Annotated in this window: 51 protein-coding genes (2 of these 51 cut by a window edge); 28 read left to right on the forward strand and 23 right to left on the reverse strand. The window is 70.3% G+C overall.

Going from position 1 to position 57,422, the window contains the following annotated elements; all coding sequences use genetic code 11:
• Positions 1-389: the 3' portion of a PLP-dependent aminotransferase family protein gene (locus ABZS77_RS22340; RefSeq protein ID WP_354825897.1), read on the forward strand. It extends 1,123 nt beyond the left edge of the window; only the last 389 of its 1,512 coding nucleotides appear in the window; its start codon lies beyond the left edge, outside the window; it ends in the stop codon at positions 387-389.
• Here ABZS77_RS22340 and ABZS77_RS22345 read toward each other — a convergent pair.
• The 7 genes from ABZS77_RS22345 to ABZS77_RS22375 form a co-directional block, all read right to left on the reverse strand.
• Positions 334-1,575 carry an MFS transporter gene (locus ABZS77_RS22345; protein ID WP_354825899.1) on the reverse strand — a complete coding sequence of 414 codons (1,242 nt, stop codon included), beginning with the start codon at positions 1,573-1,575 and terminating at the stop codon, positions 334-336. The genes ABZS77_RS22340 and ABZS77_RS22345 overlap by 56 nt on opposite strands.
• Positions 1,566-2,894, reverse strand: a complete 1,329-nt coding sequence (locus ABZS77_RS22350) for an ATP-grasp domain-containing protein (protein WP_354825901.1) — start codon at positions 2,892-2,894, stop codon at positions 1,566-1,568. Before ABZS77_RS22350 ends, ABZS77_RS22345 begins: the two co-directional genes overlap by 10 nt.
• Positions 2,895-3,063: 169 nt before the next feature.
• Positions 3,064-3,609 (reverse strand): VanZ family protein, encoded by a 546-nt coding sequence (locus ABZS77_RS22355; protein ID WP_354826055.1) that lies wholly within the window; start codon positions 3,607-3,609, stop codon positions 3,064-3,066.
• 164 nt (positions 3,610-3,773) lie between these two features.
• The gene (locus tag ABZS77_RS22360; RefSeq protein WP_354825904.1) at positions 3,774-4,952 is read right to left on the reverse strand and encodes a MalY/PatB family protein; all 1,179 of its coding nucleotides are present in this window, start codon (positions 4,950-4,952) and stop codon (positions 3,774-3,776) included.
• Between the two features lie 310 nt (positions 4,953-5,262).
• A complete protein-coding gene (locus ABZS77_RS22365; RefSeq protein WP_354825907.1) occupies positions 5,263-5,805 on the reverse strand; it encodes a deoxycytidine triphosphate deaminase in 543 nt (180 codons plus the stop codon).
• Entirely contained in the window at positions 5,802-6,338 is a 537-nt protein-coding gene (locus ABZS77_RS22370) for a hypothetical protein (protein ID WP_354825909.1), read from the reverse strand. The genes ABZS77_RS22365 and ABZS77_RS22370 overlap by 4 nt, the downstream gene beginning before the upstream one ends.
• A gap of 37 nt (positions 6,339-6,375) precedes the next feature.
• The gene (locus ABZS77_RS22375) at positions 6,376-7,389 is read right to left on the reverse strand and encodes a hypothetical protein (protein WP_354825911.1); all 1,014 of its coding nucleotides are present in this window, start codon (positions 7,387-7,389) and stop codon (positions 6,376-6,378) included.
• A 531-nt stretch (positions 7,390-7,920) separates the two neighbouring features.
• Here ABZS77_RS22375 and ABZS77_RS22380 point away from each other — a divergent pair.
• Genes ABZS77_RS22380 through ABZS77_RS22390 form a run of 3 tightly spaced genes read left to right on the forward strand, consistent with a single transcriptional unit; the run spans position 7,921 to position 11,325 of the window.
• Positions 7,921-8,862 (forward strand): diiron oxygenase, encoded by a 942-nt coding sequence (locus tag ABZS77_RS22380; RefSeq protein ID WP_354825914.1) that lies wholly within the window; start codon positions 7,921-7,923, stop codon positions 8,860-8,862.
• 52 nt (positions 8,863-8,914) lie between these two features.
• Complete coding sequence (locus ABZS77_RS22385; RefSeq protein ID WP_354825917.1) at positions 8,915-10,129, forward strand: ATP-grasp domain-containing protein; 1,215 nt, start codon at positions 8,915-8,917, stop codon at positions 10,127-10,129.
• Complete coding sequence (locus ABZS77_RS22390; RefSeq protein ID WP_354825919.1) at positions 10,126-11,325, forward strand: hypothetical protein; 1,200 nt, start codon at positions 10,126-10,128, stop codon at positions 11,323-11,325. Before ABZS77_RS22385 ends, ABZS77_RS22390 begins: the two co-directional genes overlap by 4 nt.
• Here the strand turns inward: ABZS77_RS22390 and ABZS77_RS22395 are convergent.
• Both ABZS77_RS22395 and ABZS77_RS22400 read right to left on the reverse strand, forming a co-directional pair.
• The gene (locus tag ABZS77_RS22395) at positions 11,303-13,786 is read right to left on the reverse strand and encodes a PEP/pyruvate-binding domain-containing protein (RefSeq protein ID WP_354825921.1); all 2,484 of its coding nucleotides are present in this window, start codon (positions 13,784-13,786) and stop codon (positions 11,303-11,305) included. The genes ABZS77_RS22390 and ABZS77_RS22395 overlap by 23 nt on opposite strands.
• A gap of 106 nt (positions 13,787-13,892) precedes the next feature.
• A complete protein-coding gene (locus ABZS77_RS22400; protein WP_354825924.1) occupies positions 13,893-14,636 on the reverse strand; it encodes a metallophosphoesterase in 744 nt (247 codons plus the stop codon).
• A gap of 94 nt (positions 14,637-14,730) precedes the next feature.
• Between ABZS77_RS22400 and ABZS77_RS22405 the strand changes: the two genes are divergently transcribed.
• From ABZS77_RS22405 to ABZS77_RS22430, 6 genes are all read left to right on the forward strand, one after another.
• Positions 14,731-15,258, forward strand: coding sequence for an HIT family protein (locus ABZS77_RS22405; RefSeq protein WP_354825927.1), 528 nt, complete (start codon positions 14,731-14,733; stop codon positions 15,256-15,258).
• 100 nt (positions 15,259-15,358) lie between these two features.
• Positions 15,359-16,687, forward strand: a complete 1,329-nt coding sequence (locus tag ABZS77_RS22410) for an ATP-grasp domain-containing protein (RefSeq protein ID WP_354825930.1) — start codon at positions 15,359-15,361, stop codon at positions 16,685-16,687.
• The gene (locus ABZS77_RS22415) at positions 16,684-17,997 is read left to right on the forward strand and encodes an MFS transporter (RefSeq protein WP_354825933.1); all 1,314 of its coding nucleotides are present in this window, start codon (positions 16,684-16,686) and stop codon (positions 17,995-17,997) included. Before ABZS77_RS22410 ends, ABZS77_RS22415 begins: the two co-directional genes overlap by 4 nt.
• Positions 17,998-18,110: 113 nt before the next feature.
• A complete protein-coding gene (locus tag ABZS77_RS22420; RefSeq protein ID WP_354825936.1) occupies positions 18,111-19,958 on the forward strand; it encodes a glycoside hydrolase family 15 protein in 1,848 nt (615 codons plus the stop codon).
• A gap of 143 nt (positions 19,959-20,101) precedes the next feature.
• The gene (locus ABZS77_RS22425) at positions 20,102-20,653 is read left to right on the forward strand and encodes a hypothetical protein (protein ID WP_354825939.1); all 552 of its coding nucleotides are present in this window, start codon (positions 20,102-20,104) and stop codon (positions 20,651-20,653) included.
• Positions 20,654-20,873: 220 nt separating this feature from the next.
• The gene (locus ABZS77_RS22430) at positions 20,874-21,617 is read left to right on the forward strand and encodes an alpha/beta hydrolase (protein ID WP_354825942.1); all 744 of its coding nucleotides are present in this window, start codon (positions 20,874-20,876) and stop codon (positions 21,615-21,617) included.
• Between the two features lie 78 nt (positions 21,618-21,695).
• Here ABZS77_RS22430 and ABZS77_RS22435 read toward each other — a convergent pair whose 3' ends face one another.
• The 5 genes from ABZS77_RS22435 to ABZS77_RS22455 form a co-directional block, all read right to left on the reverse strand.
• Positions 21,696-23,444, reverse strand: coding sequence for a DUF4062 domain-containing protein (locus ABZS77_RS22435; RefSeq protein ID WP_354825945.1), 1,749 nt, complete (start codon positions 23,442-23,444; stop codon positions 21,696-21,698).
• 192 nt (positions 23,445-23,636) lie between these two features.
• The gene (locus ABZS77_RS22440) at positions 23,637-24,050 is read right to left on the reverse strand and encodes a hypothetical protein (RefSeq protein ID WP_354825948.1); all 414 of its coding nucleotides are present in this window, start codon (positions 24,048-24,050) and stop codon (positions 23,637-23,639) included.
• Positions 24,051-24,212: 162 nt separating this feature from the next.
• Entirely contained in the window at positions 24,213-24,890 is a 678-nt protein-coding gene (locus tag ABZS77_RS22445; RefSeq protein WP_354825951.1) for a DUF1028 domain-containing protein, read from the reverse strand.
• 183 nt (positions 24,891-25,073) lie between these two features.
• A complete protein-coding gene (locus tag ABZS77_RS22450) occupies positions 25,074-25,319 on the reverse strand; it encodes a hypothetical protein (RefSeq protein WP_354825954.1) in 246 nt (81 codons plus the stop codon).
• 201 nt (positions 25,320-25,520) lie between these two features.
• A complete protein-coding gene (locus ABZS77_RS22455; protein WP_354825957.1) occupies positions 25,521-26,291 on the reverse strand; it encodes a hypothetical protein in 771 nt (256 codons plus the stop codon).
• A gap of 513 nt (positions 26,292-26,804) precedes the next feature.
• Between ABZS77_RS22455 and ABZS77_RS22460 the strand changes: the two genes are divergently transcribed.
• On the forward strand, positions 26,805-28,982 hold the full coding sequence (locus tag ABZS77_RS22460) for a UvrD-helicase domain-containing protein (protein ID WP_354825960.1): 2,178 nt from the start codon (positions 26,805-26,807) through the stop codon (positions 28,980-28,982).
• A 6-nt stretch (positions 28,983-28,988) separates the two neighbouring features.
• Here the strand turns inward: ABZS77_RS22460 and ABZS77_RS22465 are convergent, their stop codons facing one another.
• Entirely contained in the window at positions 28,989-30,347 is a 1,359-nt protein-coding gene (locus ABZS77_RS22465) for a hypothetical protein (RefSeq protein ID WP_354825962.1), read from the reverse strand.
• A gap of 352 nt (positions 30,348-30,699) precedes the next feature.
• Between ABZS77_RS22465 and ABZS77_RS22470 the strand changes: the two genes are divergently transcribed.
• From ABZS77_RS22470 to ABZS77_RS22520, 11 genes are all read left to right on the forward strand, one after another.
• A complete protein-coding gene (locus ABZS77_RS22470) occupies positions 30,700-31,746 on the forward strand; it encodes a LacI family DNA-binding transcriptional regulator (protein ID WP_354825965.1) in 1,047 nt (348 codons plus the stop codon).
• A 39-nt stretch (positions 31,747-31,785) separates the two neighbouring features.
• On the forward strand, positions 31,786-33,381 hold the full coding sequence (locus ABZS77_RS22475; protein ID WP_354825968.1) for an FAD-dependent oxidoreductase: 1,596 nt from the start codon (positions 31,786-31,788) through the stop codon (positions 33,379-33,381).
• Positions 33,382-33,406: 25 nt separating this feature from the next.
• The gene (locus ABZS77_RS22480; RefSeq protein ID WP_354825970.1) at positions 33,407-34,690 is read left to right on the forward strand and encodes a sugar ABC transporter substrate-binding protein; all 1,284 of its coding nucleotides are present in this window, start codon (positions 33,407-33,409) and stop codon (positions 34,688-34,690) included.
• An 11-nt stretch (positions 34,691-34,701) separates the two neighbouring features.
• Positions 34,702-35,649 carry a sugar ABC transporter permease gene (locus ABZS77_RS22485; RefSeq protein WP_354825972.1) on the forward strand — a complete coding sequence of 316 codons (948 nt, stop codon included), beginning with the start codon at positions 34,702-34,704 and terminating at the stop codon, positions 35,647-35,649.
• A complete protein-coding gene (locus ABZS77_RS22490) occupies positions 35,639-36,481 on the forward strand; it encodes a carbohydrate ABC transporter permease (protein WP_354825975.1) in 843 nt (280 codons plus the stop codon). Before ABZS77_RS22485 ends, ABZS77_RS22490 begins: the two co-directional genes overlap by 11 nt.
• Complete coding sequence (locus tag ABZS77_RS22495) at positions 36,478-37,386, forward strand: ROK family protein (RefSeq protein WP_354825977.1); 909 nt, start codon at positions 36,478-36,480, stop codon at positions 37,384-37,386. Before ABZS77_RS22490 ends, ABZS77_RS22495 begins: the two co-directional genes overlap by 4 nt.
• Positions 37,383-38,090: a putative N-acetylmannosamine-6-phosphate 2-epimerase gene (locus ABZS77_RS22500; protein ID WP_354825980.1), complete on the forward strand. Its 708-nt coding sequence runs from the start codon at positions 37,383-37,385 to the stop codon at positions 38,088-38,090. Before ABZS77_RS22495 ends, ABZS77_RS22500 begins: the two co-directional genes overlap by 4 nt.
• Before the next feature lie 2 nt (positions 38,091-38,092).
• On the forward strand, positions 38,093-39,733 hold the full coding sequence (locus tag ABZS77_RS22505; protein WP_354825982.1) for a DUF4127 family protein: 1,641 nt from the start codon (positions 38,093-38,095) through the stop codon (positions 39,731-39,733).
• Between the two features lie 84 nt (positions 39,734-39,817).
• Complete coding sequence (locus ABZS77_RS22510) at positions 39,818-40,210, forward strand: hypothetical protein (protein ID WP_354825984.1); 393 nt, start codon at positions 39,818-39,820, stop codon at positions 40,208-40,210.
• A 55-nt stretch (positions 40,211-40,265) separates the two neighbouring features.
• Positions 40,266-42,644, forward strand: coding sequence for a DUF4132 domain-containing protein (locus ABZS77_RS22515; protein WP_354825987.1), 2,379 nt, complete (start codon positions 40,266-40,268; stop codon positions 42,642-42,644).
• A 221-nt stretch (positions 42,645-42,865) separates the two neighbouring features.
• On the forward strand, positions 42,866-45,988 hold the full coding sequence (locus tag ABZS77_RS22520; RefSeq protein ID WP_354825989.1) for a BTAD domain-containing putative transcriptional regulator: 3,123 nt from the start codon (positions 42,866-42,868) through the stop codon (positions 45,986-45,988).
• Between the two features lie 72 nt (positions 45,989-46,060).
• Here the strand turns inward: ABZS77_RS22520 and ABZS77_RS22525 are convergent, their stop codons facing one another.
• Positions 46,061-46,957, reverse strand: coding sequence for a hypothetical protein (locus tag ABZS77_RS22525; RefSeq protein WP_354825992.1), 897 nt, complete (start codon positions 46,955-46,957; stop codon positions 46,061-46,063).
• Between the two features lie 255 nt (positions 46,958-47,212).
• On the opposite strand from ABZS77_RS22525, the gene ABZS77_RS22530 reads away from it, so the two are divergent.
• On the forward strand, positions 47,213-47,722 hold the full coding sequence (locus ABZS77_RS22530) for a hypothetical protein (protein WP_354825995.1): 510 nt from the start codon (positions 47,213-47,215) through the stop codon (positions 47,720-47,722).
• Between the two features lie 128 nt (positions 47,723-47,850).
• Here the strand turns inward: ABZS77_RS22530 and ABZS77_RS22535 are convergent, their stop codons facing one another.
• Both ABZS77_RS22535 and ABZS77_RS22540 read right to left on the reverse strand, forming a co-directional pair.
• Complete coding sequence (locus tag ABZS77_RS22535) at positions 47,851-48,915, reverse strand: serine protease (RefSeq protein ID WP_354825998.1); 1,065 nt, start codon at positions 48,913-48,915, stop codon at positions 47,851-47,853.
• A 246-nt stretch (positions 48,916-49,161) separates the two neighbouring features.
• The gene (locus ABZS77_RS22540) at positions 49,162-49,641 is read right to left on the reverse strand and encodes a hypothetical protein (protein ID WP_354826000.1); all 480 of its coding nucleotides are present in this window, start codon (positions 49,639-49,641) and stop codon (positions 49,162-49,164) included.
• A gap of 134 nt (positions 49,642-49,775) precedes the next feature.
• On the opposite strand from ABZS77_RS22540, the gene ABZS77_RS22545 reads away from it, so the two are divergent.
• The gene (locus ABZS77_RS22545; protein ID WP_354826002.1) at positions 49,776-50,087 is read left to right on the forward strand and encodes an EthD family reductase; all 312 of its coding nucleotides are present in this window, start codon (positions 49,776-49,778) and stop codon (positions 50,085-50,087) included.
• 71 nt (positions 50,088-50,158) lie between these two features.
• Here ABZS77_RS22545 and ABZS77_RS22550 read toward each other — a convergent pair whose 3' ends face one another.
• The 4 genes from ABZS77_RS22550 to ABZS77_RS22565 all read right to left on the reverse strand — a co-directional run bounded on the left by ABZS77_RS22550 (position 50,159) and on the right by ABZS77_RS22565 (position 52,634).
• Positions 50,159-50,719, reverse strand: a complete 561-nt coding sequence (locus ABZS77_RS22550; RefSeq protein ID WP_354826005.1) for a DinB family protein — start codon at positions 50,717-50,719, stop codon at positions 50,159-50,161.
• Between the two features lie 58 nt (positions 50,720-50,777).
• Positions 50,778-50,936 carry a hypothetical protein gene (locus tag ABZS77_RS22555; protein WP_354826008.1) on the reverse strand — a complete coding sequence of 53 codons (159 nt, stop codon included), beginning with the start codon at positions 50,934-50,936 and terminating at the stop codon, positions 50,778-50,780.
• Positions 50,937-51,152: 216 nt separating this feature from the next.
• Positions 51,153-51,791: a hypothetical protein gene (locus tag ABZS77_RS22560; RefSeq protein ID WP_354826010.1), complete on the reverse strand. Its 639-nt coding sequence runs from the start codon at positions 51,789-51,791 to the stop codon at positions 51,153-51,155.
• Between the two features lie 135 nt (positions 51,792-51,926).
• On the reverse strand, positions 51,927-52,634 hold the full coding sequence (locus ABZS77_RS22565; protein ID WP_354826013.1) for a DUF899 family protein: 708 nt from the start codon (positions 52,632-52,634) through the stop codon (positions 51,927-51,929).
• Positions 52,635-52,770: 136 nt separating this feature from the next.
• On the opposite strand from ABZS77_RS22565, the gene ABZS77_RS22570 reads away from it, so the two are divergent.
• Both ABZS77_RS22570 and zwf read left to right on the forward strand, forming a co-directional pair.
• The gene (locus tag ABZS77_RS22570; RefSeq protein WP_354826016.1) at positions 52,771-53,691 is read left to right on the forward strand and encodes an RNA polymerase subunit sigma-70; all 921 of its coding nucleotides are present in this window, start codon (positions 52,771-52,773) and stop codon (positions 53,689-53,691) included.
• A 308-nt stretch (positions 53,692-53,999) separates the two neighbouring features.
• On the forward strand, positions 54,000-55,493 hold the full coding sequence (gene zwf / locus ABZS77_RS22575; RefSeq protein ID WP_354826019.1) for a glucose-6-phosphate dehydrogenase: 1,494 nt from the start codon (positions 54,000-54,002) through the stop codon (positions 55,491-55,493).
• Positions 55,494-55,673: 180 nt separating this feature from the next.
• Here zwf and ABZS77_RS22580 read toward each other — a convergent pair whose 3' ends face one another.
• Positions 55,674-56,171: a MarR family transcriptional regulator gene (locus ABZS77_RS22580; protein WP_354826022.1), complete on the reverse strand. Its 498-nt coding sequence runs from the start codon at positions 56,169-56,171 to the stop codon at positions 55,674-55,676.
• A gap of 34 nt (positions 56,172-56,205) precedes the next feature.
• On the opposite strand from ABZS77_RS22580, the gene ABZS77_RS22585 reads away from it, so the two are divergent.
• The gene (locus ABZS77_RS22585) at positions 56,206-57,105 is read left to right on the forward strand and encodes an alpha/beta hydrolase (RefSeq protein ID WP_354826025.1); all 900 of its coding nucleotides are present in this window, start codon (positions 56,206-56,208) and stop codon (positions 57,103-57,105) included.
• A 137-nt stretch (positions 57,106-57,242) separates the two neighbouring features.
• Positions 57,243-57,422 carry the 5' portion of a YciI family protein gene (locus tag ABZS77_RS22590; protein WP_354826027.1) on the forward strand. The gene runs 177 nt beyond the window's last position, so 180 of the gene's 357 nt are visible here — the first part of the coding sequence; its start codon is at positions 57,243-57,245; its stop codon lies beyond the right edge, outside the window.

The following is a 57,422-nucleotide window of genomic DNA, read 5'->3' on the forward strand; positions in this document are numbered from 1 at the left end:
CGCTGACCCAGGAGGCGCTCGCCGAGTTCGTCTCCTGCGGCGCGTACGCCCGGCACATCGGCCGGATGGACCGCCTCTACCGGCAGCGGCGGGTCCGGCTGCTGGAGGCGCTCCACGAACACTTCGGCCCGGGGGTACGGATCTCCGGCACCGCGGCCGGGCTGCACGTGCTGGTGACCCTCGGTGGCGCGCCCGACGCCGACGAAGCGGAGATCGTGCGCGCCGCCGCCGCGCGCGACGTCCGGGTCTACCCGGCCTCGGGTTACTACGTGGACCGGCCGCCGACCGAACCGACCTTCCTGATCGGGTACGCGGCGCTGCCCACCGCCCGGATCACCGAGGGAGTGGCGCGGCTGGCAGCGGCGGTGCGGGAGGTGACGGCTCGGTGAGGCGGGGCCGGGCGGCCGGTCGTATCCGCAGCGCGGCGAACGCGACGACGCCGAGCACCGGGGTCAGCAGGAGCAGCAGCAGGACGGGGCGGTGCCCCTGGGTCTGCCAGACGACGCCCAGCCCCATCGGCACGACCAGTCGGGCGGCGCTGAGCACGAATCCGTTGAGGGCCATGAAGCCGCCGACCCGGTGTTCCTGGACGTGGTCGGCGATGTAGGTGGGCACCACCACCGAGGTAATGATCTCCCCGAGGGTCCAGACCACCGTGGAGAGCAGCACGGCGGGCAGCGAGAACGCGAACACCAGGATGGCCATCCCGGCCGACCAGAGCAGGCCCGCCGCGATCAGCAGGGCCCGGGTGGAGTACGCCTTGATCCGCTTCTCGATCAGCAGGCTGGTGCCGACCACGACGACACTGTTGATCGTGTAGACGGCACCGACCACCGCCACCGACGAGTGCAGCACCGTGGTCACCGCGAGGGGAAGCGTGTATTCCAACCCGATCAGCGGCGCGACGTAACAGATCGACAGCACCACCAGCACCGCCACATCGATGTCCCGCAGCAGGCCGGCGCGGCGGGTGGTGGCTACCGGCGAGGTCGTCGCCGTACGCCTGGTGTCCGCCGGTACGCGCAGCCAGATGGTGGTCGCCGCGAGCAGGCCCAGAAGGATGTTCCCGGCGAACATCAACTGGTAGGAGTAGGCCGCCGCGAACCCGCCGAGCAGCGGGCCGACGCCCATGCCGAGGTTGTTGGCGAGATAGCTGACCGTGTACGCGAAGGGCCGCTGGTCGGGCTCGGTCAGGTCGGCGATCAGCGTGTTCGCCGCCGGGGCGAACATCCCCATCCCGACCAACGCGACGAAGAGCAGCGCCGCGTACGTCCACGTCGGCCCGTCGACCAGGGCCAGGCCCAGATACCCGGCGGCGTTGAGCAGCAGGCTCGACACCAGCGCGGCGCGTCGACCGGCGCGGGCGCAGACCGGACCGCTGAGCAGGCTGCCCGCGAGCAGACCGGTGCTGCCGACCGAGATCAGCACGCCCGCCTCGCCGGTGCCGAGGTGCCGGCTGCGCACCAGGTACACCGCGAGCAGCGGGAAGACGAACATGCCGGCCCGGTTGATGAACGAGGCGTACACCAGCATCCGCAGCGGGCGCGGCAGCGCACGGAAGCGGCTCAGCCACATGACGTCTCACCCACCGGCTCGGTGAGCACCTCGAAGGCGTCCCGGATGACCGTGAACCGGGCCCGTACGTCGTCGAAGTCCCGGCCCTCGCACACGTACCAGCCGAGCACGTCGTTGGAGGCGGTCGGCGCGGCGAGCACGTCGCCGACGGCCTTCCACACGTCCGCGTCGCGCACCGGGTCCAGCGCCCGCAGCTCGTCCGCCGTGGTGATCGCGGTGATCCGGCCGTACCGGTCGGAGCACAGGTACTCGGTGCCGATCTCCGGGCCGAGGGTGGCCGCCGGCAGGTGCGTCGGGTCCAGTTCGAGGCGGCACCACTCCCCCGCCAGGTTGATCCCCCGCCCGGCCTGGATGGCGGGGACGATCGAGCCGCCGCCGGCCCGCGCGGCCGCCTCGCCGAACACCACCTCGCCGTCGTCGCGCAGGAAGAACTCCACGTGCGCCACGCCGGTACGCATCCCGAAGCCGCGCAGCACCGTGGCGCTGGCGGCCAGGATGCGCTGCTCGGCCGGGGTCAGGTCGTGCTTGCGGGACACGGTGCCGCCGGGCTCGGCACGGAACTCCAGGACCGAGTACGTGTAGCGGGACAGCTGCTCGAAGACCACCTCGCCGTCGCGTAGCAGCGAGTCGACGTGGTACTCGGCGCCCCGGACGTACTCCTCCACCCGGTAGTCGTGCCGGTCGTCGGCGATCAGCGGCCAGACCCGGGCCAGGTCGTCGGCGGAGTCGACCCGGTGAGTGTCGCCGCAGGCCCAGCCGGCGTACGGCTTGATCACCACCGGCCAGCCCACCTCGGCGGCGAACTCGGCGACCGCGCCCGCCGTGTCGGGGCGGCAGGAGCGGGCCACCGGCACGCCCAGTTCGGTGGCCCGGCGGTGCATCACGTTCTTGTCCCGAAAGGCCAGCGCCTCCTCCGGGTCGAGCCCGGGGATGTCGTGGTCGCGGCGGCAGTGCGCGGCGGTGAGCACGTCGCCCTCGAAGAGCGGGAAGATCCGCTCCACCGGGTGTGCGGCGACGATCGACGCGACCGTGGCACGGACCGCGTCCCGGTCGTCGAGGTCGGCGTGGTAGCAGGGCAGACCGGCGGCTTCGGCGGCCGGTTGCCCGGTCGGCAGCAGCGCGACGGTGGCCACGCCCAGCTCGGTGGCGGCGGCGACCACGCTGCGGAACTGGGCCGCGTACCGGCCGGCCGCCGGTCGGTGGACCACCAGGATCGCGCGGTTCCCGAACCGCTCCCAGTGTCGATGCCGACCGGGCCGGCGGTCCGCGCCCGCGTCGTCGACGCGCGCGGTGTCCACCCCGTCGCTGAGCTGGGTCATCGTGATCCTCGTGAAGGTCGGGTCCGGTTGTCGGCCCGACCGTACGCAGCGCGACCACCACCGGTTGTGGCCAATCCGGGGCGATCCGGTGAGGCCAATCCGCTCGTCGGCGGCCCGTCGGCGGAAAACGGCCGGCCCGGGTGACCGGCAGCTGCCCAGACGGCACGCGTCACCAGGTTCGTCGGCGCCACCGGTGCCGGGACGCCATCGCGGCCAGTCCCGCGCCGGCGGCGTTGAGCAACACGTCGTCCACCGAGGACACCCGGTCCAGACGCAGGAGGTACTGCGCGGCCTCGACGAGGATCGAGCAGGCCGCCGCGAGCGCCAGGATCCGCGGCACCGACGCCAGGACCGTGAACCGCTGCGGCGCGAAGTACCCCAGCGCCGCGAACACCAGCAGGTTTCCGACGACCTGGACGACAAGCGTCAGCGGCCTGCCGTCCGAGACGATGGTGATCAGGTCCCGCAGCGGCACCAGGCTCACCCGTCCGGTGACGTCGCCGGCCCGCTCGCCCGGCAGCAGGATCATCCACACCCACGGCACCGTGCCGTAGACGACGCCGACCTCGGCCAGCGACATCCGCCACGCCGGCGGGGTGTCGGCGGGACTTCGCCGGCGCGCCAGAGCCCACACCGCCAACGCCGCCACCGGCAGTGCGGCCACCGTGACCAGCACGACGCCGGTGAACGTACCGAACCAGTCCTGCCACCCCATGCGCACGCCGCCCCCGCCTCCGCCCGGCCGCGCGCCGCGGCCGGGCCCACCCTGGCACGCGCCGTCGCCCGACCCGACCCGGGGTCCTGCCGGTGGCAGGGGCGGTGGCGGCACGAAAGGCGCGGCCCCGGACACCGTCCGCGAGACTCGCCGGAGCGGCCCGCTCAGGCGACGGCGGCGGCCATCCGGCGTACCGCCTCGGTCAGCAGCTCCGGCGTGGTGGCCAGATTCAGCCGGACGTGCCCCTCACCGCCGGTGCCGAAGGTCGAACCCGAGCTGAGGGCCACCCGGCCGCGCTCAAGGAACACGGCGGCGGGATCGTCGCCGAGCCCCAGGGCGCGGCAGTCGAGCCAGGCGAGATAGGTGGCCTGGGCGGGACGGTACCGGACGGCCGGCAGGTGCTCGGCGAGCAGCGCGGCCAGGAGGCGGCGGTTGTCGTCCAGGCCGGTCAGCAGCGCGTCGAGCCACTCCCCGCCGTCGCGGAAGGCCGCCGTGTGGGCGATGACGCCGAGGTGACTGGTGCTGACGCTGGCATCGAACGGCACCCGGGCGAGGTCCCCGGCCGCGGCCGGACCGGCGATGAGGAGCCCGCCGCGCAGGCCGGCCAGGTTCCATCCCTTGGAGGCGGACATCAGTGACAGGCCGTTCTCCGCGCCGGGCACCGAGAGGTACGGGGTGAAGCGCGCTCCCCCGGCCACCACCGGAGCGTGGATCTCGTCGGCGACCACCCGCACCCCGTGCCGCCTCGCCAGGTCGGCGACGGCTGCCAACTCGTCGGGGGTGTGGATGACGCCTGTCGGGTTGTGCGGGCTGCACAGCAGGTACGCCGCCCGCCGACCGCCCGACCGCGCCTCCCGGAAGGCGTCCCGCAACGCGTCCAGGTCGATCCGCAGGTCCTCGCCGAGCGGCGTCTCCACGATCCGGCGGCCGGCGTGCGCCACGACCGTGTAGAACGGCGGGTAGACCGGGCAGTTGACGACCACGGCGTCCCCCGGATCGGTGACCAGCCGCAGCGCCTCCACCACACCGTGCATCACGTCGGGCATCAGCGCGGTGCGCTCCACGGCCAGCCCGTCCCACCCCCACCGCCGCCGGGCGAACTCCGCCAGCGCCCGCGGATACCCCGTACCGGCGGTGTAGCCGGTGTCGCCGCGCGCGACGGCGTCGGTGATGGCCCGGGCGACCGGCTCGGCCAACGGCACGTCCATCTCCGCCACCCACAGCGGCAGCACGTCGTCGGGGTACTCCCGCCACTTGAGGCTCGTCCGTTGCCGGAGCTGCTCGATCGTGAGCTGGCGGAGGGGATTCACCTGGTCGCGGGCATCGCTGAGCACACCACTCATGGCTGAAGCCTATTGCGCGTGACGCCGACCCGCGCAGTACCGGGCGCCGCGCCCGGCGCTCATGTCACCGGCCCGGCCGGGGCCGGGAGCCATGCACGCCTATACGATTCACTCGAAGCGGCTATTCCTCTATCTTGCTTTCGCCCGTAAGCCCAGAGCGGCCCGAGGCGCGTGCGGGAGGAATGCCGGGACCACCACAATCGAGAGCCCTCTTCCGCTCGTCGTCGACAAGCGGGCGTCGGATTCCGGCCGCCGCTGACGCCGGAGTGCGGCCCACCCGCCTACGCCCGGGGTCGTCCTCGAACGATCCCTACGGGATTGCCCGGATCACGGGCGGCACGGTGTCCAGGCTCAGTCGCGACGGAACAGCCGAGGCCGAACCGCTGTACTTTCCGGCGTAGCCCACGGAGCTGCCCTGCATCGCCCAGAAGGCCAGCTTGCCGATGACCATGCCGGGAAACAGGCGGACCGGCGCGGCCACCGCCATCTCCAACGTCCACGGGAAGATGGCGCCGCTGTGACCGAGTGGCGCCGAGAACTGAATCCAGATGCCGAGGGTCGACACCGAACGGCAGGCGTACAGGGTGGCCGCGTAGTGCGGACTCCCCATCGCCTCCATGGTCCCGCCGAGGTAGAACCGCCCCGGCGTGAGCACCATCCCGTCGTCGTCCATGACCGTCGTTCGGGACGCGATCGGTGACCGGGCGTCGATCACGTCCGTCTCGTAGGAGATGATTTCCCGGGCGAGTCGGAAGCCGTAGCTGTTGGGCTCCAGACGCTCCGGTTCGAAGTCGTCGATGTGGATGCGGCCCGCCAGGACCTCGCGGTGGATCTCGCGGCCGGTGAGGATCACAGCCAGCTCCGCACGAGCTGACGCACGGCGTCGCGGTGCGCCGCGAGGTCACCGCTGTTGTCCAGGACGGCGTCCGGCTCGATCAGGTCGAGGTCGCTCGTCGACCGGTCCGCCCTGCTGGTGTCGCCGCGCCCGGCCAGCCGCTTCTCCCGCACCTCCGGCGCGGCCGTGACCCGCAGCACCCGGAACCCGTGGGAACGCAGGACCACGGCATCCACGAACGGGTCACGCAGGTCGTCGTTGACCACGATGTCGGCGTCCGTCGCGGCCAACCGGATCAGGAAGTCGTCGGCCAGGGACTCCGGCCTGATGCGGCGCATGGAGTCGGCCAGGGACTCCATCAGGATCTGGTCCTGCGTCCCGGCGGGGACGGTGACCCGCGCCGCCCGGTAGACCTGGGCCTGCAGGTCGTACAACGGCTTGGCGAGTTTGACTGTGGCGTACGTCAGACCGAGCTCCTGCGCGAACTCCTCGATCAGCCCCGCGGACGTCGACTTGCCGCAACCCGCCAATCCGATGATCGAAATACGCACGGATCCGCACCTCCCCCAGATGTCTCTTGTCGGCCGATCAGCGCCCCGTGGGCGACGCGGCTCCACTCCGGCTCTCGATGTCCCGCAGGAACGAGAGCTTCGAATAGAACGTCCGCTCGTGGTCCACCCCGTTGCGGGTCAGGTAGCTGTCGACGAGGTTCGTCAGGCGTTCGAGTTCGGGTTCGACCGTGGCGATGTCGAGCCCGTCGTGTATCCGGGACCGGTGGTAGGCGACCTCGGCCTGCCGAAGGACGTGCTCGTCCCCGGCCGTACGCACCTCGTCGATCTCGATGCCGAAGAAGTGACCTGTCGCGCTGGACTCCAGGTTGACGTCGAAACGCGTACGGCTGAAGGTGCGCAGGGCCCGGACGGTGAGGTGCGGATATTCCAGGTCGAGGAAGGCGGCGAAATCACCGCCGGGCACGGTGAGGTTGTGCCGGAACGTCTCGACGCGCCGGAGTGTGTCCTCGGCGAAGACCTTGTGCTTGAGCATGAAGGCGCCGGACGGCTGCTCCTGGAAGGCGATGTAGCCGCGCTCCGCCTCGGGGCTCAGCACCTCGAACGTGTGCTGGAAGACCTCCCAGCGCTGCACCTCGTTGCCGACGTCAGGGATGAAGCCGGGGAAGGAGGCACTGCCGACCTGAGAGGCCATCTCCGAGGTCAGCTGCCAGATCGACACGTCGCCGTGAAGGGTGATCTTGTTTTCGATCTCGATCCCGGGCACGAGATTGCGGAAGACCTGGTTCTCGACGGCCACATGCTCGCGCAGGTTCCCCACCGACTTGAGCGCGACCGGCACCACGTCGTCGGGCGTCGCGCCGGCCGGAAACTCGCACTCCGCGACCCGTGCGAACACCGCGCCGACCTCACGCAGACGGGTGCAGGCGAGCACCTCGACCGTCGTCCGCTCCGGTGACCCGTGGAGTCGAAGCACCATGATCGGCGACAGGAAGTCGATGCTCCCGGCACCGGCGGCCCTGGGCCACGCCCCCCGCAGGTCGGTCCGCAACGATTCCGAGAGCGCGCAGCCACACCAGGTGGGTCGCGCCACGTCGACGGGCACCTCGACCGGAGCCGAACCCGGTGGAAGAAGACGGATCAGGGCGGACGCCGTGTCGCGCGGCCGTAGATATTCGACAGCCCGCCGGCCGCCATCCGCATCCGCCGGCAGATCGATCACGACAATAGGGAGATGCGCGCTCGGCACCAGTGAATATTGGAGCGCCGGATCACCCAGAACGAGGAGTCGACGCACCAGGGCGGGTCCCTCCGAAGCTGTTTCCTGATTCAACGCATCCCCCGTGGAGCAGCAGGACCAATCGGCGTGCTCAGCTGACACAAACTGCGGGCCAGCCTACACACCGGCCTCAGTGGAGTGTGCCCGAGCGCGGCCCGGTGCACCACTCGGAGCCTTCAGCCGATCGAATCGATCTTGCATTTACCCTGCTCGAACGCCCTTCACCACAGGACATTGCTCCGTCGGATGCGTCCACAGTGTTCAGACCTCCGACCTCTGGTGCCAGGTTGACACGCCCCGCACCGGGTGTCATGATCGATCGTCGTCAACGGGGGTCGTTCCATCATGATCGAATGGCGTCAAGCCAATCCGAAAGTGCTCGAATCCTGGTACGAGAAGTCGGGAGTACGTGGAAGCCCGCGTCGAGTGGTTTCCGACGACGACGACATTCTCAAGGACTTCTTCCCTCGTCATCTGGTGACGCACCTGGCACACCCTGCCGTCGCAGAGACCGATGAGGTGTTCAAGCGATACCTCCTGGCCCAGCACCTGTACCAATGGCTGAACTTCACGAAGGCGTTCGAGGTGGGGGTCGTCTGCCGGGCGACGAAGTTGATCGCCGAGCAGGACTGCGGCATCGAGGTGCCGAGCCGCGTGCGCATGGACGCGTACAAGATCCTGGTCGACGAGAGCTACCACGCTCTCTACAGTGTCGACGCCGTCGAGCAGATCCAGACGCGCTCCGGCATCGAGGCCCTGCCCTATGATTTCCAACCCTTCCTCGACAACCTCGACCGGATCGGCGCGGACCATCCGCAGCATCGTCGTCTGGTCGAGCTGGTCCAGGTCTTCGTCTTCGAGACGCTCATCACCGGGCTGCTCGTCGACATCCCGAAGGACCCGAACGTCGTGACACTGGTGAGGGAGATCGCCCGCGACCACGCGATCGACGAAGGGCGGCACCACGTCTACTTCGCCGACTTCTTCGGCCGCCTGTGGGGCCAACTCGACAGCGGTGACCGGAAGGTGGTCGCGGCCCTGCTGCCCGACCTCATCGTCAGGTCGTTGCAGCCGGCGACGAGATCGGCCTCGTCGGCGTTGCGGGAGATCGGGTTCTCGCCGGCCGCCACGCGGTCGATCATCGCCGAGTCGTACGACCCGGAGTCGGTGACGGCCGGCATCCGCTCCTCAGCCGAGCGGACCATCGGGATCCTCGAGAACTACGGCGTTCTGGACCACCCGGGAGCCCGGGAGGGCTTCGCCGAGTCCGGGCTCCTGTATCTCTGATCTCCCACCAGCAACGCCAGTCGATCACCCGTACGCGATGGGAGCCCGTCGTATGTCGCAACCTCCCCCCGGGGACCGGCACCTTGTCGTGCTCGGCGCGAGCGGGCAGATCGCCGCCGTCGCGCGGCGCCTCGGCTGCCGACTGATCCACGTCCAGAAGCCAGGGAGCCCTCTGGAACAGTTCATCGAGCCGGGCTCGGTACGGTCGACCTACTACACGGCCGACTACACCGCGGACTCCTTCCCCAGCTTCGTGGAGCAGGTTCTCCGGCCGTTGGCGCCCGACGCGGTGGTCAGCGTGCGTGAGGACGGCCTCGTTCCGGCGGCTCTCGCCAACGCGCGCCTCGGCCTCGCCGGCACCCCGCTCGACGTGGTGGAGACACTGCGGGACAAGGCGAAGATGCGGGCGTTGCTGGAGGGCAAGGCCCCACACCTCACAGTCCGGGCGTCCGTCCCGGCGAGCCTGGAGGACGCCGTCGACACCTTCCTCAGCTGGGGGGCCCGGCCGGCGATCCTCAAGCCCCGCGCGAGCTCCGGCAGCCGGGGAGTCGTTCTCGTCGAGAGCGTCGCCGATCTCCTGGCGCAGGGTGATCCCTCCGGCCAGGTGCTGGAGGAGTACCTCCCTGGCCAGGAGTACAGCGCCGAGAGCTTCAGCGTCGACGGCGTACACCGCGTTGTCGCGCTCGTCGAGAAGCACGTCGGTCCGTCGTTCGTCGAACTGGCGCACGTGGTGCCGCCGCCGTCGCTGGGCGTCCCGGCGGCGGTCGTTCAGGATCAGCTGATCGAGTTCCTCGACGTCGTGGGTCTGGTCGACGGGCCGGCGCACACCGAGTTCAAGCTGACCGACGGGGGGATCCGCATCATCGAGTCCCACAATCGGGTCGGCGGCGACGGGATCCCGCACCTCGTTCGCATCGTGACCGGGATCGACCTGCAGCGTTGGAGCCTGGGGTGGCCGCTCGGGCTCGGCGGGCCCGGCCCTCAGGACCGTCCGGCCGCGGCTGCCGCCGCGATCGCCTTCGCCACCGCGCCGCAGGGCACTGTCGAGTCGGTCGCGCTTCCGACGCTGGAGTTCGCGGACGCGACGGTCGAGGACGTGCGGTCGTTCGTGCGACCGGGCGACAAGGTCGGCGCCCTGACGAGTTCGTCGGCGCGCGTGGGCAGTGCGAGTGTCTCCGGAGCCGATCCTTCGTGGGTCCTCACGGCCGCGCGCACCGCGGCCGAGGGCATCGGTGTGGTCAGCCGGCCGGTCGGAGTCCCGCTGTGAGAAAACCGCTGCTGATCATCAGCCGGGACCCGCACCACACCCTCTTCGACGGGACGCGGTGCCTGCTGCCCCTCGCCGACGTCGAGCCACATCTGGTGACCAATCCCTGGCTGACCGAGGGCGTGGATTCCGGCGACTTCCGCCACACCACGGTGTGCGACTTCGTCGACGACGACCGGGTGGAGCAGACCTGCGGCTGGATCGTCGGGGCGAACGGAATCCGGGGCATCGTCGCGCTGCACGAGAAGATGGTCATCATGGCCGCCCGCCTGCGAACCACCCACCGGCTGCCCGGCCTCCAACTGGACACCGCGCTGCTGTTCCGGGACAAGGTCCGGATGAAGAGGGCGGTCCACGCCCACGGTGTGACCGTTCCGGACTTCCGTGCTCTGGACGACGACGGCGACCTGGCGGCGGTCGACTGGAGCCGGGGCCGCCAGATCATCAAGCCGCGTCGCGGAGTCGGCTCGAACCAGACGTACGTGGTCGACTCGCTGGCCGCCGCGCGCGAGGTCTGGCGGCGGATCGGCGCGCCGGCCGGCGAGTACGAGATCGAGGAGTTCGTCGACGGCGACATGTTCCACTGCGATGGGATCGTCCGGGATGGGCGGGTGCTCCACCTCAGTGTCGGTCAGTACCATGCCCGTCCGGGCAACGTCGCTCCCGGAGCGGTGGCTGGCAGCTTCCTCCTGCCGGACGGGCCCGTGGCCCAGCGGATCGCCGAGATGCACGGACGCGTCGTGGATGCCCTCGGGCTACGGTCGGGCGTCACCCACCTCGAGGTGTTCCACACCCCGGAGGGCAGGCTGGTGTTCTGCGAGATCGCGGCGCGCCCCGGCGGTGGCGGCATCGACCGCATGGTCCTGCGCCGCCACGGTGTGCACCTGCGGGAGGCGGCGATCCGGATCGAGGCCGACCTGCCACCGGCGCCCGCCCACCCTCAGGCGTCGGGGAGCGACCACGCGGTGTGGGGCCGGGTCGGCATCTATCCCCACGGCCGGGCGCCGACCGAGTTCACCGCACGGGAGTGCGGTGAACTCGGTGTCGCGGAGTACGAGTACCGCCCGAGCGCCGGCGGCAGCGACCACCTTCCACGCCACAGCACGGACTACACGCACCGATTCATCCTGAGTGGTGACAGCCCGGCCGACTTCATGGCGAGAGTCGATCACCTCAGGGCTGTCGCTGCACGCTGATCACGCTGGCGTCGCTGATGATGACCTCACCATTCCCGGCGAACCCGGGTACGGCGACAGCGGGGACACCGGACTCGCGCAGCAGGATGGGGAGGTGACCCAGGGTGGAGCCCCGCTCGAAGACGAATCCCGCGACATGTCCGATGAGGACCGACAGGGCGGCGTAGGGCAGGGCCGCGTGGATGATCGGCCGCTCCGGTAGCGACAGGACCTTGTCCAGAATCATGGCCAGGCCATCCCGGGCCGCCTCGCTGGTGGAGGCTTCGATGCTGATCGCTGGGCCGATCGACATCCTGCTCAGCAGCTCATCCTCCTCCAGACGCAGCAGCGTTCCACGCGCGGTGCCGGGCGATATCAGGACCGCGCCCTCCGAGGACACCACGAGCTCGTCGGCGCCGCGTACGGAGTAGTCGACGAAGTAGGGCCGCCCGGCGCTGAGGACCCACTCCAACGTGACCGGGCCGTGCTGGGCTGACATCGCACCGGTCAGGCGCGCCAGGGTGCGCAGGTGCGCGAGCAGCGGTTCGGCCCCGGGGGCGGCGGTCAGGTTGCCCGGTTCGTCGAACGGCCGCTCCAGGTCGGTGATCACGATCGTCTCGCCGCCGGCGGTGCCGCGGTTGAGCGCCATGAGCCCGTCGGCGGTGAACTCCACCACCAGACCGGGACCGGAGTTGCGGGAGATCATTCCGAGCTCGCCCCGCAGGTAGTCACGAATGATGACCGCCCGCAACTCGGTGTCGCCGGGCCGCGCCCCGGCCAGTTCGGCAAGGCGAACCAGTACGTCCTTCTTCGGCAGGACGATCTGCCGGAGCTGGTCGCCGAGGTCCAGCACGCACTCGGGCGCGGCACCCGTCTCGAGCACGTTGCGGAGCCGGGCTACCGTCGCCTCGTCATGCAGGCCCCGCCCGTTGAACTGCACGACCCAGGCCGATCCGGTGCCGGCGCCGTTCGCGGCGGCCAGGCGGTAGGCGGAGCTGCGCTTGGCGACGTAGCTGCCGTACACCCGCGCGACGTCACCGAGGTGGAACGTCGGCGGCAGCTCTTCGACGTACATCGGGACGGCCTCACCCACCGGCTCCGCCGCGGCGCGCGCCCGATCGATGGTCGCGGTGAGCGGGCGCACCTGGATCAGGTGGAGTCCGCTGTCGTCGGCCGCCCACTCGACGTCGACATGGTGGCCGCACCTGTCGCGCAACGCCCGCGCGAGCGCCACCACCGCCGCCAACGGCGAGTCAGGGGTGGTCGCGACCTCGTCCGACGTGGTCCGGACCGGTGCGACGACGCCCGCGACGAGCTGGTCGGCGAGGCCCTCGACATGTTCGATGACCACCCGCTCCGGGTCGGCCGCCTCCAGCCCGGTGAACGCGACACCGGCGATGACCGGCCGCACCATGGACTGCACGATGACGGCGAGCCTCGGTGTGGCGTCGTAGTTGCCGGCCCGCAGGCGCGCGGCGACGGCGGGAGCGTCGTAGTAGGACGCCCAGCACTGCTCGATGGCCGCGACGACGCCGGCGAAGGTGGACACGTTCAGCACGCTGTGGTGCACACCGGCGAGGCTGCTCGCGTCGGCGTCCTCGTCCAGCCCCGACGATCTGACGGCGAAGCGGAGGTCGGACCGGTCGCCGAAGACCTCCTTCAGTCGCACCCGGAGCAGGGAGTGCGCCGACTCCGGAAGGCGAATCTGCGCGCCGATGCTCTGGATCCGCTCCAGCGATTCGGTGTAAAAGGCTCCGACCGTCGCGCGCAGGTCGGCGAACGCGTCGGTGAGCGCGGCGGTCTGCTCGGCGGAGAGGGCGTCGACGAACTCGCCCGCGCGGACACAGAACGCCTGCGGTACGGAGAATTCACGGCTGCTCGCCGCGAGCGCGGCGAACTTCGGGCCGACGTCGGCGACGGACACGCTCGCCCCCAGGCCCGGGAATCGCTGTCGTGCGAATTGCTTGTCGTAGTCGACGTAGATGTCACTGGACCGCGGGCCGGTCGCGCCCTGATATTTTCCGCGGTAGAGATCGACGTCCCCCTGCGGCTTCCACCACATCATCTGGCCGATGTTGAGACCGGTGTAGACGCGGACCCGGTTCAACGTGTAGAGCTGCAGGGTCCACTGTCCCTTGTATCCGATGTCGCCGAGGCTCGCGGACAGGTTGATGAACATCCCGAGCCGCGCCACGGACGACCTGGCCGCGAAGGTCGGCGCGTAGTGGTCACTGCCGAGGACCTCGATGGTGTGGGCGAGATAGAGCTTTCCCGGTTCCAGCACGTAGCCGTCGTCCGGAATCTCGATCTCGACGAATTCGTTCGGTGTCCGAGGGCTCAGTGTCTCACCCGAGTAGACCCGCAAGGTTCTGCCAAGCCGGAAGTTGTAACTGTTCGGGTTGACCTGCTCGGGAATGAACGGGTCGATGGTGATCCGGCCCTGGGCCCATTCCTTCTCGATCTCGCTACCGGTCAGAATCACAACGGTTCCCCCATGATGAAACGATGTCCGACTTCTGCGCTTCCGCTGGTCGGCACACTACTGAATAATGGTCGGCCCGGCGCCCCCCCGCGCCGCGGCGGTACGGTCATCCGGCGATGCTACGGAAATGGCTCGTCAATTCGCCGTGCTCAACGACGTGGAACACCACGCCGGGTACGTCATCGCGATCAAAAGTGTTTTCCCAGACCAGCTCGTCAGTCGTGGTCCACGGTAGACGGGTGGTGGAGAATATGCCCGGTGCGGCGATCAACGGCAGGCCGGCGAAAGTCCCTGCGGCAGCGGCGTGGGCGTGGCCGCAGAAGACCGCCCGCGGTGCGGACGATGCCCGGAGCACCGCTGCCAGATCGTCGGGGTTGCGGAGGCGGATGCTGTCCAGCAGCGGGTTGTTGAGCCGGACCGGATGGTGGTGGAGAGCGACGAAGACCGGCTCCTCGGCCTCGCCGAGAACCCCGCCCAGCCAGTCGAGGGTCTCCGGCGCGACCAGCCCCTCGTCCTCCCCGGGGATGGTCGAGTCACAGAGGGCGAACAGCAGACCACCGGCGCGCCTCAGTTGGTTGATAGGCGCAGAGCCAGCGCCGTCGAGCAATACCTGACGATACGCGGCCCGAACATCGTGGTTGCCGGGCAGCATCAGGACGGGTATGTCGGCCACCAACTCGGCCTTCACCTCGTCATATTCCGGAACGGTGCCGTGGTCGGTGAGATCGCCGGTGACGAGAATCACGTCGACGTCGCAGCCACGCAGATAGGTCATGGTCCGCCGGACGCGGGCCAATGCGCGCTCACCGCCATCGAAGTGGGTGTCGCTTATGTGCGCGATGATCGTCACCCGGCTTATCCTGCCATCGTCCGATGTCGACGTAAAGGGCTGCCGAGGACCGCCGGGGCGGGTACACTACCGCCCCGACAGCTACCATCAATCGGTGTACAACCACGAACCGGCTGGTTACGACTGCCCCTTCTGCGGCCTGGCAAGGGGGCGTTACAACCATCTATCCAGTCCGGCGACGCTGGTCTGGCGTACCCCTGTCGTCTTCGCCTTTGTCTCGCCCCGTATGTGGCCCACGAACCTCGGCCACATCCTGGTGGTGCCCAACGAGCACCACGAGAATCTGTACGACCTTCCCAGGGCCCTGGGCCACGCGGTCTTCGACCTGTCACAGCACATCGCGCGGGCGATACGTGCGACGTATCCCGACTGCACCGGCACCTCGACACGGCAGCACAACGAACCCGACGGCCACCAGGACGTGTGGCACTTCCATCAGCACGTCTTCCCCCGCTACGACCGGGACAAACTCTACTCATCACCCCCTCGGCGGGGCTACGCGTCGATCGAGGAGCAGACCCCGTACGCCGCACGCGTGCGCACGTATCTCGACGAGACACTGTCCGGATCGGACGACGGTGCGGCCACGCTCGGCACCCCCCACACCACGAAGATCCCCTAGAGTCGTACGGTGTGCCACAGTGGACACGCCGGGCGCTGGAGTGTGCAACACCCGGACCCGTCCGAGGTCGAGGACGGACAATGCCTACCGGAGGAGAATGATGCTTGCCGAATCGGAGTTGCTGCTCATTCTCGCGCCTGACCGTTACGTTCTCCGGGCCTGCCGGAAACTCGGTGTTCCGCACGTCGTGGTCTACGGGGCGCGGCACCGCGACCTCGCCTTCCAGGAGATCCCCGCCCCCGCCATCCCGGTCTTCTGCGAGGACCACCACAAGCCCGAGGCGGTTCTCACCGCCCTGCACCGCGCCGGGTTCGGCGATCGCCAGTTCACCGCGGTGCAGACGACCATCGAGCCCTTGCTGATCACGGCCTCGGTTCTCGGGCGCGCCCTGGGTGCCCGGGTGCTCAGCCCCACGACCGCGGTGCTGTTCCGGGACAAGTTCCTGCAGAAGCAGCGCATCGCCGATGCCGGCCTGGCCACGGCGCGCTGCGTCCTCATCGAGGACATCTTCGCCCTGGATCCGGACTTTTCGATGCCGTTCGAGCGGGGCGTCCTGAAGCCGGTGACCGGACTGGCCACGCAGACCACGTCGGCCGTGGACGGGTTCGACGATCTGCTCGCCACCGCCCGCCGGTACCGGCAACAGCGCATCTCGTCCCGCACCTTCGTCCTCGAGGAGTTCGTCACTGGCGACGAGTGGACCGCCGACGGCGTCGTGTCCGGCGGTGAGCTGCTGTTCTACGGCCTCGGCCGCTACGAGCAGCCGTGCCTGGCGACCCTGGAGGACAACGCGCCGTTGAGCATGCGCAAGTTCGACCCGGACACCGAGAGCTGGGCGTACCAGGCAGCCGACGACATGGTGCGCGAGGCCCTTCACGCGCTCGGCCTGACCGACGGCGTCTTCCACATGGAGTTGTTCCACGACCCGGCGAGTGGTCAGGTCGTCTTCAGTGAGTGCGCGGCCCGCCGTGGTGGCGCCCTCACCGAGGAGGAGATCCTCGCGAAGTTCGGCGTCGACCTCGGCGAGGCGGCGGTGCGGTGCGCGCTGGGGTGGAAACCCGAACTGGACGTGCGGGTGCGAGCCGGCACCGTCGGATCGGTCTACTTCACCAGCCGGCCCGGCACGCTCGCGGCCTGCCCGTCCCCCGCGGAGCTCACCGAGCTGCCCGACGTGTCGTTCGCCCGCATCGAACTACCCATCGGCTACCGGATGGCCGGCGCCGCCGACTCCACCACGACTCGGATCGGCATGGCGATGATCAACGCTGCCGACCCTCAGGCGTTGGAGCGGAGAAGGGCGGAGGTGTTGCGGTGGTTCGATGAGCGGCTCGTCGTCATCCCCGCCGCGACGACAGGCGCCGAACTCCGCGACTGGCACCGCAGAACTCGCGGGACCGACGAGTTCGCCGACGTCCTGTACGGCGAATGACCAGCCCCGGCCCCGCGCCGCACTCCACGGATGATTCCGGGAACGCCGCCGTCGGCACCGAGGAGACACCGCGACCCGACACGTCCGCGCGTGCCCGGTTCGCCCGGCTGACACGCGTGTTCCCGTCGACGGCCGCGGGAAATCAGTTGGTGTTCGTCGCGCTCATCGACTCCTTCGGCACCGGCATCTTCCTGAGCGGCAGCGTCATCTTCCTCACCCGGGTGGCCGGCCTCAGCGCGGCCCAGATCGGCCTCGGGCTCTCCGCCGCGGGGATCGTGGGGCTGATCTCGACCGTACCGATCGGCATCGTCGCCGACCGGATCGGCACCCGCAGGGTCCTGGTGGCCCTCCAGGTCTGGCGAGCGGCGTGGTTCGTGGCCTACGCGTACACGGCGAGCTTTCCCTTCTTCGTCGTCGTGGCCTGCATGCTCGCCATGGCCGAGAAGGCGACCGGGCCACTCAACCAGGCGGTCATCGCCGCCGCGGTCGGCGACGACGACCGCGTCCGCACGATGGCGCTGGTCCGCGTGGTACGCAACGTGGGCTTCTCCCTCGGCGCGCTGGCCGGCACCACGCTCGTGGCGCTGGACACCAACGCCGGCTTCCGTGGCATCGTCCTGACGAACGCGGCCTCGTTCCTGCTCGCCGGGATCCTGCTCGCCCGGATCTCCCTGGTCAACGCGACGGCAAGCGCCCGGCGGGCGGGTCCGTGGCACAGCCTGGCGTCACTGCGCGACGGCCGATACCTGACGCTGACGGCCCTCAACGGGATCGTCGTCATGCACATGACGCTGCTCTCCGTCGGGATCCCGCTCTGGATCATCATGCACACCTCGGCGCCGCCACCGCTGACCGGCGTGATCATTCTGGTCAACACCGTGCTCGTCATCCTCCTGCAGGTCCGGGTCTCCCGTGGATGCGAGGACATCACCGTGGCGAGCAGTCGGATGCGGTGGGCCGCCGGCGCTCTCGCCGGGTGCTGCCTCCTGCTGGGACTGTCCAGCGGCACGTCAGCGGTCGTGGCGACCAGCCTCATCGTGGCGGCCGTCGTCCTGCTCACCGGCGCGGAGATGTGGCAGGCGGCCGGCTCCTGGGGCATCTCGTTCGAACTGGCACCGCCGGACCGCCGGGGCGAGTACCTCTCGGTCTTCAGCCTCGGCACGACCCTTCAGTCGATCATCGGTCCGGTGCTGCTCACGGCCCTCGTCGTCCCGCATGCCACGGTGGGCTGGCTGGGCCTCGGCGCCCTGTTCCTGGTCACCGGCCTGATCCTGCCCGTCGTGGTGGCGCCACGCCGCCAACCGGCCTGACGCTCGTCGACCCGACGGCCCACGCGTCCGGGTGGTTGAACGCGATTCTCGCCTGACCCGGCGAATCTGCCCCTAGGTTCGATGCGCAGGACGCCGCCGAACCGGGGAGAGATGTGGACAGCTATCCGGCGATCGAGGATCACGGGCTCATCGGCGACCTGCAGACCGCCGCGCTGGTGACGTGCGACGGGACGGTCGACTGGTTCTGCGCGCCCCGCTTCGACTCGCCGAGCATCTTCGCCGCGCTGCTGGACAAGGACAAGGGCGGCTACTTCCGGATCGCCCCGCACGAGGTCCGGTACGTGACCAAGCAGCTCTACCTCCCCGGAACGCCGATCCTGATCACCCGTTTCATCAGCGCGGACGGCGTGGCCGAGGTGATGGACTTCATGCCGGTGACCGGCGAGCGGGTCACCGACTCGCACCGCCTCGTCCGCATGGTCACCATGGTCCGGGGCAGCATGCGGTTCCGGGTGGAGTGCCGGCCCCGGTTCGACTACGCGCGGGAGCAGCACGAGCTGGAACGCCACCGCAACGGGTACATCTTCCGCAGCCCGTCGACGGCGCTCACCTTCCATCCGGTCGACCCGGTGCGACACCTGATCTCGCAGACCGGGGACGTCCACCTGGAGGGCGGCGACCTGGTCGCGTACGGCGTCATGAACGAGGGTGACACCGGCGGGGTCGTCCTGGAGACGGGCGGCACCGAGCCGCGCATCATCTCGCCCGAAGAGGTCCAGGGCATGTTCGAGTGGACCCGGGACTACTGGCGGCGCTGGGTCGAGCGGTCCCGCTACACGGGCCGCTGGCGGGAGATGGTGGAGCGCTCGGCGATCACGCTGAAGCTCATGACGTACGCGCCGACGGGCGCGATGATCGCCGCGCCCACCGCCGCGCTGCCCGAACTGGTCGGCGGCACCCGCAACTGGGACTACCGCTACACCTGGGTCCGGGACACGTCGTTCTCGGTGCACGCGCTGCTCGGCCTCGGTTTCACCGAGGAGGTCGGCCGGTACATGGACTGGCTCGACGAGCGGATCCGCGAGGCCAGCGACCACCAGGACCCACTGAAGATCATGTACCGGGTGGACGGCTCCTCCGACCTGCACGAGGAGGTCCTCGATCACCTGGAGGGCTACCGCGGCTCGCGGCCGGTGCGGATCGGCAACGGCGCCGCCGACCAGCTCCAGCTCGACATCCACGGCGAGGCGCTCTACGCCATGCATCTCGCCGACGAGCAGGGCATCCGCGTCTCGCACCAGGTGTGGAAGAGCACCGTACGGCTCGTCGACTGGCTCTGCCACAACTGGGACCAGCGCGACGCCGGCATCTGGGAGAGTCGGCACCACCCCCGCAACTACACGTTCGGGCGGGTGATGTCCTGGGTGGCGCTGGACCGGGCCATCCGCCTGGCCAGCCGCACCGGCCGTCCCGGGGACCTGAGCTGCTGGAGCGAACAACGCAACCGGATCTACAACCAGGTCATGGAGCGCGGGTACGACCGGGGCCGCGGCACCTTCGTGCAGGCGTACGACGAGACGGTGCTGGACGCGGCGTTGCTCGCCATGCCGGCGGTCGGCTTCGTCACGCCGAGCGACCCCCTGTGGCAGTCCACCCTCCAGGCGATCGAAGGCGAACTGGTCTCCGACAGCCTGGTCCACCGGTACGACCCGGTCCACTCCCCCGACGGCCTCCCCGGCCACGAGGGCACCTTCAACATGTGCACGTTCTGGTACGTCGAGGCGTTGGCCCGTGCCGGCCGGCTCGACGACGCCCGCCTCACGTTCGAGAAGATGTTCACCTTCAGCAATCACCTCGGCCTGTACGCGGAGGAGATCGCGGCGACGGGCGAGCAGATCGGCAACTACCCCCAGGCGTTCAGCCACCTGTCGTTGATCAACTCGGCGCTGACACTCAACGATCTGCTCGACGCCGAGGCCGACTCCCGCCGCCGCCGGTAGCGCGGGGGCGCGCCGGTCGGGCCGCCAACCGTACGGCGTCGCCGCGCGGCGGTGCCCATGTCGGGAAGTGCTTGACGCGTCGAGGTCCATCACGCATCGTCGAACCGACATCGACAGTCTCGAATGTATCAACCGGGGGACCCATGAAGACCTTCGTCACCGCCGCCTCGGTCGCGGCCCTGCTCCTGACCACGGGCGGCGCGTCTTCCGGCCAGCCAGCGGCCGACGCGCCCTGCACCGGGCAGATCCACGCGAACCCCGGGTTCGAACGCGGCACGACCGGCTGGACGGCCGGCCCCCGCATCGTCGTGTTGGGCGACGCGACGCGGCCCGCGCACACCGGCCGCGCGTACGCCTCCTTCGCCGGGCTCGACGTGACGCACAGCGACCTGCTGCGCGCCACCGTCACCGTGCCGGCTGACTGCGACCTGACGGTCCGCTTCTGGGTCCGGACCATCACCACGGAGACCAGCCGCAGCGACTACCTGAACGTCGGCCTGGCGGTCACCGGGATACCTCCGAAGACCCGGTTCTCGCTGGCCTTCGACGGCGGGTCGCAGTGGCGTCAGTACAGCATGTCGACCGGGACGGCACCTACCGAACGCACCGCGACGGTCAGCTTCCTCGCCAGCGAGACGGCCGGCAACGGCGCCACCGCCTTCGACGTCGACGACGTGACCTTCACGCTGAGCTGACCGCGGCGGGACCTCCTCGCCGCCGCGGCGGCACCCCCGGCGCACCGCGCCGACCCGCGTCACCGTGACGGGACCTCGCTGGACGCCGTGGAGCTCTCCGATCATCCTGGTGCAGAATCCAGCCGTGGCATCGATCTACCGGACCACCACCGGCAGGGACAGCATTCGGCAGTGGTGCGAGGACCAGCTGAACGCCTGGCCGACTCACCACGATCGACGCGTGATTCGGGTGCGGGGTGAGGACACGCACGTGGTCACCGCCGGCGGCGGCCCGGTCACGGTCGTCGTCGTCGCTGGTGACCGCTTCACCACGGCCGCGTACCTGCCGCTGCTCACGGCCCTGGCTCGGCGGTACCGGGTGGTCGGCGCCGACATCCCGGGTCAACCCGGACTGAGTTCCGGTTCAGCGGGTACGGCCGGTGGCCGGCTCACCTGGTACGGCTCATGGCTTGCAGAGGTCGTCGAGGAGACCACCGCCGGGCCGGTCGTCGTGTTCGGGCACTCGTTCGGCGGGGCCGTCGCGCTGGCCGCGGATCATCCGCGGATCCGGGGCAAGGTCGCCGTTGCCCCGGGAGGACTGTGCCGGCTCAGGGTCACACCCCGTGTCCTGGTGGCGTTCCTGAGGTGGCTCCTGCGACCAGGAACCGCATCGAGCGTTCGGCTGCTACGCCTCCTGTCCGCTTCCGGCCGAGCGCCCCGCGCCGACCTGGTGGAGTGGATGGCGCTGGTCGCCCGGCACGCCCGTCCGGTCAGTTCCGACGATCCCGTACCGGCGCCGGCGCGCACGACGCCGATCGTGATCGCGGTCGGAGACCAGGACGTGTTCCTGCCGCCGGACCGACTGCGGTCAGGAGCACGACGGCGGTTGCACGTCGACGTCGAGATCGTTCGCGGCGGCGGCCACCTGGTCACCGACGAACACCCCGGTCAGCTCGCCGCGCTGGTCGACCGGTTGGTCACCTGAGCCGTGTTGCGCGACGCGGAGCCCCGGGACCCTCGACCCAGCACAGTCCACCACCCTCAACCACGTACGAGGAACGCCTCAGTCGACCCAGGTTGGCCGCCCCGGCAAGTTCGCGGTCGGGACATCGAGCAGACTCTTCGCGGTGTGGTGAAGGAGCATCATCAATGGCGGTGTGACGACGAGCACCGAGCGAAGGGGTGAAATGAGGGAGTTCAGATTGGGAGTCAGCACTACGGGGGCAATCTGCTCCGTGAATACGGGGCGCAGTCGGGTGTCCTTCATGATCCTCACAATCTCGTCGATAATTCGAGACTGCTGCGTGTAGTCAAGTCGAAGATTCGCGAGTGCGGCCGCCTGAGTCAACTTCAGTTCCAGGCTGTTGTGCGGGCTGTAGTCTGAAACGGCAGAGAAGGAGTCTTCGTCGAAGTCGAAGGGCTCCAGGCTGCGCAGCGCACGTCCCGGCTCGTCGTTGGCGATATGCCACCAGCTTTGAGAAATCGCGACCGAGAGGCGGAAGTCCACAGGCGTTCGCATCTCCGCGATTTCGTCGAATTCACGCACCCCGGCGGAGGACCCGAAGCTGAAGAAGTCGCCAATCGCTTTCCTTCGGATGGTTGCCGCCTTCGGCATCGCCACCAGTTTGTGCTTCAGGACTTCGCGGTACAGCCCTTCGGCGTGCCCCCAATGGCCCAGGTCCTGATAGATGTTCGCGATGGCGAGCAGCAAGCTTGAGCGACGATTGACCGGGCAGGCTGGCGCCGACTCGATCCACGCACCGATTCGTCGCAGCACCGCCGCAAGTAGTTCGGCCTCCATTTTGTACGGTAGATAGAACATGCATTGACTCAGGAACGCCCAGCCGTCATCCGGCTGGGTTTCGAAGTCTTCGGGGGCACGCATCGACAGCGACTCCCCCAACCGTGCACAGCCGAAGGCGAGTGCGGGGCTCCCCCGATGAAAGTGCTTGTGCGATTGATAAAGAAGGTTTTCGGCCGTCAGGTCGATGCTGAACTTGTATCCCAGTTCGCCACCCCACTGCCACGAGCGGTGGCCTGCGGGCCGGAGCCGGTGCTTTCTACTCAGAGGGATCAGGTTACCGAAGGAAACGTTTGCCGCGTCCCGGTCAAGGGCCACCCAGTCGCTGGTGTCGACTCCGTGTCCGTCAACTACGCACGTGCGACTTCCGTAGTACGACCTAAGCCTCAGCTCAAGCGAGGTCGACTCACTGCGGAGATCCACCACCGGCCTGGCCGGGGCGTCCTCAGAACGAGTCGAGCCGATAGTCAGGTCGAGACCGGGGGCCTGCGGCTCTGAAACTGGTTGTGATTGTCCCGCTTTAACTTCGATCAGTGCGTGAATAAGAGCCGCTTCCAGGCCGTCAGGTGTCGTCACTGTCGCCAGAGTCAGACCTTCGTTCCGGAGACGCTCTCGGAATGCAAGCTGTCGTCCCGCGTTCTCGGCGTCGATGAAGAGCATCGCTGGACCCTGCGTGTCCTCACCGAGCAAAAAGACGAGACGCGGCATCCGCGCCTGGGTTGCGACCTCGAACTCAAATTCGGTGTAGGACAACTCGCGATGGTCTCTAACCGGTGATCCGTACTGGAATCCGGCAACCAGCACATAGATATCCGACGATTGGACCGCTTCCCTGCACATGCTCGCCGGAGCCTGGTCCCCGGCAGAGAAGTAGGCCATGTCGGCAACCGCGTCACCGACACGGTTTATCGCCGACTCAGCCGCTGCGACGAAGGAGCGACCTGAGGGAAATTTGCGCAATTCAGACGTGTGGCTAAGGAATACCCTGCGCACGCGCCGCTCATGGATCATGGGCCCATCCTCAGTGCAGATCTTGGCGGCACCCCAGAAGCCCGGCTTGTATCAGGCTGACGCGGTGATCTCAGGCCTTGGGAGTCGCGACGATAAGCGCTCCGTTAGTGTAACTGTCGAGCTTTGGCAGCGGCCACTCCAGACGCCGAGGTCGACGCAGGCTGGCGTGAGACCGTAATGCCGCTGATCTGATCAGGGCGTTGGCGTTCCGATCGACACACCGGGCACCCCGGAGATCGCGTCGATCACCTTGATGGCGGTGGCGTACGTGGTCCGGGCGGAGGTGTCGGAGATGCCCGCCGCGTTCACGGCCTGCCGGGTGGCGACCATGTGCCGCACCACGTCGTCCCGGCTGGCGGAGGGGTTGCGCTCGCGCCAGTCCAGCAGCTCGGCGGTGAGGACCAGGTTCTTCAGCCCGGCCACCCCACTGTTGTGCGCCCGCATGTAGGCGGAGAACACGCCGTCGTGGAACCGGGCGGCCTGGTAGTCCACCGGATCGGCGGCGACCGCCGGACTCTGCGTCAGCACCACGACCGCGGCGACGACGGCGGCGAACAACACCCGAAGGCGCCCGCCCCGCCGACCCGGTCTGAAAAGCACACGCACGTCGGATCCTCCTGCTCTGCTCCGCGACCGCCGGTCGGCGGACGCAGGCGCAGTGTCCGAAGTGAGCGGTCCCGCCAACCAGGGGCAGGTGTCCCGGACGGGCGGGATTTCGGTACGCGCCGGCCGGATCAGCTGATCGGCTGGTCCCGGCCGAGCCGTGACCTACCCCAGCGACTGTCGGGCGCCCTCGCCCATCGGGTCGTCGCGCGTCGGCAACTCCCGGATGGTCGGCAACACTTCCTCCTGGAAGACCCCGTGCAGCCGGCGCAGCTCCAGCGCGGGATCCCCGGCGTCGTCCACGCGCACGTCCCAGAGCGGGTACGGCTGATCGCCGATCACCGTCACGGTCGCCGACCGTGCACCGTGTCGGTCACCACCGGCCACCTCACCCGCCTCGATGGCGAGCACGAGCCGCTCCGCCAGGCCGAGTTCCCGGCTGTCCTCGAACGCCCGGACGATCGCCGCGAGGGTCTGCCCGCCCACCAGGCGGTTGCCCTGCACCGTGTGACCCGGCCCGGTGTGGTGCCCCGCCCAGTCCCGCGTACGGGAGCCGGTGAAGGCGTACGAGCGACCCTGCCGGTCGACCATCCCGACCTGCCGTACCTCCCGACCCGGGTCCCGCGCCAACAGCTCGGTCAGCACGTCCTCCGGCGAGCGGCCCTCGGCGAGCAACGGCAGGCCGTCGTACGCCAGGAACGGGTTGGGGGTGGCCTGGGTCGCCCCCGCACCACCGCCGCTCTGGACGTGCGCGACAAGCTTGCCGACCGCCGGCCTGGCCGTCAGCGCTCCCACCCCGAGCTGGCCGGTACGCGGACACCGCGCGGCGATCGAGAAGGTCACGGTCGGCGCACCCGCCCTGACGCCCGGTATGCCCGAGCCCGCCGGACAGGGCCTTCGGCACCGACCCATCGTCACGAGTCGAGGGCAGGTGCGCCCCCGTCGTCGAGTCGGCCCGCTGCCGGTCGACGGGGTGCGCGTGGCAGCGTGGCCGTGGACGTGCCCTGCGCCGGCGGGCCTCCGGGATCAGCCGCTGCGGCGGTTACCCCACTGGCGCGGGCTCTGCACCGAGCCCCGGCCGCCGAAGTGCTGGCCCTTTCCCTGCGGTTGGGGCGACGCGCCCTTGCCCTTCGCACGTCGGGCGGCCCGATTGGCGGGAACGGCAGGCAGGTCGGTCTCGGCCGTCGCCGAGGTGTCGGCGTCCGAGGTGTCGGCCGTGGCCGAGGTGTCGGCGTCCGCGTTGTCGTCTCGGACGGGCTCAGGCTCCGGCATCGGTGTCTCCCTGGATTCGTGGGGCGCCCGGCGGCCATCGACAGCCGACGGACGTGGACCACCCGGTGCCGGTGGGGGCGTCCCAGACGGTATCGCAACGCCAGGGCCGGCCGATCGACGGTCTCCGGCCCGCCCCGGCGTGGCGACACCAACGGGCCCCCCGGGTCGGGGGGGGCACGCGGTGGACGGGGACGATCGACGTCAGCAGCCGAGCCGCTTCGCGGAGAGCGCGACGTCGTCGATCCAGAGGTCGAATTCGCCGGGTGTGGTGCCGCCCTGATAGAGCTGCCAACCGACCTTCACCGTGTTCACCGTCGGCAGGACGAAGGGCACGTCGTTGCCGCCGTGGTCGGTCGTCGACGCGGTCACTCCCGGGATGGCCACGCCGTCGATCCACACCGTGACGCGGTTGTCGGTCGGGTCGAGTTTCCACTCGACGCACTGCCAGGTGTCCTCGGTGACCGGGGCGGACTCCCGCCAGTTGGTCCAGTCGCCGGTCGGGCCACCGTCGGCGCCCACACCCCAGAAGGTTCCCGGGACGGTGGGGGCGTACTGGCCGCCGATCGGACGGACGACCTCCGAACTGCCGGTGCCGGTCGCCTCCACCAGCGTGAAGTGCGCCCAGTCGGGGGCGGTGGGGAACGCGTCGACGCGCAGCCGCATGCGGCCGTAGAAACGGTTGCCCGGCGCGGCGAACTCGTCGACGCGTAGAAAGGCCCGGCCGTTGTCGACCGTGTGGATGTGCAGGACCTGGTTGCCGTGGCGGGCACGTTCGACGGTGAGTGTGCCGTTGCGGGTGTCGACGCCCCAGTCCAACGTGCTGGCGCCGCCGCGGGGCAACCGCTCGAAGTCTTCGCAGAAGAGCAGGTCACTGGTGCACGACCGGTGGGAGGCACCCGACGCCCCGGCCGGGACGCTACCTGTGGTGCCGAGGATCAGGGCGGCGGTGAACACCGCGAGGAAACGGCGCATGGTCATCCTTCAGGGCGTTGGGTCCCCACCGCGCGGGCAGGGACCGGAACAGTTCTTTCGGACATCGCGATCCGCTGCTCACCGCGCCGCCAATTCAGGTGATTCGACGCGGCGCCACGGACGCCTCCGGCGTGTCGGAGTCGAACGTCTCGTGTCGTGGGGATGACCCGGCGGTGCGGCACGCGTCGGCCATGGTGGCGGCGCGCCAGCACTGCGATGCTCCCGCGCTGACCCGTTCCCAGCGCGGTTGCCCCCGCGCTGCAGCGATGTTCGCCATTCCAGCACACCGGCGACCGTTCGAGCAACATCGACGCCCGTCGCTGAATTGTGGACTCTCGTCAAGGGATCGCGATTGAATGAGGCCACAGTCGGCCCCGCAAGGGCAAGGATTGAGACACCTGTCTCTGCTGACGGATTTCCTGGCCGACGAGTGGACGCCGATCCTATGCTTGCCGCCGGAATAGCCCGCGGCTGATCCGGGCCGAGGGGGAACACCACTACAAGGGTTGGCGAATGCGCCGGAATTCTGCTCCCAACAACGGCACCGCCGGCGTCGGCGAGGTGGTGACACCGAACGGCGACCCACCGACGACTACCGGCAAGGGCGGCGCGCTCCGGTCCGCGGTCGCCGAGGAGCAGGCGTTTCTCGACCTGGCCACGGCCCGGCGCGACAGGCTGGCCGAGCACCTGCGGACCGAGCTCTCGTCGGGGGCCGTGGACGCGTTGGAACGGGCCCGGCAGCGCATGCTCCGCCAGCAGTACGACGAGCTACGGCAGGCGCGCGAAGGTCTGGTCTTCGGCCGCCTCGACGGCCTCGACGGCACTGTGCGGCACATCGGCCGTCTCGGTCTCCGCGACGATGCGGAGGACAGTGAGCCACTGCTGTTGGACTGGCGCGCCCCCGCCGCTCGGCCGTTCTACACCGCGACGGCGATCGACCCGCAAGGCCAGGCGCGGCGTCGACACATCCGCACGGAGGGATCGACAGTCGTCGGCGTGGACGACGAGCCCCTGGACGGAACCACAACTGCGGACCTCGTCGGCGAAGGCGCCCTCCTGGCCGCTCTCGACCAGCGGCGCACCGGCCGCATGTCGACGGCGATCTCCACCCTGCAACGCGAACAGGACGACATCATCCGGGCCGAGGCGAGCGGCCCGCTGATCGTTCAGGGTGGTCCCGGCACCGGCAAGACAGTTGTCGCTCTCCACCGCGTCGCCTACCTGCTGTTCACCCACCGCACGATGGCCGACCAGGCGGTCCTGGTCCTCGGCCCCTCACCGCGGTTCCTCGAGTACATCGCCCAGGTGCTGCCCGCGCTCGGCGAGACCGCCGTCGTCTCGGCGACCTGCGACACCCTGCTGGCCGGCGTCACCGTGGGGCGCGAGGAGAGCCGGCTCGTCGCCGAGATCAAGGGCCGCGCCCTCTGGCAACCCGCGCTCGAGAACTACGTCACGTCGCTGCTCCCCCGACCCCGCGAGCTGAAGGTGCGCTGGGAGGGCGAGTTCCACGTCATCGCCGCCGCGACTGTGGCGCAGGCGTTCGCCTCGGCGGTGCAGGGACGCCCGTACCACCGCGCCCGCACCGCGTTCGCCGAGCAACTGCACCACCTCCTCGCCGATGCCGTCGTCGAGCACCGCGAGGCGCTGCTGGACGAGATGGAGGAGGGCTTCGAGGACATCCTCGCCCGCGTCGACAGGAGCATCGAGCACGAGCACCACCCCGGCCGGACGTCCACCGGCAGCGAGGTGGACGGACTGTTCTCCGACGACGAGATCGAGCATCTGCGGACCCGGATCGCCGAGGACGCCACCATCGCCCGATTCGTCGAGGCATGGTGGCCGACCCTCGACGCCGGAACGCTGCTGCGTGACTTCCTGACCGACCGTGCCCTGCTGGCCCGGTTCGCCCCGCACCTCTCCGCGGAGGAGATCACCGCCGTCGCGGCCGAGCCCGCCGCGTGGGCATCGAGCGACGTCCCCCTGCTCGACGCGCTCGCCGACCTGCTGGGCGAGGTCGACGCCCCGCAACCACAGGGTGAGTTCGTCGCCGACCGCGCTCGCCGGCAACGCGGCTGGGTGTACGGCCACGTCGTCGTCGACGAGGCCCAGGAACTCTCCGAGATGCAGTGGCGGATGGTCCTTCGACGCTGCCCCAGCCGCTCCATCACCGCGGTCGGCGACATCGACCAGGCCGAGGCGGCGCACCGGCACACCAGCTGGGCACAGGCGGTTCGGGCCGTTTTCGGAGACCGTTGGACCGCCGCGGAACTGACCATCTGCTACCGGACCCCGCGTGAGGTCATGGACCTCACCGGCCCGGTCCTGAGGAAGGCCGGCAGCCACAACCCGCCGCCACGGGCGGTACGGTCCTCCGGCATCACCCCCTGGGAGCTCACGATCACGCCGGCCGAGCTTCCCGGGACCGCCGCCGAGGCGGTGCGACAACTGCGCCGACGGTGGCAGGGCGGCACGGTCGGCGTCATCGCCCCCGCCCACCGCGTCGCCGAACTCGGAGCGGTTCTGAGCGAGGTGCCGGTGCTCGCCGCGTCCCAGTCCAAGGGACTGGAATGGGACGCGACGCTCCTCGTCGACCCGCAGGGCATCGCCGCCGAACCGCGCGGCTGGAACGGCCTCTACGTCGCGCTCACCCGATGCACCCAGGAACTCGGTCAGCTGATGATCGCGCCTTGACGACGCTCAGTTGCCGCCCCGGGCGTGGGGCACGGTGACGGTGACGGTGCAGCCGACCGGCCGGCCGATCTCGTCGTGGCCGGCGTACGTGAGGTGGTACACCCGGTCCCCGTCGCTTCCGGAACGTTCGGCCCGCAGCTTGCCGCTCGTGTCCGGCTCACCGACGGCGAAACCGCTGATGTCCGTGGCGTCACCTCCGGTCACGCCGGTCAGGGTGAACGCGTTCGGGCCGAGCACACCGTCGTGCAGGTCCACTGTGAGGTTGACGTCGACCAGCTTGTGGTTCGGCGGCCACAGGACCGGCCGGTCCGCAGCGCAGTCGAGCTGCCGTACCGGCGGTGGCTCCGCCAGGGTGGCGGTGGCGTGGCCGATGGTCGCGGTGAGCCGACCGCCCGCCTCGTAGTACATGTGCGCGGTACGCCCGTCGAAGTAGAACGTCGGCGCGGCCGACCGGCCGAGGTCGGGCGCGGCGGCCATCGAGTCGTGGACGACGCCGAGGTGGGTCTCCTGGTCGAAGTCCGGCCCGACGTCCACCGCGTGCATGTTGCCGTCGGCGGCGTGGTAGATCACCAGGTTGCGGTCGTTCCAGCGCAGGAAGAACGGGCCCGAGGCGTTCGGGCCCTCGATGCCCTGCGGGGTCACGAGCGGTTCGGGCTGCATGGTCCAGGTCCGCGCGTCGTTGGAGACCGCCCAGCGGATCCGCCGCGACACCGGCCCGGTCGGTCCCGGTAGCGCCGCTGTCGGGTTGTCCATGAAGACCATCAGGTACCGGGTGCCCAGCCGGGGCACGGACTGCTCGAACACCCGGGCGTAGGAGGTCTCACCGCCGGTCGAGTCGTTCCGGCTGACCGCCGTCCCGCCGTACTCGAAGTGGATGCCGTCGTCGGAGGTCGCGTACCGGGTGATGGAGTTCTCGCCGTGGAAGTAGAGGAAGAGCTTGTTCTCGCCCTCGATCCACACCGCGTGCGGTGAGGAGATGTGGCTGACTGTGGCGTAGTGCGGCAGCCAGGTGTTGCCGATCAGGGGGTTGACGTCGTACTCCGTCCAGGGACCGTTGATCGAGTCGGAGTACGCGAGGGCGATCCCGCCGGGACGCTCGTGCGGCGCGTAGTACAGGTAGTAGGCGCCGAGCGGGTTGGGGAAGTAGTCGGCGGCCCGGATGACGCTCGGGAAGATGAACTCGTTCGTAGGGTTGTAGGCGAGGGCGCTCTTGTCGAACGCGGTGCCCTGGTAGCTGAACTGGGGGAAGTCCAGCGGGGGTTCGGCGGCTGCCGGCCGGGCGCCGGCCACGGCGGCGACGAGCAGGCCGGCGCTGGCGGCCGCCAGGACGGCGCGTCGGGACGACGGGGCGGATGGTCTCGTCATGCGGCTTCCTCTTCGGTCGGTCGGATCGGCGGCACGAACGGCGCGGGGTGACGCTCAGTAAGAACGCAGGGATCATCGATCGGCGGATGCGCCCTGGCACCGTCGAGCTAATACGTATTAGCAGCTATGTTTCTCGAATGTTGCGCGACCGACGGCGCTGCTGTCAAGAGGCGGCGTCCGACCCGGGCCGGACGCCGACCCGCCGCGAACCCCGATCGCTAATGCGCATTAGTCCCGCGAGTTCATCGGCCCGAAATCTTGCCGCCACCCCTTGACACGCGGTGGGCCTCGGGCCAAGCTGCTTCCCAACGCCGATCGCTAATACGCATTAGCACCGCCGAAGGGACCCGACGTGACTCCTCCCCCCAGACGTGTCACCCAGCGTGACATCGCGCGGATGGCCGGCGTCAGTCAGGCGACGGTGTCGCTGGTGCTCAACAACCGGACCGACGCCGACGTCCGCATCGCCCCGGAGACCCGGGACCGGGTGCTGCGGGTCATCGCCGAGACCGGCTACGCCGCCGACCCCGTGGCCCGCCGCCTCGCCTCACGGTTCAACCGGATCATCGGCGTCTTCACGTACGAGCCCGCCTTCCCCAGCGGCAGCCGGGACTTCTTCCACCCGTTCCTGCTCGGCATCGAGGAGTACGCCGAACGGGTCGGCTGCGACCTGCTGCTGTTCACCAGCGCCCCGGTGGTGGACGGGCGGCGGCGGATCTTCCACCAGGACAACCGGCTGCGGCTGGCCGACGGGTGCATCCTGCTCGGGCGCGAGATCGACGGCGCGGAACTGGACCGGCTCAACCGCGACGGATATCCGTACGTCGCCGTCGGGCGCCGCGACGACGCCGGAGGGCCGGTCCCCTACGTCGGCGCCGACTACGCCTCGGCGGTCGCCCAACTCGTCGAGGTGGCGCTGCGGCACGGTCACCGCCGCCTGACGTACCTGAGCATGGGCATCCCCGCGGAATCCTCCGAGGACCGGCGCCGTGGGTTCCATGCCGCCGCGGCGACCGCGGAGAGCGCCGGGCAGATGTCGGCGCTGGCCGGGGAGGCCGAGACGACACTCGACAAGCTGCTGGCCGACGGGACCACCGTCGCCTTCGTGGAGGACTTCGCCACGGCGATCGCGCTGGAGTCCGCCACCCGCCGGCGTGGCCTGACCGTCCCCGGCGACCTGTCGATCGTGACCCTCGGCGACCCGACCGTCCCGGTCCCCACCGACATCACGTTCACCGGGTTCCGCATCCCCCGCGAGGAGATGGGCCGCCAGTCGGTCGACGTGCTCACGGGCGTCATCGACGGCAGCGCGGACGGCGTCCAGCAGCGACTTCTCCCCTGCGAACTCGTCGAGGGCAGCACCCTCGGCACCCCTGATCCGGCGGTCGACCGGAGCTGAGCGGTCGACCGCGCAACTGGAAGGAACCACGTGGTACTCATGCGTACGGACGTCCTCGTCGTCGGGGGCGGACTGGGCGGCGTCGCCGCGGCGCTCGCCGCAGTCCGGGCCGGCCGGTCCGTCATCCTGACCGAGGAGTTCGACTGGCTCGGCGGGCAACTCACCAGCCAGGCCGTCCCCCCGGACGAACACTCCTGGATCGAGCAGTTCGGCGCCACCGCCAGCTACCGGGAACTGCGCGACGGCATCCGCGACTACTACCGCCGCCACTACCCGTTGACCGAACGGTCCCGGGCCTGGACCGACCTCAACCCCGGTGCGGGTTGGGTGAGCCGCCTCTGCCACGAGCCGCGGGTGGCCGTCGCCGTCCTCGACCAGATGCTCGCGCCGTACCTGGGTTCGGGCCGGCTGCGGGTGCTCCAGCCGTACCGGCCGGTGGCCGCGGAGACCGACGGGGACCGGGTGACCGGCGTGACCCTCGCGCACCGCGACCGCGAACAGCGGATCGACGTGGTCGCGCCGTACGTCCTGGACGCCACCGAGACCGGCGAGTTGCTGCCGCTGACGGGCACCGAGTACGTGACGGGGTTCGAGTCGCAGGCCCAGACGGGTGAGCCGAGCGCCCCGGCCGAGGCCCAGCCGATGAACATGCAGGCGGTGTCCGTCTGCTTCGCGCTGGACCACGTCGACGGGGACCACACCATCGACCGTCCGGCGGGGTACGACTTCTGGCGCGACTACAAGCCCGACTTCTGGGGCGACCGGCTGTTGTCCTGGAAGTCGCCGCACCCGCGCACGCTGGAGATCGTCGAGCGCAGCTTCACCCCCAACCCGGACGACGACCCGCTGAACGTCAACGCCGACCAGCGCGTCAACCCCGGCGACGGCAACCTGTGGACGTTCCGCCGGATCGCCGCGCGGCGCAACTTCACCGACGGCGCGTACGACAGCGACATCACGCTGGTCAACTGGCCGATGATCGACTACTTCGAGGGCCCGGTCATCGACGTGCCGAACGCGTCGTGGCACCTGTCCAAGGCCCGGGAGCTGTCGTACTCGGTGCTCTACTGGATGCAGACGGAGGCGCCCCGACCGGACGGCGGCACCGGCTTCCCGGGCCTGCGGTTGCGCGGCGACGTGACCGGCAGCGCGGACGGCCTGGCCCAGGCCCCGTACATCCGCGAGTCCCGGCGGATCCGCGCCGAGTACACGGTCGCCGAGCAGGACCTGTCCCTGGCGGTCCGGGGCGATCACGGCGCGGTCAGCTACCCGGACGCGGTGGGCGTGGGCATGTACCGGATCGACCTGCACCCGTCGACCGGCGGCGACAACTACATCGACGTCGGTTCCTGCCCGTTCGAGATCCCGCTCGGCGCGCTGATCCCGCAGCGGATGGAGAACCTGCTGCCGGCCGGCAAGAACATCGGCACCACCCACATCACCAACGGCAGCTACCGGCTGCACCCGGTCGAGTGGAACGTCGGCGAGGTCGCCGGTCTGCTCGCCGACTTCTGTCTGGCGCGGGGCGAGTCCCCGCGTGCGGTCCGCAACACCCCCCGTCTGCTGGCCGACTTCCAGGACCGCCTCACGGCGGCCGGCGTGGAACAGCGCTGGCCGCAGATCGCGGGCTACTGAACACACCCCCGGTAAGGAGAATATTGTGAGAGCAGGAAAGGCCCTGCGCGGCGTCGCCGTGGCGATGGCTGGCGCGCTCGCCCTGACCGCCTGCGGCGGCGGTGGCGAGGCCGAGGACAGCGGCCCGGCGAAGCTGCGGATGACCGTCTGGTCGGCCAACGAGGCGCACCTCAAGCTGTTCACCGAGATCGCCGACGAGTACCGCAAGAGCCACCCGGACGTCGCCGAGATCAAGTTCGACCCGCTGCCGTTCGACACCTACACCACGACCCTGACCACGCAGATCGCCGGCGGGAACGCGCCCGACCTCGCGTGGGTGTTCGAGAACTCCGCCCCGGACTTCGTCGCCTCCGGCGCGCTGCTGCCCCTCGACGACACCCTCAAGAAGGCCGACGGCTACCAGTACGAGGACATCTCCCCCGCCACGCTCAAGCTCTGGCAGGACGACGGCAAGCTGTACGCGTACCCCTTCTCCACCTCGCCGTTCGGTGTCTTCGTCAACACCGACATGCTCAAGAAGGCCGGGCAGAAGACGCCGGCCGAGCTGATCGCGGCCGGTCAGTGGACCTGGGACAACGCCCTGGCCGCCGCCGCCGCGACGGCGGCGGACTCCGGCAAGGCCGGCCTGGTCATCCGGGACTTCGACTACAAGGGTTGGGACAACCTGTCCACCTTCTGGACCGGGTGGGGAGCCCGGGCGTGGAGCGAGGACGGCAGGTCCTGCGGCTTCAACAGCCCGGAGATGGTGGACGCGATGACCACCCTGCACAAGGCCACCTTCACCCAGAAGGCGCTGCCCGGTCCGGGCACGACCGCCGACTTCTTCGCCGGTGACTCGGCCATGACGATCACCCAGATCTCCCGCGCCTCGCTGCTGAAGGACGGCGGTTTCGGGTGGGACCTGGTGCCGTTGCCGGCCGGGCCGAAGGGCGACTACGCGGTGGTCGGCCAGGCCGGCGTCGGGGTGATGAAGAAGAGCCCGCACGCCAAGCAGGCGGCCGACTTCCTGGCCTTCTTCACCAACCCCGCGAACTCGGCGAAGCTCGCCCAGTTCTTCCCGGCGCCCCGGCAGTCGCAGCTGACCGCCGAGACCCTCGCCAAGACGAACCCGAAGCTCAAGCCGGAGCAGTTGCAGAAGGTCGTCATCGACGGCATCACCAACGGCGTGGTCAAGCCCAGCCACTCCGGCCAGGCCGAGCTGAGCCAGCAGGTCCGCGCCGGGCTCGACCCGCTGTGGCAGCCGAACGCGGACGTCAAGGCCGTACTCGACGGCGTCTGCGCCAAGATCCAGCCGCTGCTGGCGAAGTAAGGCCGACGACCATGACCCAGACGGACACCAGGGTGGGCCCGGCTGCTGCCGGGCCCGCCCCGGGCCCGGCCCGGCCGTTCTGGACCAGCCGCCGCCGGGACCAGCTCGCCGCTTACCTGTTCATCGCCCCGCAGATGCTCGGCAGCGTCGTCTTCGTGATCCTGCCGCTGATCCTCGTGCTCTGGTACAGCCTGCACGAGTGGAACGTGCTCGCCGGGACCTTCGACTTCGTCGGCACCGACAACTACACGGCGCTCGCCGAGGATCCCAACCTCGGCGCGGTGCTGCGCGCCACCGGACTGTTCTCCGTCGGCCTGGTGGTGCTCAATCTCGGCCTGGCCCTGCTGCTGGCCGTCCTGCTCAACCAGAGGCTGCGGGGCACGATCGTGTTCCGCACGCTGTTCTTCTCCCCCGTCGTCGTCTCGCTCGTCGCCTGGACCATCGTCTGGGGCTTCCTGCTCCAGGACAACGGCGGCATCAACGGGCTGCTCGACACCGTCGGCGTAAACGGGCCGAACTGGCTGCGCGGGGAGGGCACCGCGATGGTGTCCGTGATCGTCGTGCAGGTGTTCAAGAACGTCGGCCTGAACATGGTGCTGTTCCTGGCTGCCCTCCAGGGTGTGCCGGGCGAGCTGTACGAGGCCGCCGAGGTGGACGGGGCGAGCCGGATGCGCCAGTTCTGGCGGATCACCGTACCGCTGATCAGCCCGACGATCCTGCTGACGTCGATCATCACCGTGGTCGGCTCGCTGCAGGTCTTCGCGCAGATCTCGGTGCTCACCCAGGGCGGCCCCGGCACGTCCACGACGGTCCTCGTCTACTACCTGTACCAGCAGGCCTTCCAGTTCCATCACTTCGGCTACGGCGCCACGCTGTCGATCGTGCTGTTCGCCATCGTGCTCGCACTCACCGTGCTGCAGTGGCAGATGCGCAAGAGGTGGGTCTTCCATGAGTCGTGACCTGTCCCGCCGGACCAAGCTGGTGCTCTACGGGGTGCTGCTGGTCCTGGCGATCCCGTTCGTCTTCCCCACCTGGTGGATGGTCACCTCGTCGCTGAAGCCGGTGGCGGACATCTTCGCCTTCCCGCCGCAGCTCCTGCCGACCAACCCGCGCTTCGACGCGTACGAGCGGGTGTTCGAGTTGCAGCCGTTCGGGCAGCAGTACCTGAACAGCCTCTACATCGCGCTTGTCGTCACGGTCGGCACGATGGCCGTGGCGGCGCTTGCCGGGTACGCCTTCGCGCGCATCCGGTTCCGGGGGCAGAACGTGTTGTTCCTGGTCGTCCTCGCGGGCCTGCTCATTCCGAGCGAGGTGACGATCGTGCCGCTGTTCCAGATGTTCTTCAAACTGGGCCTGGTCAACACCCACTGGCCGCTGATCCTGGTGCCGATCTTCGGCGCGCCGAGCGTCCTGGCGACGTTCATCATGCGGCAGTTCTTCATCAGCCTCCCCGGTGAGCTGGAGGAGGCCGCCCGGGTCGACGGGCTGGGCCGGTTCGCCACCTTCTGGCGGATCGCCCTGCCGCTGTCACGGCCGGCACTGGGCGCGGTGGCCATCTTCACCTTCCTGCACAGCTGGAACCTCTACCTGGAGCCGATCGTGTTCCTCTCCTCCCCGGAGAAGTTCACCCTGCCCCAGGCGCTCACCCAGTTCGTCGACGCCTACGGCGGCCCCATGTGGGACGTCCAGATGGCCGCGGCGTCGATGACCGCCCTGCCCGTCCTGGTGGTGTTCGTCATCGCGCAGAAGCAGTTCGTCGAGGGCCTCGCCCACACCGGCCTCAAGGGATGACCGCACCGGTTGTCGGCATCGACATCGGCGGCACCAAGACGGCGGCCGCGCTCGTCGACCGGGCCGGGCGGGTGCTGGAGCGCCGCGAGGTGCCCACGCCCGCCCGGTCCGGGCCGGCGGCCGTGCTGGACGCCGCCGCCCGGCTGGCCGCCGACCTGCTCGGCGCGACCGCCGGGCCGGTGGGCGTGGGCACCGCCGGCACCGTCGATCCCGCGACCGGCGGCATCCGGTACGCCACCGACAGCCTGCCCGGCTGGACGGGCACCCCGGTCGCCGACGCGCTGGCCGCCCGGCTGGGTCGCGGAGTGCGGGTCACCAACGACGTGAGCGCCGCCGCGCTCGGCGAATGCTGGGCCGGCGCCGGACGGGACCGCGCGCACGTGCTGCTGGTGGCCGTCGGCACCGGGCTGGGCGGGGCGGTCGTCCGCGACGGCCGCGTCGAGACCGGCGCCCGTGGGGCAGCCGGGGAGGTCGGGCATCTACCCGCCCCGGGCGCCGGACCGCTGCGGTGCGGGTGCGGCCGCTACGGGCATCTGGAGGCGATCGCCTCGGGCAGCGGGCTGGCCGCCGCGTACGCCGTCGAGACCGGCACCCACGTCACCGGCCGGACCGTGGCCGAGCGCGCGGCGAGCGGAGACGGCGTCGCCCGGCGGGTCGTGGAGCGGGCCGGGACCGCCCTCGGTGCGGCCCTGGCGGGGCTGGTGGCGCTGCTCGACCCGGACGCCGTCCTGGTGGCCGGCGGGGCGGCCGGTCCCCTGCTGCCCGCCGCCTCGGCCGCCTACTCGGCCGAGGTGCCCGCCGGCTGGGCCGACGTTCCCCTGCTGCCGGCCACGCTCGGCGCGGACGCCGTCCTCGTCGGCGCCGCCCGACTGGCCATCGACACACCGGAAAGGACCGACAGGTGAGCGTGCTCGACAACCTGGCCGGCGGGCTCGTGGTGTCCTGCCAACCCCTGCCCGACGACCCCGACGACCCGATGCGGGACGCGTACGTGCAGGCACGGGTGGCGGCCGCGGCGGTACGCGGCGGCGCGGTGGCCGTACGGGTCAACGGACCCGACGACGTCCGAGCGGTACGCGGTGCCGTCGACGTCCCGGTGATCGGGCTGTACAAGCACGGCACCGGGGACGTCTTCATCACCCCGACCGCGTCCCACGCGCTCGAGGTGGCGCTGGCCGGGGCGGACATCGTCGCGATCGACGCCACCGACCGCCCCCGACCGGACGGACGCGCCTTCGCCGACACGGTCCGCGCGCTCCGCGAACGGACCGACGCGCTGGTCCTGGCGGACGTCTCCACCGCCGCCGAGGGCGTCGCCGCCGTCGAGGCCGGCGCGGACGCCGTCGCCACCACACTGTCCGGCTACACACCGGCCAGCCCACCGACCGACGGGCCCGACCTGGGGCTCGTGGAGCGACTCGTCGCGCTGCTGCCCGTGCCGGTGATCGCCGAGGGGCGGTACCGCGGCACGGAACAGATCCGCCGGGCCTTCGAGGCGGGTGCGCACGCGGTGGTGATGGGCAACGCCGTCACCTCACCGCTCTGGATCACCCGCCGGCTCGTGCCGGCCACCCCCCGCGCGGCGAGCGCCCCCACCGAGAAGGAGTGAGCATGAGAAGACGTACCCTCCTGGCCACCGGCGTGGCCGGACTGACCACTGTGGCCATCGGCGCACCCGCGTCCGCCGGGCCCGCCAGGCGGCAGCCGACCGTGGCGCTGGTCCCGTTGGACGACCGGCCCGTCAACACGTACGCCGCGCAGATGACCGCCGCCAGCGCCGGCGCCCGGGTGCAGCTGCCGCCGCGGGACCTGCTCGGTCGCTTCTTCACCCCCGGCGACGGTGCCGCCATCGCCCGCTGGCTCGGCACCACCGACGGCGTCGACGGGTACGTGATCTCCGTCAGCATGCTCGCGTACGGCGGCCTGATCGCCTCCCGCACCGCCGCCCCGACCCTGGCCGCCGCCCTGGCGAACCTGGACGCGATCCGTGCCCTGCGCTCCACCCGGCCGGGGGCGGTGGTCGAGGTGCACGACACCATCCAGCGCCTCGCCATCACCAGCACGGGCACCGAGCTGGACCAGTACCGCGACCTGCTCGTCTCCTGGGCGAAGCTCTACGACCAGGTGGTGAACCTCGGGCAGGAGGAGCTGGGGGCCCAGCTCGAGGCCACCCGCGCGCGGATCCCCGATGAGGTCGTCGAGGACTATCTCGCCGCGCGGGCCCGCAACCACCAGGTGAACCGGCTCATGGTCGAGTGGGTCGCCGACGGCACCATCGACCACCTCGTACTCTCCGAGGACGACACCGCGCCCGTCGGCCTGGCCCGGGCCGAGCGGGTGGAGTTGGAGTCGCTCGTCGCCCAGCTCGGCGTCGGCGACCGGGTGGAGATCTTCCCCGGCGCCGACGAGGTCAACGCGCTGCTGGTCGCGCGGGTGGTCGCGGCCGGCACGGCACCCACCTACCGCGTGGAGTACGCGGGCGTCTCCGGTGAGGCCTGGACCGCACAGCTGGAGGGCATCCCCTTCGCGGAGAACATCCGGCGGCACGTCACCTCGGTCGGAGGACGGGTCGTCGACGGCGACGCGGACATCGTGCTCGCCGTGAACACCCCCTCGACGACACCCGCGCGGCGGGCCGCCGACCTGGACGCCTTCGTCGGACGGATCGGCACGCTGCTGGCCGCCGGCGCCCCGGTCATCGTGGTGGACCCGCTCATCGTGAACAAGGCCGACCACGACCTGGTCGCGCGGATGGAGAACCACCTGGATCTCGCGGCGCTGCTGTCGTACTCGGGGTGGAACACCGGCGGCAACGCGCTCGGCCTCGCGCTCGGCCACGGCACCGCCCGGTGGGCGTACCTCCGCTCCTCCGGCAGCGGGTTCGGCGTGCCCGACCTGCGCGCGCCCGCCCAGGCGCACGCCGAGTACCTGCTCTACCGGTTCGTCAAAGACGACCCGTGGAAGAACATCGTGCAGGTCGAGGCGTACGCGCACGCACGGGCGCAGGGCTGGGACCCGCTCGCGCTCACCCCCGGGCAGAAGGCCTACTTCGACCGCTGGGTCAGCGAACGGCTGGTACCCCTGACCGAGCGGTACTTCGCCGACCACTTCGCCGGGCACCGCATCGTGCTGGGCCGGCGGGGCGCGAAGACGTTCACGGCGACCCTGGCCGGCTTCGAGTCGGCGCGTGTCGAGCTGCCGTGGGACCGGCTCTTCGAGGTGATCCTCGAGCCTCGGCTGCGCCTGTCCTGACCGGCGGCCCACGCCGCACCGGGCGGTTCCGTCGGACCGTCGTGCCATGATGCCGGTCACCCCAGGGGCGAGGAGCACGGCGCGATGGCCACGGTGACGGTTCGGGACGAGACAGCGACGGGCAGGGCGATCGACCAGTGGCCGATGACCGGGCTGCCGGAGCGCATCTCCGCGCGGGAGCTGGTCCGGTTGCGCGTACGCGAGGAGGTGGCGCGGTTCAACGCCGACCAGGCCGAGGTCTTCCGGGGTCTGGTGCGGCCCACCGACGCGGAGGCGACGTTGAACGGCTACCGGGTCGGTCGGGGCCGGCGGCTGGACTGGGAGCGTCAGGCGGACGCGGCGTGTGACGCCTTCGCCCGTAACGGCTTCGTGCTGCTGGTCGGTGACCGCCAGGTCGAGGATCTGGACGAGGAGATCGACCTGCTCGCGGATCCCGAGGTGGCCTTCGTGCGGCTCGTCCCGCTGGTGGGTGGCTGACGTGGGTGACTGGAGGTCGTTGCTTCCCGCTCTGACCGCTTCGGAGCGTCGGGGGGTGGAAGCCGGCCTGGCGGAGGCCGATGCTCAGGTCCGGCCGGTGCTCCGCAAGACGACAGCTGACTACTGGGCGGCGCAGGTGACCAACACGCCGGAGTGGGCCGTCACCGGGTCGTGGCCGGCCGAGCTTCGCCGCCGCGCCGCGCTGGCCATGCATCTGGAGGCGTCGACCAGTTCGACGCCGAGCGCGCTGAACCACGTCGTGCTGAGTCTCGCCGACGGCGTGCGGACCTGGACCCGGGCGGATCTGGTGTGGTGCCTGGACGTCGCCGGACGGGGATGGGGCTACCAGAACGCCGCCGAACTGGAGTTGCCGGCGACGATCGCCGGACACCTGTCCCCTGTGGACCTGGCCGACCTGGTGCCCGCGCTCTCGGGCCTGTTCGACGACCTCGCCAGGAACCACTTCGTCTCGGCCGGTCCCCGGCTGCGGGTCGTCACACTGATAGGGGAGGCGCTCGACCGCGCCACCGGTCGCCGTCTTCCGTCCCGGTTGCTGCACAACGGGGACGAGTTCGGTCCCCTCGTCCGCGCCGGCCTGGGTGACGTCCTCGCCGCGCCGGGCGTACCCGAGCTGCTGGTGCACTGCGCCTCGCTCGAGAAGCCGGCGGCGCCGGCGGGATGGCTGCGCGCCCTCGACGGGCACCTCACGACCGCGACCGAAGGGGCGAAGGCGGTCCGCCGCGTCCTGGAGGCGTTCGTCGCCCACCGGCAGTCCGTGCACGACGACTCCGACCGACTCCTGCGTGGCCTGGTGTGGGCGCTGTCGCGGGAGTCGGACGACGACACGACGGAGCTGTTGGCGACGGTCACCGCCACCGCCGCGGGCGCTCCCCGGCACGCGTCCGGCTTCCCGCACGCCCAACGCACCGCGATCGCCGCCGTGCAGCTGCTGGCGGGGCGCGACGGTGAGGTGCCGGTGCGGACCCTGGCGCGGCTCGCGGTGACCGTCAAGAACAAGGCCGTACGCGGTCGGGTGCACACCTCGCTGGCGCGCCTCGGCGCCCTGCGCGGGTGGTCACTCAGCGAGGTGATGGAACTCGCCATCGACGATCACGGGCTCGACGCCGCCGGGGCCCGGCGGACGCAGGTCGGCCCGTACGAGGCGACGGTGCGGGTCGTGGGCGAGAAGGCGCGTCTGTCCTTCGCCCGTGGTGACGTCGGGCTCAAGGGCGTCCCGGCCGCCGTCAAGGAGACGCACGACGCCGAGCTGAAGCAGCTGCGCGACCTGGTGAAGGGCGTCAACGCGACCCTGGCCGCCGAGCGTCAGCGGGTGGAGTCGCTGCTGTCCGAGGAGCGCACCTGGGCGTACCCGGACTGGGTGTCCCGCTTCCTGGACCATCCGATCACCGGGACGTACGGGCGGCGGCTGCTCTGGGAGACCAGCACCGACGGGCGCGACTGGTCGGCGGGCCTGCCCCGCGAGGACGGCGACGGGTGGGCGATCGCCGGTCTCGACGGGCGGCCGACGCGCGGTGAGCGGGTCCGGCTGTGGCACCCCCTGCGCGCCGGTGTGGACGACACCCTCGCCTGGCGTGAGCGGGTGCTGGCTACCGGCCTGACCCAGCCGTTCAAGCAGGCGTTCCGTGAGGTCTACCTGCTCACGCCCGCCGAGGAGCAGACCGGCTCCTACTCCAACCGGTTCGCCGCGCACATCCTGCGCTACCGCCAGGCGAACGCGCTCATGCGCACCCGCGGCTGGCAGGCCAGCTACCTCGGCACGTGGGACGGCGGGTACGACAGCGACGCCACGAAGGTCTTCGGCGGGGGCGCGTGGCGGGCGTCCTTCCGCCACGAACTGGTCGACACGGACAATCTCGGCGACTACCACGTCCACTACTGCTCCACCGACCAGGTGCGCTTCGCCCGGCAGGAGGGGGCGACCTGGCAACCCGCACCGGTCACCGACGTACCGCCGCTGGTGTTCACCGAGGCGATGCGGGACGTGGACCTGTTCGTCGGCGTCACCTCGATCGCCACCGACCCGGAGTGGGCCGACCGCGGCGAGGACCGGTTCCGGGACTACTGGCACAGCGCCGTCGTCGGGGCTCTGACCCCGTCGGCACAGGTACGCCGGGACGCCCTGGCCCGGCTGCTCCCCCGCATGGCCATCGCCGACCGGGTCACCCTCGCGGAGCGGTACCTGCACGTACGCGGGAACCTGCGCGGCTACCGGATCCACCTCGGCTCGGGCAACATCATGATGGAGCCCAACGACGCCTACCTGTGCATCGTCGCGGCGCGTGGGGGCACCGGGCGGCTGCACCTGCCGTTCGACGACGACCCGATGCTGTCGACGATCCTGTCGAAGGCGATCATGCTCGCCGCCGACGACACGATCACCGATCCGACGGTGCTGCGGCAGTTCGCCTCCTGACCGACCACGTCGGCCTGATGCCGATCCACAGCGCACGGCGGGCACTCGCGCGCATCCTGGATCGGGTACGCGACCCACCCGGGTCTTGCCTCCCCCGACGTCGCCGGTGAACCCTTGTCCAGAGACGAGGGCACGCCAGTCGTCCGGAATTCGCACGGCACGGCCGGGAGGACGCGGTGAATCCGTTGCGAGCAGGCCACCAGCGGGGAATCCACTGCGTCGTGGCCGCAGCCGGTTATGGCAAGACCACCGCGCTGCACCGTTGGTTTCCCCGCGCGGAAGCCCGCTGGTGTCGGGGGGACGACGCACCCGTACGTCAGCTCGTCGCCGACGCCGTCGCGGCCGGCGACCGTCTGGTCGTGGTCGACGACCTGCCGCCCACCTCGGCGGAGGAGTTGCACCTCATGCTCAAGGACATCGTGCGGTGCGAGGATGACGTCTCCGTGGTCCTCGCCTCGAGGTGGCCACTGCCGGCACCGGCCGCCCGCCCGCTCGGCAGCGGCCTCTGGACCGAGCTGGGCCCGGCCGACCTGGCGCTCTCCCCGGAACGGGTCGCCGACCTGATCGCCGAGGAGTACGGCCTCTCCACGCCGGACCTTGCCGACCGGGTGTTCGCGGCGACCGGCGGCTGGCCGGCGCTCGTCCACCTGTCCGCCGAGACTCTGCGGCTGGGTGGGGTGCCGTCCGGGCCGCTCGCCCCGATCCTCGGTGAGCCCGGCGGGCCGATCGCGCGTTACGTCGCCGACGAGGTGCTGGCCGCGCTACCAGCGGAAGCGAACCGGCTGCTGCGTCAGGTCGGTGCGCTGACGCCGGTGACTGTGGGGCTGTGCCGCGCGCTCGGCCACCGCGGCGCCCCGCGCGTCATCGACCGGCTGCGCCGCACCGGCCTGCTGACCCGGCCGTCCCGGGCCGCGGCGGGGCCGGGCGCACCGGCGCCCGAGGAGCTTCTCGTGCCGATCGTCGTCGAGACCGCCCGGCACGGGCGCCGGGCGCCGAGCGCCGATCAGATCCGCGACACGGCCGCCGCCGCCGCAGGCTGGTACGACGCGCACGGGCCGCCGGTCGCCGCGGCCCGGGAGTACCTGCGGGCCGGCGACCACGCCGCGGGCGCGCGGGTGCTCGAAGCGCACGGCGATCGGATGATCGCGGCGGGTCGTTCCGTCGCGGTGACCGAGCTGGTCCGCATGCTGCCCGAACGGCAACGCAGCCGGCGGCTTCGCCTGCTGCTCGGCGACGCGTTGCGCACCCTCGGCGACCTCGGCGCGGCCACCCACGAGTACGAGACCGTCGCCGAGGAGACCTGGGACGCCGGCCTGGCCTGGCGGCTGGGTCGCATCCACTACCAGCGGGGTGACGCCCGGGCGGCCCTGGAGATCCTCGGCCGACCGCTCGCCCGGCCCGCCCCGCCCGCCGATCAGGCGCTGCTGCTCGCCTGGACCGCGCACACGCACCTGCTGACCGGCGACACCACGACCGCCACCGCGCACGCACGGCGGGCGCTCGCCGCCGCGACCAGCGCCGGGCGGGACGATGTGCTGGCCTCGACCCACCTCAGCGTCGCCCTGTGCCTCAGCGTGGCCGGCGACATCGCGGGCAGCCAGGAACACTTCGCTCTGGCGTTGCCGATCGCGGAACGCATCGGCGACGTCCTGCTGCTCACCCGGATCCACACCAACCGCACCCACCAGTTCCTGCGTACCGGCCGGTTCGCCGAGGCGCTGACAACGGCCGAGCGGTCGGCCCGCTACGCCGCGCTGGCCGACGCGCCGAGCCTGCGCGCCATCGCGACGAGCAACGAGGCGGAAGCGCTGGCGATGCTCGGCCGGTACGACGAGGCGGTGCGCCGGTACGAGGCGGCGCTGGGCTTCTACCAGCAGAAGGGCTCCCGCCGGTTCATCCACGCGCTGCTCGGACTTGGTGAGTTGTACCGTCGGCGGGGCTGGCGTGAGCAGGCGCGCGCCGCCTACGAGGAGACGATCCGGGTCACCGAGGAGACCGGCAACGTGCACGTCCTGGTGGCCGCGCTCGCGGGTCTGGCGCTGGTGCGACTGGACGACGACGTGCCGGCCGCCGCGCGGCACGCCGACCGGGCCGCTCGGGACGTCGGGGACGAGATCGTCGTACCGGCACTGCTGGCCCAGGGCTGGGTCGCGCTCCGGATGGCCGTGCCCGACCGGGCCACCGTTCGCGCCGACGAGGCGGCCCGCATCTCCCGCGTTCAGGGTGACCTGGCCGGGTTGGCCGACGCGCTCGAGCTGCGGGCCGCGGCCGAGCCGGACCTCGGGCGCGCCCGCGAGGCGCTGCGCGAGGCGTACGCCATCTGGGCCCGGGCCGGTGCGGCGGTCGAGGCGGCCCGGTTGCTCGTCCTGCTCGGACGGTTGCCCGGGGCGGACATCGACGATCGGCTGGCCGGCCTGCTCGCGGCCGAGCAGGTCGCCCTCGCCGGCGCGCTTGTGGATCGGACGGCGAACAGCTTCGGCGGGTGGACGCCGGGCGCCGGGCCGGTCTACCAGCGGGTGGTGATCCAGGCTCTCGGCCGGTTCGAGGTGCATCTCGACGGCCACCCCGTGCCGGCCTCGCGATGGCAGTCCCGCAAGGCGCGTGACCTGGTGCGTATCCTCGTCGCTCGGCGTGGCCGGCCGGTGCCACGAGGCGAGCTGTGCGAACTCCTCTGGCCGGACGACGACCCGGATCGCACCGGCCACCGACTGTCGGTCCTCCTGTCGATCGTCCGCGGGGTGTTCGACCCGACGAAGACGTTCGCGCCCGACCACTTCCTCGTCGCCGACCAGGCGTGCATCGCGCTCGACGTCAGCCGGTTGCGGGTGGACGTCGAGGAGTTCCTCGCGCACGTCGCGCACGCGCGACGCCTGCTGGAACGAGGGGCGCTGGCGCAGGGGCGCACGGTGCTGCTGTCCGCCGACCGGCAGTACCGCGCCGACGCGTTCGAGGATGAGCCGTACGCCGACTGGTCCGGCCCGCTGCGCGAGGAGGCGCGGGCCGCGTACCTCGGCCTCCTGCGCATGCTCGCCCAGGTCAGCAGGGCCACGGCGGACCCGGCGGCGGCGGTGCCGTACCTGCTGCGGCTCCTCGAACGGGATCCGTACGACCAGCCGGCGCACCGGGCGTTGGTGCGCGCGCTTGTCGCCGGCGGCCAGCACGGCGAGGCACGCCGGGCACTCGCCCGGTACCGCGAGGCGATGCGGGCCATCGGCGTGCACCCGCCGGACGAGATCATCCTCGCGCCGGCCCGGCCGGGCGGACAACCACAGGCCACCGTTCGCCGGGTCCCGCCGGCCACTGGCAACGGCCGGCGGGACCCGGCACCCGATCGCGGGCGTTGACCGGCGGGGACCGCTGCCGGCCGCGGGATACCGGCGCCGAACCGGGGTCGCCGGACCGCGTCCGGCGACCGGTCAGTGGAAGGTGGCCATCGTCAGGACGGCCACGGTGAGCGAGCCCTCACCGTCGTCGGCGGCATCGTCCCGGGCGGCGGCCGACCCGGGCAACTGGCTCGCCCGAACGGCCTCGGCGCCCGCCTGACGGAGGTTCGGGCTGGGGACGATCGCGCTGAGGAAGAACGGTCCCGCGCCCGTCACGCGGGCGCCGACGGCGTACACGTGGGCGGCCGGGCCGGCGTCCGCGGTGACGACCGTCTTCGGCCACGTGCCGTCGTACCCGCTGGCGGTCTCGACGCGTTCGCCGGGCGGCCCGGTCGGCTGTGTGGGCTCCTTGCAGATTCCGACAGCGGTGAGACTCGCCGGCTGGGCGCCGCCCCCCGCGTGCACCCGCACGGTCCGCAGTCCGGGGCCGAAGCCGACCTCGTCGACGTACGTCTGGTCCACCGGTCCTTCGGAGCGGAAGCCGGTGCCGACCACCCTTGTGCTGCCCGGGCAGTTCACCTCCACCGTCGACGCCGATCCGACAGTGGCCGTCGCCCGCACCGGTGGGCTCGTCGACGAGTCGCACGTGGCATAGGCCACCACCGACCACGCGCTCGCGTGCCCCGTACGGGCCTTCGCGGTGACGGTCACCGTGGTCAGCTCCGCATCGGGCTCCATCGCGGTCAGCACGACCCCGCCGTTCCCGTTCACGATCCGAGCGCCCGCCGCGAAGACGGATCGTGCCCCCGGGCAGGTCGCGGTGACGACCTTGGTCCCGCTCCCGTCGCTCTCGCTGGCCTCCTCGACCCGTACCGGTGCGAGCCCTCCCGCGTGGGCGGGCCGGTCGGGCGCGGCTGCCCAAGCCGCCGTACCCAGCACGACAGCGACCGCGCCTGCCACGGTCCGCCGTGCGATGTCCATCGTGTGCATGTCGCTCCTTCACTCACCGACCCGTCCGGGTCGGGCTCTGGTCGACCTCGCCGGCCCGGCGGGGCGGGCGAGGCCGGTCTCGCCGGCCCACTCAGGCCGGCCATCACCGATGGTCCGGTCGGACCTCAGGGTGGCGTCATGGTGCGCCCGCCCCGATCGGCCACCCGGAGCGGATCGTGACGTGACCCTGACGCTCCTGCCGAGACTCGATGACGAACGCCGCGCAGAGGTCGCGGCGCGATCGAGGAGGAAGACATGCGATTCAGCAGAACCGCGACCCGGCTCCTGGTGTTGCCCGTGGTGTGCGCACTCGGGCTGATCGGGGCGAGCCCGGCGCAGGCCGCGGTGCAGAGGACCGACAGGTTCTCCATCACCCAGCCACACTTCGACTTCGGCGAGGGCGACCTGGGCAACATCTCCGGAGATCCCAAGGCCGACGGTCGGCTGGAGTGGGATCTGGTCAACGGCACCTGGGAGCCCCGGCTGCTCGGCCGCATCTACATCAACAACGCGTCCGGCGACTGCGTCCGAGTCCAGATGGTCGTCACCTACCAGAACAACGTGGTGGTGACCTACACCGACAACGCGTCGGACTTCTGCGCCCCGAACGGGAGGACCTGGTACAGCGACGTCGACTTCCGCCCGGTCAGCTCGGCGTACGTCGCGAACGTCGTCGTCCGGCTGCAGAGCGCGCCGGCGGGCGGATGGTCCTTCTCGACCGAGGGGGCGTCGGCGCCGTACTTCGCACCGTGGTGGTTGCCCTAGGCGCTACGGGGGGGCGGAAGCGGCCGGTCTCTCCGACCGCACCGCCGCGCGGCGTCGTCCGGCGACGCCGAGGTCGAGGATGCGGGTGGGCCGCCGAGGCGCAGAGCGCGCGTCGGCGGCCCACCGTCTCAGCCGTTGTCGATCAGGCTGGCGATCTCGTTGTAGATCAGGTGCGCCTTGGCGCCCTGGTTCGACGGACAACCGCCGAGGTGGTGCAGGGCGATCACCCGGTGGCTGGCGTCCAGCACCGGTGAACCCGAGTTGCCGCCGGAGGTGTCACAGCTGTAACTGATGTTCCAGGTGTTGTAGTTCGCGTTCCGGACCGCGCAGGTCGGGCCGTTCTGAGCATCCTCGTAGATCGACAGCCGCTTCGGGCTGCCGTCGCCGTGACCCGGGACATAGATCCGGGTGCCGTTGCTGGTGGCGGTGGTCGCCAGGTACAGGGTGCCGAACCCCTGGATGGCGGCGAAGTTGTTGACCGAGAACAGGGTGTAGTCCAGCTGGCTGGAACCGCCGCTGCTCACCTTGTAGAGGGTGGCACCACTGACCTTGGTGCCGGCGCCGGGATTCGCACCGCCGCAGGTGGCGCACTGGTAGTTGAACTGCATCTCGCTGCCGCTCACGGCCGACTGCGTCGAGAAGCAGTGCTTGTTCGTCAGCATCCGGTTGGTGTTGCCGACCCTCCAGGTGGTGCACAGTCCACCGCCGCTGATCAACAGCCGCGCCACCGCCCTGCCACGGGCGTACTCGGTGGGGTGGCTGTTCTGGTAGCAGACCACGTCCCTGCGGGCGTCGGTGCTGCACACGGACTGGGTGGTGAAGTTGTGCGCGGCGATCTCCGTGCGGTCGTATCCGCGCCAGAACCGGTCGATGGTGGCGGCGCTGCCACGTGAGGCGCGGCTGTTGTGCAGGGTCACCACGGCGGTGTCGCCCTCCACCGACATCGCCCAGAACCCCGGCTGCCCGTCGGTGGTGTAGTCCGAACCGGTCCCCCGGTTCAGGTTGCGGTCGTACCGGTAGCTCTCCTTGCCGTCGCGGCTGGACACGGTGACGTAGTCGCCCTCGGCCAGTCGTAGCGCGCTGAAATGCACCTTGACGTAGGTGGCGCCGGGGTGCTGAATGATCTGCGTCCCGCCGTCGGGAGCGTAGGAGAGGGAGCTGTCGACGGTACGGAGTTCACCGACGGTGGTCACGCCCTCTGCCGAAAACTGGTCCGATTCCGGCGCCCGCTCGGACTGTGGGGCGAGAGGTGCGACCGAGTACGCCTCGGCGGCGGGTACCGACAGTAGGCTCAGCCCAAGTGTGCAGGCAGCGAGCGCGACCGCCCCCGTTCGTAGGCGGCGCAGGGCATGTGGCATCCGTCGCTCCTTCTCAGGAATCAGTACCGGGACGTGCTTTCGGCATTCATACCTGAGGCCACGCAAGACATGTAATCCCATCTATGCCATAACGTCTGGGGCTCGACGGCTCGCGGCTCTGGGCCACGCGACGGTGGGGCAGGCGGGTGCGTCCGTGGCGCTGCATCCGTTCTCGTCCCGAAGGCGGCGCCACTGCTCGTGCGCGGCGAGGATGCGGTTCAGGCCGTCATGTTCGTCGCGCAACTCCAGGAACTCGTCGAGTAGGTCGAACAGGGTCTCGACGGTACGGGCGTCCAGGTGCGGGTCCATGTCACGGACCTTCTTGGGGCCGATGGGTTCGGTCAGGTGGGCGACGATGCTCCACCAGACGTGGTTGTTGAGGCAGCCGGCCCGCGTCACCAGCCACGGTTGGAAGCCGGTCAGCAACGTGCGGGCGTTTCCCTGGTCGCACCCTTCGACGAAGGCCACGACACTGGCGAAATCATCGCGGATGAGCCACATTCCTGGCCGCTTGCGGACGTTGGCGAACAGGTCCCGGTAGGTGGTGATCGTGATCGTCACAGCCGAATTCTGCCCGGCTGTCGGCCGGTACACGCGCCCCACGGTCGGGCTCTCCTCGGTCGGACAGGCTGTCCTCGACCCCGGTTCTCGGGCGGCCCGGGGTGTTATGGTCTCGATTCTGGACGGAGGTCAGCATGCACAAACTGGTGGTCCTGTATCTCGAGCCCGCCGACCCCGACCACTTCCGCGACTACTACGTGAACAACCACCTTCCACTGGTCAGGACGTTGCCCGGCCTGCTCGCGTGTCGCTACAGCTTCGACGTGGCGGCGACCCAGGGAGAAACGCCGTACTTCGCGGTCTTCGAGGCCGACTTCGCTGACGCCGCCGCCATGACCGCGGCGCGGGCGTCGCCGCAGGGCCAGCAGGTCGGCGCGGACGTCGCCAAATACGCCACCGGCGGCGCGGTCGTCATCCACTATCCGGTTCAGGACGGCACCGGCTGAGGCACGCCGGTACGGCCCCGGTCGCGTTCGGTCGGCCGTGGCCGGAGGCTCGATCGCCGGCTACCGGAACGTCATACTCGGCGCGGTACGGCTCCGTCCTGCCAGCGGTAGAGGTCACGCAGCAGGCAGATTTCGGCACCGTGATGGATCAGCTCCCTGTTGACGTGCAGGACGATGCCTTCCATGGGAAACCGCTCGAGACCCGCCGCGGGCGGATTCTCCAGGTCGGTGTCCGAGAGTTCGCGGACCCCCGCGTTCCATCTGCCATACATCTCATCGAGCTGATGTAGTGCCTCGTCGGCCGTCCCCGCGTAGGCGAATGTCTCAGAGTCGACGTCCCGGCCGCCGAAGTGCCATCCGACCCGGTAGCCCAGGCAGGACACGATGACGTGCGCCAGCCGCCAGGCAATAGTGGTCACCGGCGCGGGCACCGGGGCGGGGGACGCGAAGTCCATCGCCCATTTCCCCGCACCTGCCGCCATCGGCGTTGCCGCGTCGCGTGGGCGGACGCTCCAGCAGCCGCGCACCGGCTCCCAGAAGTACTCCTCGTCGGCAAGACCGTGCAGCCGGGGCCGCAGATTCTTCTGCCAGTGCCGGTCCAGCTGGTCCGCGAGTCGCTGACTTCTTGCCATTTCCGCACCCTACCGACGGCGGTCCAGCATGATCAAGAGTGCGGGCGGTCGCCTGAGATCACCCGAGTTTCCCGGGCGAGCGCCACGCCACAGAACTGCATGGTCGACGGTGGCGAAGAATCAATGTGCCATTGCTGCGCGCGGCACGGGCCTCGTCGATCGTCATCCCGAGCCGGAGAGGGCCGACCTCGTGCGGCGGATCCAGCACGAACTCCATCTGCTGATGATCGCAGCCCTCCCGTGGGAACAGAAACCCGGCGTGACGATCGTCCGGCCGGACGTGTCACCCACGGCGAGGAATCCTGCGAGCACTGCCGCGACATCCGCCTCGTCATCCGTCACGGTTCCGAATAACCAGCAGGCGTTCGACGACGTTCAGCACATCCACCGCGACGGCAGATCTCGACAGGTCCGCGTCGGGCCCCACCGAAGGTCAGCGAGACGGCTGCCGCCGCTGTCCCGGCTCGCCCGTGGACCCGACGATGTCCCCGGCAGCCCGGATGGCATCGAGGAATCGGCGGAAGACAGGCCAGGGGAATGTCGAGCGTCCGTGCATGGTCAGGGTCACGTGTTCGGCGGACATCGGGACGAACGGTCCGGACTCCGACCGCTCGTCGGGGACGCGGGCGTCGATGTAGTTGTTACCGGTGTTGGCCGGGTCTACCTCGTACAGCTCATAGATCCACGAATCGGCGTCGCCATCGTGAAAGTGGCTGACCTGGAAACGCTGGTCGTGGTGTGACCAGATGGTGAGCGTCAGGGGAAGCGCAGTCGCCGTCGGCGAAAGATCCCGATGCTCATCGACCAGGTCGCCGCTGGAGTCCAGCAGGCGCAGGAGCTTCTCCAGGACGACCCAGGGCACGGTGCCTCCGTCGGCATGGACCACGACGTGCCCGGTCGGCCTCGGTGTGAAGGGTCCGTCGGGCGTCGCGTCGGGGATCGAGACGGAGAGGTACGGCCCCGCGCCAGGCGGACCCGTCAGCCCGACCAGCTCGTACTGCCAGGCATCGTCGGGGTGGCTGTATCCCGAGGTGACCTCGTACAGCTTGCCGTCGTGGGACCAGGTCTCCATCGCCGGATGATCGCAGCCTCCGCCCAGACCTACGAGCGATATCCGACCGTGGCCGGCTCGCCGGCCGATGCCGGCCGGAGGCGGGCAGCAGGCCGACACCGCGGCCGACCCGAGCATGATCACCGCGATCAGGCGTCATCGCGGTGCGACGCCGGGGCGTGACCACTGCGCGGTGGGGCGGCCGTTGAGACGCCAGGGGTGCCCGGTGAGCCGCGGCCAGCCTTCGGGCGAGTTCTCCCAGTTCTCCTGCCGGCCGTACACCGTGAGGTCCAGGGCGTGGTAGGTGGTCATCAACGCCTCCACGCCCCGCCCGGTGGTCCAGTAGGTCTCGTAGACCTCGTCGCCGTCGCGCAGGTAGCACGCGATGAACCCGAAGTCACGACCGTCGGCCAGAGCCGGGTCGGAGTCTTTCGCCGAATACCAGGGGAACCTGTAGCCCATGAACTCCGCGAACGGGCCACTCTCCTCGTAGGGACCCTCGCAGAACACGGCGTAGGTGACGTCCCGAGCGTGCAGGTAGTCCAGCATCCGCACGTGACAGGTCGAGAAGGTGCACCCCTCACACTGATGCTCGTACGGCTTGCCGTCGTGCCACATGTGGAAGTAGGCGATGAGCATCCGGCGGCCCTCGAACACCTCCACCAGCGGGGTGTCCCCGCCAGGGCCCCGCACCGTCACCGTCGGCATCACGGTCATCGGCAGCTGACGACGAGCGGCGGCGATCGCGTCTCCCTCGCGGGTATGGGCCTTCTCCCGGACCAGCAGTTCGTCGCGCTCGCGCAGCCAGGTCTCCCGGTCGACGACCGGGGGCGCGGCGGCTCTGGACGCGGGGGTTGCCGTCATGGCTGTCTCCTTCGTGGAGTGGGGATCGGTCACAGGTACAGACGACCGAGTCGGCGATCGTCATCGGTGACCGATGACGGATGGGTCCGCGATCGTCAGTACGGTTGTGCGGACCACTCAGCCCCGGGGAAATGCCATGTCCGACCCACCAGATGAACAGGCGGTCTGGCTGCGGCGCGCCTTCGACGAGCACCGGCGTGAGCTGCACGTCCACTGCTACCGCCTCGCCGGGAACGTCACCGACGCGGACGACCTGGTGCAGGAGACGTTCCTACGTGCCTGGCGGGCTCGCGACCGCTTCGAGGGTCGGGCGTCGGCGCGCACCTGGTTCTACCGGATCGCCACGAACATCTTCCTCGACAGCCGCAAGGCGGCCGGTCACCGGACCGTACCGTACGGTGACCCGCTGGAGTGGTCCACCGAGCTCGGTCCCTATCCCGACGCCCTGCTGGCCGACGATCCGCAGACCGGTCTCGCCGCCCGGGAGACAGTCGAGCTGGCCGTGATCGCAGCGCTCATGTACCTGCCGCCGCGGCAGCGGGCGGCCTTCGTGCTGCGCGACGTCCACGGCTGGACGCCGCAGGAGATCGCCGCCGCGTTCGACACCGCCGTAGCGGCCGTCAACAGCCTCCTCCAGCGGGCCCGCCACACCCTCCGGCGACGCGTTCCGTCGGACCCGAAGGACTGGCGCCGCCCGCAGCTCACCAGTGCGGACGAAGAGATCCTGCGCCGCTACGCCGACGCGAAGGACCCGGAGACGATCCGGACGCTGCTCGCCGAGGACGTACGGATCACGATGCCGCCAGAGCCGCCGGTCGTCGGGATCGACGCGGTCGCGGAGTTCCTCGGCCGACCGCTCGACTGGCGTACGTTCCCCACCTCGGCCAACGGGCGCCCGGCACTGATCAACTATCTCCGCCGGCCCGGCAGCCCGCACTACGAGGCGTTGGTCGTCGACGTACTTCGGATCGAGACCGGGAAGATCGTAGAGAGCAACGCCTTCATCGGTGCCCGTCACGTCGCCGCCTTCGGCATGCCCGCCACGCTCGAGCCCTGATAGCGGCAGTGGGGCTGGATCCCATCGGGATCGTGCTCGAAGGCAGGCGGGTCTGGCAGGTGCGGCGCGGACGATTGGTCCGTCACACACCGCAGCCGCAGCCTGGCGATCCCGGCGTCGCCGTCGGCGAGCCCATTGACCTTCACGGGTTGCCTGACCACGATCATTCGTATCACCACCTCGTACGCCGGCGGACCGCACCGAGTCGCCTACCCGTGAGCCCGGCGTGCGAGGCTCAACCCCCGCGCAATTCCTGGCGCGACAGCAGCCCTCAACCCACACCCCTTGTGCCCGGAGGAACGCAGACGATGGACCACGCATCTCAGCTCATCCAGGAGCGGAGTGCCCCGCCGGCCACGCTGGTGATCTTCGGTGCCTCCGGTGACCTGACCCGACGTAAGTTGCTGCCCGCAGTCGAGAGCCTGGCTCGGCACGAGCGGCTCCCGGACCAGTTCGCGCTGGTCGGCGTCGCGCGCACGTCGATGACCGACGCGCAGTTCGCCGAGAGCGTCCTCGGCGAACGCACCCTCGCCAGCAGGCGCCAACTCCAGGGCGGCGTGCGCTACGTGGCCGGCGGCTACGACGACCCGGAGACCTACAAGCGGCTCGTGGAGGCGCTCGACGAGCTGGACGCACAGCGGGGCACGTCCGGCAACCGGCTCTTCTACCTGTCCACCCCGGCAGGGGCCTTCGAACCGGTGATCAACGGACTCGCCGGTGTCGGGCTCAACCAGCCACGCGAAGGCTCCTTCTCCCGCCTGGTCATCGAGAAACCGTACGGGCGCGACCTGGTCACGGCCCGCGAGCTGGACGGGGTCGTGCACAGCGCGTTCGACGAGCACCAGGTCTTTCGCATCGATCACTATCTGGGCAAGGACACCGTCCAGAACGTGCTGGCGTTACGCTTCGCGAACTCGATCTTCCAGCCCATCTGGGATCGCTCGTGGGTCGACCACGTGCAGATCACCGTCGCCGAGACCCTCGGCGTCGGCAGCCGCGGCGGCTTCTACGAGGACGCTGGCGCGATGCGGGACATCGTGCAGAACCACGTGCTCCAGGTCCTCGCGTTGGCACTGATGGAGCCACCGGCCTCGTTCGAGGCTGAGGGTCTGCGCAACGAGAAGGTGAAGCTGCTGCAGGCGATCCGGCTCCCTACCGACCGGGACATCGCCGAGGCGGCGGTCCGGGGGCAGTACACGCGGGGCGGCACCCGCGAGGACCTGATGGCCGGCTACCGGGAGGAGGCCGGCGTCGACCCGCTGTCGCGGACCGAGACCTACGCCGCCATGCGGCTCAATGTGGACAACTGGCGCTGGGCCGGGGTGCCGTTCTACGTACGCACCGGCAAGCGCCTCCCGGCCCGGCTCACCGAGGTGGCACTGCAGTTCCAGCGGCCGCCGCACCTGCCGATCCCGACCGACCAGCTCACCGGCCTCGACGCTGACGCGCTGATCCTGCGGATCCAGCCGAACGAAGGCATCTCGCTGCGCTTCGGTGCCAAAGTGCCGGGCCACTCCTTCCGGGTCCGCACCGCCACCATGGAATTCTCCTACGACCAGACGTTCGCCGAGGAGTCCCCGGAGGCGTACGAGCGTCTGTTGCTGGACGCGCTGGTCGGTGACGCATCGCTGTTCATCCGCAGCGACGAGGTGCAGCAGTGCTGGCGGATCGTCGACCCGATCATCGACAACTGGGAGAAGGACAACTCGCCGATCCCCACCTACGAGGCCGCCTCCTGGGGCCCGACCGACGCCGACCGGCTCATCGGCCGGCACGGCCGCAGGTGGCGTAACGCCGCATGACCCACCCGGCGTCAGTTGCTGGACTTCCTGGCCGCCCTTGAAGCGGGACCAGCGGCCGGCGATGCGTCGTGAGCGGTCGAGGCGCCGGAAGTCCGTGTCGGCGCGGCACAGTTCGCTCCGGACCCCTCTGGTCGCGTCCGTCGTGACGGCGGCCTACCCGGCAGTGCCTTGGCGTGGTCTTCAGCCGACTGGCGTGCCGACACCGCCGCGCTCCATGGTGGCGCGTAGCCGTGTCAGCGTTCGACCGAGTTCCGCGATCTGGGCCGGGGCGATCGACAGGCCGATGTGCGTGGCCAGGTGTTCCTGAAAGGTGTCTTCGGCGTCATCAACGACCTCCGCGCCCTGTGGGGTCAACTCCAAGAGGAGTGACCGGCCGTCGGCGGGGTTCGGCACCCGCCGCACCCAGGCTCGGGCCTCGAGCCGTCCCACACCCTTGCTCGTCGCTCCGACCCCGATCGCGAAAAATTCGGCGAGATCGGCGACCCGCGAACCAGGATGGTCACGGAGGTAGCGAAGAAACTCGAACTGCGAAGCCACGATGCCGTGTTTCCGACGCAACGTCTCGTTCAAGGCGTTGTAGAGCCGGGTCTCACAGCGGACCAGATCACTGAAGACCTGGTCGAGTGTGACGGACTCGGCAGCGGAAGAAGATGCCGTGGCAGGTATATTAGCTTCCACGGCATCTATTTTACGCCGAGTGGGAGGCACAGACATGAGCAGGGCACAGCGAGCGGCAATCAGCGCCAGGCTGGGCGTCGGGCCGAAGGACTTCGTGCCGGAGCCGATCGAGACGATGCGGGAAAACTTCGCCGCGTTCATGGCACTGTTCCCGGTTCCTCAGGCGCGGACCTCGAACCTGAGCCTGGGCGGCCGTCCGGCGGTGCTTGTCGAACCGGAGGGCGAACCCCGCCCGGGCACGATCCTGTACTTCCACGGCGGCTCGTTCGCGCTCGGATCTCCACAGACCGCGATGGGTCTGACCGCGAGTCTGGTCACCCGCACAGGAGTGCGGGCCTTCTCCCTCGACTACCGGCTGGCCCCGGAGAACCCGTTCCCGGCCGCGATCGAGGACTGCCTCGCGGCCTATCGAGCCCTGCTCGACAGTGGCATCGCCGCCGAGTCGATCGCGTTCGCGGGCGATTCCGCCGGTGGTGGCCTCACGGTGACCACCACCCTCGCCGCCCGAGACGCCGGGCTGCCTCTGCCGGGCGCGCTGGTCGCGTTCTCGCCCGGCCTGGACCTCACCCGCACGGGCGAGTCGATGGACACCAAAGAGGGTGTCGACCCGTTCTTCACCAGGCAGGGCATGGCCCACACGGCAGGGCTCTACCTCCGCGACCAGGACCCCAACCAGGAGCTCGCCGCGCCCGCCGTGCTCGCCGACCTGACCGGTTTCCCGCCGATCCTGCTGCAGGTCGGCACGAACGAACTGCTGCTCGACGACTCGGTCCGGCTCGCGAAACGCGCCCGCGACGCCGAAGTCGACGTCATCCTCGACATCACCGCGGGCGTTCCGCACGTCTTCCAGTCCTTCATCGGCCAGCTCGACGAAGCCGACCACGCCCTGGACCGCGCCGCCCTGTTCATCACGCAGCGACTACAAACCCCCTGAGCGCTGCCAGAAGCACACTCCTATGGACCTACGTCTTCCGTACCAAGAATGTTTGCTCGGCTGTCGATAGACGACCAGGCTGACTCGTCGGAAAGGTAGGTGGGTCCGACCGGGCTCCAGACGACGGGACACGGGACATGGCGAAGTATCTGATCCTCATCCACGGCGACGAGCGGCAGTGGGCCGCGATGTCACCGCCGGAGTTGCAGAAGCGCGACGAGGCCCACCGCGCCTTCACCGCCGAGGCCGGTCCGGCCATCCTCGACGGCCGGCAACTCGAGCCGGCGACCATCGCGACCACCCTGCGTACGGACCCG

The organism is Micromonospora sp. NPDC005298, from assembly GCF_040607375.1.
Classification (GTDB): Bacteria; Actinomycetota; Actinomycetes; order Mycobacteriales; family Micromonosporaceae; genus Micromonospora.

What these genes read in the sequence shown, in the direction of transcription:
- ABZS77_RS22355 (WP_354826055.1), bottom strand. Translation starts at nt 3,609, where the DNA reads ATGGGGTGGCAGGACTGGTTCGGTACGTTCACCGGCGTCGTGCTGGTC.
- ABZS77_RS22585 (WP_354826025.1), top strand. Translation starts at nt 56,206, where the DNA reads ATGAGCAGGGCACAGCGAGCGGCAATCAGCGCCAGGCTGGGCGTCGGG.
- ABZS77_RS22485 (WP_354825972.1), top strand. Translation starts at nt 34,702, where the DNA reads ATGACCCAGACGGACACCAGGGTGGGCCCGGCTGCTGCCGGGCCCGCC.
- ABZS77_RS22350 (WP_354825901.1), bottom strand. Translation starts at nt 2,894, where the DNA reads ATGACCCAGCTCAGCGACGGGGTGGACACCGCGCGCGTCGACGACGCG.
- ABZS77_RS22545 (WP_354826002.1), top strand. Translation starts at nt 49,776, where the DNA reads ATGCACAAACTGGTGGTCCTGTATCTCGAGCCCGCCGACCCCGACCAC.
- ABZS77_RS22360 (WP_354825904.1), bottom strand. Translation starts at nt 4,952, where the DNA reads ATGAGTGGTGTGCTCAGCGATGCCCGCGACCAGGTGAATCCCCTCCGC.
- ABZS77_RS22495 (WP_354825977.1), top strand. Translation starts at nt 36,478, where the DNA reads ATGACCGCACCGGTTGTCGGCATCGACATCGGCGGCACCAAGACGGCG.
- ABZS77_RS22525 (WP_354825992.1), bottom strand. Translation starts at nt 46,957, where the DNA reads ATGCACACGATGGACATCGCACGGCGGACCGTGGCAGGCGCGGTCGCT.
- ABZS77_RS22560 (WP_354826010.1), bottom strand. Translation starts at nt 51,791, where the DNA reads ATGGAGACCTGGTCCCACGACGGCAAGCTGTACGAGGTCACCTCGGGA.
- ABZS77_RS22435 (WP_354825945.1), bottom strand. Translation starts at nt 23,444, where the DNA reads ATGATCCATGAGCGGCGCGTGCGCAGGGTATTCCTTAGCCACACGTCT.
- ABZS77_RS22530 (WP_354825995.1), top strand. Translation starts at nt 47,213, where the DNA reads ATGCGATTCAGCAGAACCGCGACCCGGCTCCTGGTGTTGCCCGTGGTG.
- ABZS77_RS22460 (WP_354825960.1), top strand. Translation starts at nt 26,805, where the DNA reads ATGCGCCGGAATTCTGCTCCCAACAACGGCACCGCCGGCGTCGGCGAG.
- ABZS77_RS22510 (WP_354825984.1), top strand. Translation starts at nt 39,818, where the DNA reads ATGGCCACGGTGACGGTTCGGGACGAGACAGCGACGGGCAGGGCGATC.
- ABZS77_RS22570 (WP_354826016.1), top strand. Translation starts at nt 52,771, where the DNA reads ATGTCCGACCCACCAGATGAACAGGCGGTCTGGCTGCGGCGCGCCTTC.
- ABZS77_RS22410 (WP_354825930.1), top strand. Translation starts at nt 15,359, where the DNA reads ATGCTTGCCGAATCGGAGTTGCTGCTCATTCTCGCGCCTGACCGTTAC.
- ABZS77_RS22385 (WP_354825917.1), top strand. Translation starts at nt 8,915, where the DNA reads ATGTCGCAACCTCCCCCCGGGGACCGGCACCTTGTCGTGCTCGGCGCG.
- ABZS77_RS22505 (WP_354825982.1), top strand. Translation starts at nt 38,093, where the DNA reads ATGAGAAGACGTACCCTCCTGGCCACCGGCGTGGCCGGACTGACCACT.
- zwf (WP_354826019.1), top strand. Translation starts at nt 54,000, where the DNA reads ATGGACCACGCATCTCAGCTCATCCAGGAGCGGAGTGCCCCGCCGGCC.
- ABZS77_RS22555 (WP_354826008.1), bottom strand. Translation starts at nt 50,936, where the DNA reads ATGGAGTTCGTGCTGGATCCGCCGCACGAGGTCGGCCCTCTCCGGCTC.
- ABZS77_RS22455 (WP_354825957.1), bottom strand. Translation starts at nt 26,291, where the DNA reads ATGCGCCGTTTCCTCGCGGTGTTCACCGCCGCCCTGATCCTCGGCACC.
- ABZS77_RS22345 (WP_354825899.1), bottom strand. Translation starts at nt 1,575, where the DNA reads ATGTGGCTGAGCCGCTTCCGTGCGCTGCCGCGCCCGCTGCGGATGCTG.
- ABZS77_RS22475 (WP_354825968.1), top strand. Translation starts at nt 31,786, where the DNA reads ATGCGTACGGACGTCCTCGTCGTCGGGGGCGGACTGGGCGGCGTCGCC.
- ABZS77_RS22415 (WP_354825933.1), top strand. Translation starts at nt 16,684, where the DNA reads ATGACCAGCCCCGGCCCCGCGCCGCACTCCACGGATGATTCCGGGAAC.
- ABZS77_RS22565 (WP_354826013.1), bottom strand. Translation starts at nt 52,634, where the DNA reads ATGACGGCAACCCCCGCGTCCAGAGCCGCCGCGCCCCCGGTCGTCGAC.
- ABZS77_RS22550 (WP_354826005.1), bottom strand. Translation starts at nt 50,719, where the DNA reads ATGGCAAGAAGTCAGCGACTCGCGGACCAGCTGGACCGGCACTGGCAG.
- ABZS77_RS22490 (WP_354825975.1), top strand. Translation starts at nt 35,639, where the DNA reads ATGAGTCGTGACCTGTCCCGCCGGACCAAGCTGGTGCTCTACGGGGTG.
- ABZS77_RS22465 (WP_354825962.1), bottom strand. Translation starts at nt 30,347, where the DNA reads ATGACGAGACCATCCGCCCCGTCGTCCCGACGCGCCGTCCTGGCGGCC.
- ABZS77_RS22450 (WP_354825954.1), bottom strand. Translation starts at nt 25,319, where the DNA reads ATGCCGGAGCCTGAGCCCGTCCGAGACGACAACGCGGACGCCGACACC.
- ABZS77_RS22425 (WP_354825939.1), top strand. Translation starts at nt 20,102, where the DNA reads ATGAAGACCTTCGTCACCGCCGCCTCGGTCGCGGCCCTGCTCCTGACC.
- ABZS77_RS22380 (WP_354825914.1), top strand. Translation starts at nt 7,921, where the DNA reads ATGATCGAATGGCGTCAAGCCAATCCGAAAGTGCTCGAATCCTGGTAC.